Origin of the sequence: Streptosporangium sp. NPDC006930 (assembly GCF_040635605.1) — a bacterium.
In the GTDB taxonomy this organism is placed as follows: Bacteria; Actinomycetota; Actinomycetes; order Streptosporangiales; family Streptosporangiaceae; genus Streptosporangium.
The window spans coordinates 230687-276428 of record NZ_JBEYID010000003.1 but is presented as its reverse complement, the minus strand read 5'-3'; the positions used below and the strand labels follow the sequence as shown (position 1 = coordinate 276428).

Here is a 45742-nt window from a genome sequence, read left to right as displayed (position 1 = left end):
CCGGCAGGCCGGTCATGTCGTCGCGGTAGTAGCTGGTCATCATCATCTGTTCCCGGCCAGGCGCCTCGGCCGGGAAAGCCCACCGCCGCCGGGGTTTCTCATCGTGAGGGCCCCCGTCGCGAGGTGGGTGCGCCTCTAGCGGGCGACGACCCGGCCGGCTCAGTCCATGGACACCAGGGGCGCCGGATAGCCCGGGACGCCCGAGGGGAGCCTCCAGGGCTCGTGGATCATCCTCGTGGGCACGGTGTCGAGCTCGGGGACGTGACGGCGGACGTACTCGCCCTCCGGGTCGTACCTTTTGGCCTGCCGGATGTGGTTGACGGGCCGGTTGGGCCGGGTGTCGTTGCCCGTCCCGGCGACCCATTGCCAGTTGCCGTAGTTGTTGGCGATATCGCCGTCGAGCAGCAGATCGAAGAAGTGGTCGGCGCCGACGCGCCAGTCGACACCGAGCCGCCGGACGAGGAACGATCCCACGATCATGCGGGCCCGGTTGTGCATCCATCCCTCGGTGAGCAACTGCCGCATCCCGGCGTCCACGATCGGAACCCCGGTCATGCCCTCCTTCCACGCCTGCGCCGCGTGGTCGTCGTCGCGCCACTCGTGCCCGCGTGGCCGGTAGTCGTCGCGGTTGATGCGCGGGAAGGCCCGCGTCACCTGGTAGAAGAAGTCGCGCCAGCACAGCTGCCTGACGAACTCCTCAGTACCCTCGCCGCCCCCACCACCCCCACCGCCCTTTCCTGTGCCTCCCGCCTCCCTCGCGAGCGCCTCCAGCTCCAGCGGCGAGACGCAGCCGAAGCGCAGGTAGGGGCTGAGCCTGGAGGTGCGGTTACCCGCCATGTCGTCGTGGCCGTCGGCGTAGTCGTCCACGCAGTGCTTCAGCCACTGCCTCATCCTCCGGCGCCCGACCGTCTCACCGCCCCCGAACAGCTCGTGCGACTCGCGCCCCGGCTCGGGCAGCCTCCCGGCCCACACGCCCTCGGGAACGCGCACCACACCGGGGGCCTTGAGCACCTCCCTGCGCGGCTGCCGGGCCCAGGCCCGCCAGTAGGGCGTGAAGACCCGGTAGTGGTCACCTCCGCCCGACGGCCTGAGCGCGTCGGGGGGCACGATCGTCAAACCGGGAAACATGTGGAACGCCGTCCTGGCGCGCTCGCACTCCTCGGCCAGGCGTCGCTGCCTGCGCCGCGCGAGGGTGCTGACGTCCATGCTGACGTGGACGGCCCGTGCCCCCGTCTCCCGCGCCAGGCGCATCGTCTCGGCGATCGGATCACCACGGCGCACGACCAGCTCACCACCCCGCTCGCGGAGCGATTCGCTCAGATCGGCGAGGCACTCGGCGAGAAATCCCCGGCGGTCGCCCCCGGGTACGGAGGGGTCCGCGACGAAGAGGGGGACGACATGACGTGCGTGCTCGCACGCCGCGGCGAGTGCCGGATGGTCGTGCACCCGAAGATCACGGCTGAACAAAACGATCACAGTATCGGTCACGATTCCCCTTCGGCCGGTCACACTCCGTTGGTTGCATCCGCCAGGGGCCCGGAAATCGAATAAGTGTTCATGGAGCAACCGCTCGCGTCGCCTGTCAGGCTGGTACGGCAGATAGCAGGCTTAAAATGGGACGAGATGGATGAGCAGCGTCAGGTGGCGATCGTCGAGGAACCGAGCTACGGCATCGGGGCCGTAGCACGACGCCTCGGAGTGCCCGCCCCCACGCTGCGGACCTGGAACCTACGCTACGGCGTGGGCCCGAGCCGCCGGAGCCCGGGGGGGCACCGCCGCTACGACGCCCGCGACCTGTGGCGCCTGGAGGAGATGAACCGGCTCATCAGGAGCGGGGTGCCCGCCTCCGACGCGGCACGGGAGGTCCTGAAGATCGAGACCGTCCCGCCGCCTCCGGCGGAGTGGGAGTCCGGGCGGCCCGCCCGCGAAAAGATCTCGCCCCTCACTGCGACGCGGCCGCCGGGCGTGCCGACGGTGGCGATGCTGACGCGGGCGACGATGACGCTGGACAGCGGGGCCGTCCAGGAGTGGATCGGCGCGGCGCTGGCCAGACACGGCGTGCGGTGGACCTGGGAGTGCCTGGTTTTGCCGGTCTTCGAGACGATCTGCAGGCGCCAGCTGGAGAGCGGGGCGAGCATCGAGATCGAGCATCTGTTCTCCGACCGGCTGCTCGCCGCGCTCATCCCTCTCACCGAGCGCCCCGCCCGGCCGGCCGGTGACCGCCCCGTCCTGCTCGCCTGCGCCGAGCACGACCTGCACAGCCTGCCGCTCTACGCGCTCGCCGCGGCGCTCACCACCGACCACCGCGTGGAGACCAGGGTGCTGGGCGCCAGGACCCCGTACCCGGCGCTGGCGGACGCGATGCGGCGGCTGCGCCCCTCGGTGGTCTTCGTCTGGTCCCAGCAGCCCGAGACCGGCGACCCCGCCCCCCTCGCCTCTCTGCCCACGCTCCGCCCGTCGAGCCTGGTCGTCGCGGGCGGCCCCGGCTGGTGGGACGGCCTGCCCGCGTCCGTCCCCCGCGTCACGTCGTTCCAGGACGCGCTCACCCGCGTCACCGCCGCGGCCCTCGCCTGACGGGAGTCACCGGTTCCCCGCTGTTCGGGCAGACCCGGTGCCCGGTAGCCGCTACTGAGGGAACGCTCCCCTCCCCTGGACCTTGGGTCCCAGGGTCGGATCGTGCCCTCACCGGTGATCAGAGATCTTGATCGCCGACGGGACGTCGTGCCCGCCCTCCGGCTCCTCGGCCCACCCTCTCCTGACCGTCCCACGTCGCCTCCTCCTGCCGCGCGGGGCCGCCTTTCGGGGATGTCCCGCCTTCCTCCCCCGGTCGCGCCGTGTCGTCCTTCTCCTCACCGAACTCCCCGCCAGACCCGTCGGACCTGCGGATATCTCCCTGCCCCCACTTGCGATCACCGCCATCTAGCGACTATGAATAAGTTTTGAATAGGTTATTGAGGCAAGGGAGGCATCATGACAGACCACCTGAACACCCGGTTCGCCGAGGGCGACGAGGCGGCCCTGACCGAGTGCTTCCGCACCCACGGGCCTCTCGTCCGCTCCTACCTGCGGCGATTCGTTCGGCCGCAGGATGTGGAGGATCTTCAGCAGATCGTGTTCGCGGAGGTCTGGCGTTCCCGGCACCGCTTCGACCCCGAACGCAGCCTCCCCGCCTGGATGCTCGGGATCGCCCACAAGCGCGCGGTCGACCAGCTGCGGATACGCACCTTCCAAACGGTGCCGCTGGATGTGATCGCGGACCCCGTCGGCGACGACGGCCGGGCCGACGGTGAGCAGCTGGCGGAGCGCGACCAGGTGCGGCGGGCTCTCGCCAGGCTGCCCGAGCCGCAGCGCCAGGCGATCGAGCTGGCCTACTACGACGACCTGACCCAGCAGGAGATCTCCGAGAAGCTGAGCATCCCGCTCGGCACGATCAAGGCCCGTACGGCACGCGGCCTGCGCCGCCTGTCCGGCATCCTCGGCACGGTCACGACGCGCGACCGGGGCGCCGAACCACACCGGGAGAAAGTGTCCGCCGTGCGTGGCGCGAGCGGTTCGAGCGCGCTGGACAAGGTGGACAACGTGGGCAAGATGGGCAAGATGGACGGAACCGGCGAGGCGGGCCGACGGGCCGTCAAACCGAGGGTCGCGGTGTCCAGCTGCCTGATGGGCGAGCCGGTCCGGTTCGACGGCGGACACAGCCGCAACCGGTTCCTCAACAACGAACTGGACAAACACGTCGAGTGGGTGCACATCTGCCCGGAGATGGAGATCGGCCTCGGCAGCCCGCGCGAGACGCTGCGTCTGGAGCTCTCACCGGACGGCATACGGCTGGTCACCAGGAAGAGCCGGGTGGACCTCACCGAGAGGATGACCGCCCTCGCCGCCGAGCGGGTTCCCACCCTGCTGGAGGTGGACGGCTACATCCTCAAGTCCAAGAGCCCCAGCTGCGGGGTGCACGGCATCCCCGTCCACGCGGGTGGCACGACCGTGGGCCGCAAGGGCAGGGGGGTGTTCGCGGGCGTGGTCCTCGACGCCCATCCACTGCTGCCCGTCGAGGACGAGGGGCGGCTCAACGACGCCCTGCTCCGCGAGAACTTCGTAGAACGGATCTTCGCCCACGCCCGGCTCCGCGCCCTGCTGGAGAGCGACTGGCGCCCTCGCGACCTGGTGTCCTTCCACGCCCGGCACAAGATGCAGCTACTCGCCCACGACCCCGTCGCCTTCAGGGAGGCGGGCCGGCTGGTGGCCGGCGCGGGCACGCGGCCCCGCGAGGAACTGGCCGCCGACTACACCCGCGTCTTCGACACGGCGTTCGCCACCAAGGCGAGCATCGGCCGGCACGTCAACGTCCTGCAGCACTGCGTGGGAATGGTGGGCGACGCGCTCGACCCGGCACGCCGGGCCGACCTGACGGAGGTCATCGCCTCCTACCGGGCCGGGCAGGTGGCGCTGAGCGTCCCGGCGACCCTGATCCGCCACCACGCCCAGAGCCTCGCCGCCGACTACGTACGGGACCAGACATACTTCTCCCCGTACCCGGAGGATCTCCGGCTGCGCAACCACGTGGCCGCCTGACCCCGCGACGGCGGCCGTGACGGTCAGGCGCGGACCAGGGGATCACCGGCCGGTCAGAGCGCCGGATCCAGCCGCACGATCGCGAGGGATCGGGGAGGCAGGGAGAGCTCCTCCCCCTCCACGGTCGCCGACGGGTCGGAGGCGAGCAGGATGTGACCGTGCCCTGATCGCGCGGCCCCGCCCGTCCCAAGCCTCACCGTGAGCGCCACCGGGCCGAGGTTCGCCGCCACCCTGAGCCCTCCCCTGTGCACGACCAGCCAGGACTCGCCGTGATCGACGCGTACCCGATCCAGCCTCGGGTCCGTCAGCTCCGGGTGAGCGCGGCGCAGCGCGATCAGTGCCCGGTACCAGTCGAGATGTGCCCGGTGGGCGTCGTCGTCCAGCTCGCTCCAGTCGAGCTTGGAACGCAGGAACGTCATCTCCTCACCGGGATCGGGGGCCTTGTCCGCCCAGTCGTCGTAACCGAAGCCGACGAACTCCCGCCGCCGCCGATCCCCCTCGCCCTCGCGCAGCTGCGGCTCGACGTGGTCGGTGAAGAACAGGAACGGCGCTCGCGTCCCCCACTCCTCCCCCATGAACAGCATGGGCGTGAACGGCGAGGTCAGCAGGAGCCCCGCGGCCAGCCGCAGCGCCTCGGGCTCCATCCGGTCGCCCTCGGCCCGGTTGCCGATCTGGTCGTGGTTCTGCGCGCAGCAGACGAAACGGTAACCGGGCACGTGTGACGCCGGGCGGCCGTGCGAGCGCCCCCTGAAGGAGGAGTAGGTCCCGTCGTGGTAGTAGGCGCGAGCCAGCACCTTGGGCAGGGCGCCGTGGAAGTCGTCGTAGTAGCCGTGCCGCTCACCGGTCACCGCCACGTGCAGGGCGTGGTGGACGTCGTCGTTCCACGCCGCCGCGAGGCCGAACCCCCCGGCCTCGCGGGGGGTCATCAGCCGGGGGTCGTTGAGGTCGGACTCGGCGATGAGTGTGAGCGGCCTGCCCACCGCCGCCGACAGCGCCTCCGCCTCGACGGCGATCTCCTCCAGCAGGTGCACGGCCCTGTTGTCGTGCAGGGCGTGCACGGCGTCCAGCCGCAGGCCGTCGATGTGGTAGTCGCGCAACCACTGCAGCGCGTTGCCGACGAAGTAGGCGCGCACCTCGTCGGAGCCCGGGCCGTCGAGGTTCACGGCCTGCCCCCAGAAGGAGGAGGCACTGGAGTGGAAGTACGGGCCGAAGGGGGCGAGGAAGTTACCCGAGGGGCCGAGGTGGTTGTAGACGACGTCGAGGATCACGCCGAGCCCGCTCCGGTGGCAGGCGTCCACGAAACGCTTGAGCCCGTCGGGGCCGCCGTAGGTCTCGGTGACGGCCCACAGGTCCACGCCGTCGTAACCCCAGTTGCGCCCGCCGGGCACCGGCGGCACCGGCATGATCTCCACGAAGTCGACACCGAGCTCCGCCAGGTGCTCCAGCTTGCCGATCGCCGCGTCGAAGGTGCCCTCGGGGGTGAAGGTGCCGATGTGCAGCTCGTAGATGACCGCGCCCGGCAGGTCACGGCCCCGCCACAGCGCGTCGCCCCACTCGAAGCGGCCGTGGTCGTAGACCCGGCTCGGCCCGAAGATCCCCTCGGGCTGCCACCTCGTCCTGGGGTCCGGCAGCGCCTCGCCCCCGTCCAGCCGGAACCGGTAGTCGGTGCCGTGCCCCGCGCCGGGGACCTCCACCGCCCACCAGCCGCCGCCCGCCGACGACATCGGGTAGCGGACCTCGCCGATCTCCACGTCAACCGCCGTCGCCGACGGCGCCCATACCTCGAACATCGGTCAGACCCTTTCCAGAAGCGCGACAGGGTGAACGGAGAGCAGGTGGGCGAGCGGGATCCGGCCGGTGTACTCGGTACTCGACAGCAGGTCCCGCCACGTGCCATGCGGCAGGGTGAGCGTGGTGCTCCCCCAGCCGCCGCGCCGCTCCAGGCCGACGGGCAGCCGGGTGGCCACCGTCACGGCCCGCTCCCCCCTCGCGAAGGCGATCGCGTGCTCCCCGGCCTCGATCGGGACGTACGGCGCCTCGGGGTCCAGCCTCCGGCGCAGGTCCAGGGCACGGGCGGTGATCGCCAGCTTGGCCTCGTCCCAGCTGAGGCCGGCCGTGGCGGCGGGGCTCGGGTGAGGCTCGTCCGGGTGTTCCTGGCTCGCGTGGGCCTGGGCCGCCGAGAGCATCCGGCGGCGCAGCTGGAAGTCGACCGGGCGCCGGTTGTCCGGGTCGACCAGGGAGAAGTCGGTGATCTCGTTGCCCCAGTACAGGTCGGGCACGCCGGGCAGCATGAGCTGGACGAGCTTCTGCCCGAGCGAGTTGGACCTGGCGTACGGCTCGATCCTCGCGGCGAACTCCGCGACCGACGCCCCGCACTCCTCGACGGCCCGGCCGACGAAGTCGCGGATGCCGCGTTCGTAGGCCGGGTCGGGGGTGGCCCAGGAGATCGAGGTCTTGGCCTCGCGGGCCGCCTTGAACAGGTACTCGAAGAACCTGTCGGGTCCGATCGGCCAGGAGGCCATCAGGTTCTGCCAGGCCAGATAGTCGAGGGCCGGGTCGAAGGAGACCTTCGAGGACCACTCGCCGACCGCGGCCGCCCACTCCTCCGGCATCTCGGACAGCACGGCGAGCCTGGCCCGTACGTCCTCGGAACGCTTGGTGTCGTGCGTGGAGAGCGTCGTCATCGTGCCCGGTGACATCTCCCGGCAGAACGCGTGGAACTCCTCGACGGACCCGCCGAAGCGGTCGGGCTCGCCGCCCACCTCGTTCAGGCAGGACAGGGGGTACCAGCGGTAGAGGGCGGTGTCCTCGACCCCCTTGGCCATCACGGGGCCGCAGGTCTGCTGGAAGCGGGTGATCGCGTCGGCGGGCCCGGTCAGGACCCGCTCGACGACCTCCGCCACAGGGGCACCCTCGGGCAGCCGCCCGGCGGCGACCCGCCCCGCCTCCTCGACGATCCTCGTCGAGACCTCGGGCACCGGCTCGCCCGGCACCGCGTAGGCCCGGTAGACCGGCATCGCGGCGAGCAACTCCACCAACGTCCGGCGGTCGGAGCCGACGACGGCGTGCAGCCGGTCGATCTCGGCGCCGAAGAACAGGTCCAGGACCTCCGCCTTGGACTCGCGGACCACCGCCGCGTAGTCGTCGCCGACCCCGGTCTGCCTGGTGAACAGCTCGACCAGCGGCTCCCTGCCCGCCGGGTCGACGAACAGGCCGGTGATCCGGTTGAGCGTTTCGTAGCCGGTGGTGCCGTCGCACTCCCAGTCGGCGGGCAGCCGCTCGGAGCCGACCAGGATCTTCTCCGCCACGGTCCACACGCCTGACCTCTCGCGCAGCCGCGACAGGTAGCCGCGCGGCTCGGCGAGCCCGTCGGGGTGGTCCACCCGCAGCCCCTGGATCACCCCCTCCTCCACCAGCGAGAGGATGACGGCGTGCGTGGCGTCGAACACCTCGGGGTCCTCGACCCGCACCCCGATCAGCGAGGACACGTCGAAGAACCGGCGGTAGCCGGGACCGCGCCGCCAGTCGACCAGCCGGTAGTACGTGTCGGGCAGCGGGAACTCGTGGTCGTGGTAGCGCAGCACGTCGCCGTCGGCCACCGTCTCGCCCTCGTCGCCGAGCACCGGCATGTTCACCTTGCCGTCGGCGCCGCCACCGTCGGTGCCGTCGCCCTCCTCGACGGACCAGTCGATGTCGAACCACGCCGCGTACGGCGAGCCCGGCCCTTCCTTGAGCACCGACCACAGCTGCGCGTTGCCCGACTCGGGCACCGGGATCGTCATGTGGTTGGGCACGATGTCGACGACGATGCCGATCCCGTGCAGGGCCATGGTCGCCGACAGCTCCCGCAGACCCTCGACGCCGCCGAACTCCTCGCGTACGCGCGAGTGGTCGGTCACGTCGTAGCCGTGCCGCGACTCCGGCACCGCCTGCAGGATCGGTGACAGGTAGACGTGGCTCACTCCCAGATCCCGCAGGTACGGCGCGAGCTCGGCCACCTTGTCGAACCCGAAGTCGGGGGTGAGCTGGAAGCGGTAGGTCGAGACCGGAACCTCGTACGAGCCGGGCGACGGCGGGGGCGCGGGCACCTCCTCGGGGAGCTCGAAGGGGTCGGTCACGTCCCCACCGGTCCCGGTCCCGAGGGCGCCGCCCGCGAGGATCTCGTCATGGGCGACCTGCGGCGGTACGGAACCGGGCAGGACATCGGGCAGCGGATCCGGCGGCAGAGCGGGCTCAGGCACAGGCTCCGGGACGGACCCCGGGGGGACGGTCCCGGGCACGGGCTCCAGGGGGCCGGGCTCGGGGACGGGCTGGGTCATCGGCTCAGACACGGCGCAGCACCCTCACCGAGCGGCCGACCACCGGCACGCTCTCTCCGGCCCGGCAGACCCGGGTGTCGACCGTGATCGGCATCGCCGTGTCGATCTCCGTCAGCCACATCTCGCCGTAGTCCTTCGGAAGCGTGAACTTGATGACGTCGTGATGGGCGTTGAACAGCAGCAGGAACGAGTCGTCGACGATCTGCCGGCCCCGGCGGTCCGGCTCGGTGATGGCGTCGCCGTTCAGGAAGACGGCGAGCGACTTGGCGTACCCCACGTTCCAGTCCGCGTCGGTCATCTTCTCCCCTCTCGGAGTGAGCCAGGCGATGTCGCTGAGGTTCTCCTCGGAACCGCGTACGGGCCGCCCGTAGAAGAACCGGCGCCGGCGGAACACCGGGTGGTCGGCGCGGAGCTTGGCGAGCCGCCGGGTGAACTCGAGCAGCAGCCAGTTCTCCCTGATGTCGGACCAGTCGACCCAGCTCAGCTCGTTGTCCTGGCAGTACACGTTGTTGTTGCCCCGCTGGGTGCGGCCCAACTCGTCGCCGTGGGAGATCATCGGAACGCCCTGGGACAGGAACAGCGTGGTCAGGAAGTTGCGTTTCTGCTGCTCGCGCAGGGACTCGATCGCGAGCGAGGCGGGTCCCTCCTCGCCGCAGTTCCAGGAGCGGTTGTCGTCGGCGCCGTCCCTGTTGTCCTCGCCGTTGGCCTCGTTGTGCTTGTGGTTGTAGGAGACGAGGTCCTGCAGGCTGAACCCGTCGTGGCAGGTGACGAAGTTGATGGAAGCGGCGGGGCGGCGGCTGTCGTCCTGGTAGAGGTCGCTGGAGCCGGTCAGCCGGGAGGCGAACTCGGGCAGCGCGGCGGGCTCGCCCCGCCACAGGTCGCGGATCGTGTCGCGGTACATGCCGTTCCACTCGGTCCACCGGGCGGGGAAGTTGCCCACCTGGTAGCCACCCGGCCCGACGTCCCACGGCTCGGCAATCAGCTTGACCTGCGACAACACCGGGTCCTGCTGGACCAGGTCGAAGAAGGCGCTCAGCCGGTCGACCTCGTGCAGCTCACGTGCGAGCGTGGAGGCCAGGTCGAACCTGAAGCCGTCCACGTGCATCTCGATCACCCAGTAGCGGAGCGAGTCCATGATCATCTGAAGCACGTGCGGGGAGCGCATGAACAGGCTGTTGCCGGTGCCCGTGGTGTCCATGTAGTACCGCTTGTCGTTGTCGACCAGGCGGTAGTAGTCGGCGTTGTCGATGCCGCGCATGCTCAGCGTCGGACCCAGGTGGTTGCCCTCGGCCGTGTGGTTGTAGACCACGTCGAGGATGACCTCGATGTTCGCCTCGTGCAGGGCCTTGACCATGGCCTTGAACTCCAGCACCTGCCCGCCGCGCTGCCCGGTGCTCGAATAGGCGTTGTGCGGCGCGAAGAACCCGATGCTGTTGTAGCCCCAGTAGTTCGTCAGGCCCCGCTCGCTGAGGACGTGGTCGGTGACGAACTGGTGCACCGGCATGAGCTCGATCGCCGTCACCCCGAGGGCGGTCAGGTGATCGATGATCTCCGGGTGGCCGATCGCGGCGTACGTGCCGCGGATCCGCTCGGGGATCTTCGGGTGGTTGATCGTCAGGCCCTTGACGTGCGCCTCGTAGATCACCGTGTTGTGGTACGGGGTGCTCGGCGGCCGGTCGTGCCCCCACCCGAAGAACGGGTTGATCACGATGGAGCGCGGCACGAAGTCGGCCGAGTCGGCGTCGTTGCGGCTGTCGGGATCGCCGAAGCGGTAGCCGTACACCGCCTCGTCCCATTTCACATCCCCTTCGACCGCTTTGGCGTACGGGTCGAGGAGGAGCTTGGCGGGGTTGCACCGCTGCCCTCTCGGCGGGTCGTAGGGGCCGTGCACACGGTAGCCGTACCGCTGTCCCGGGCCGACGCCCGGCAGATATCCGTGCCAGACGAAGCCCTCACACTCGGTGAGGGTGACCCTGGTCTCCTTGTTCTCCTCATCGAACAGGCACAACTCGACGCGTTCGGCGGCCTCGGTGTAGAGCGCGAAGTTGGTTCCCGCGCCGTCGTAAGTGGCCCCGAGGGGATAAGGGTCACCCGGCCAGATCTCGATCATCAGTCCCTCTTGAGCGTGGTGACCCCCGCCTTCAGGCGGGGGAGGGAACACGGCACATCGCCGTACTGCGGTTTCTCTCGAAAGTATGAGCGGACTCGGCCGGTGGAGAGGATGTCAACGCACCGCCTTTCGGCGGTGGAGAGATATGCCCCATGTTCGCGTGGCCATGCGCACATTCCCATTCCTGTGACGGTGATCCTGCCCCGGCCGTGAACCTCCTCGCACCTTCACCACCTAACCCGCTCGTCACGGGCGAAACGTACCGGCCCTGCGAGCCGGACCGCGAGGCGTCACGCCGAGCGGAGCCTCTCGCCCAGCGCGCGGATCGCGGGCTCGTAGACGCGTGCCCCCGCCCCGGCGGCGAACGCCTCGGCCGCCCGCAGGTGGGCCTTCGCCCGGTCCTCGTCACCACCGAGCAGGGCGAGCCTGGCCAGGCACAGGTCGGTCAGGGACCAGCCCAGCAAGCGGCCCGCGTGCGGGGCGAGCCTGCCGTACAGGATCCTCCCCGCCGCCTCGTCGCCCAGCGCCGCGCAGACCTCGCTGACCGCGTCGGGGACGAACCGGTAGGCCAGTTCGGGACCTATCTCCGCGAACCCGTCGCGGGAGAGCTCGGCGAAGGTGTCGCGCGCCTCGGCCGTGCGGCTCAGGTCGATCAGGGCCAGGCAGCGCAGGACGCGCCAGGGCTTCTGGCCGGGGCGCCGGGCAAGCATCGCGTCGGCCAGCGCGAGCGCCTCACCCGCCCTGCCCTGATCGCGGTCCTTGCCCACCTCGTGAGCCCCGCCCGGCCCGTGACTCCTGTCCGCCCCGTGCCCCTCACCCCCCTCGTGCGGCCGAGCCGGCCCGTGGCCCTTGTCCACCGCTCGCAGGGCCAGAAAGCGGAACATCTCCCGCCGCAACGACGCGTCGTCCCGGCCCAGCGCCCCCTCGGGGTGGGCCGCACCGGACGCGTCGGCCGCGGCGAGCGCGTCGTCGAAGCGTCCGGACAGGTAGGCGTGGACCGCGGTCTGCCAGGCGGCCAGGCTGATCATCGAGGGAAGTCTGAGCCGCTCCGCGGTCTCCCGCAGCCAGGCGAGCAGCTCCACGGCCCGCTCCGTGTCCCCACTGTCCCCACTCGCGTTCAGCTCGACGTACTCGTTCTCCCTGCCGATCCACTCGACGACCAGGTCCCCGCCGCGGCGACCGATCTCCGCGATCTCGCGGGCGACCGCCTCGCGACGCCCGTGGTCGTGGCCGGAGCGCAGCAGGATCTGCAGGGCGATCAGCGTCCTGGACAGGGTTCGTTCGTCACCGGTGAGGCGGGCCATCCGCACCGCCTCCTCCGCCATCTCCGCGCTCCGCTCGACGGGCCGTACGGTGGAGCCGGTCAGCGCGGCGGCGGCGAGCAGTCGCGCCCGCCATGGCGAGTCCCCTGCCAGGTCGGAGGCGAGGACCCTGTCGATGCGCTCGGCCAGCCGGGCGATGCCGGTCATCTCCTCGTACATGGCGGAAGAGATCGGGTCGGAGAACCCCAGGACCGCCCTGGCCAGCCGGTTGTCGTCGCCGAACCGTTCGGCGATCTCCGCGGCGGCCTCCAGGGAGACGTGGGCCGCGGCGCTCATCCCCGCCGCGGCCTGCGCCTCGGCCAGGTCGAGCAGGAGGTCGCAGCGGAGCGCGTCGTCAGGCTCCGGCAGCCGGTCGATCATCCCGATCGCCCTCTCCAGGTTCTCCACCGCGTCCTCGTGGGCGAACTGCGCGGTCGCCTGGGCCGCCGCGCGCCGGGTGTAGCCGATCGCCCTGCCCGCCATCCGGGAGTTCAGCAAGCCCTCGCGGTAGTGGTGGGCGATCTCGGTGAGGCGCGTCCCGCTGCGCTCCTCCAGCACCCCCGCGATCCGCGCGTGCAGCTTCCTGCGGCGCAGGGGCGGCAGTGCCTCGCGCAGCACGTCGCGGACGATGTCGTGAACGAACCGGCAGCTCGGCCCGTCCCCCTCCACCAGCAACCGGGCCCCCACGGCGGCGTCGACGATGTCGAGGACCCGCTCCTCCGGCAGCTCCGCCACGCGCGTCAGGATGTCGGTCGCCGCCTCCCTGCCGAGCAGCGCCGCGACGGTCAGCACCTCCTCGGTACCCGGCGGCAGACCGGCCATCCGGCCGCGCACGACGTCCGACAGCGCCTCGGGGGTCTCCCCGAGTTGCAGCACCTCCCCCAGGAAGAACGGGTTGCCCGCGGTCAGCCTGTCCATCTCCCCGGCCAGGTCCGGGTCGGCGCCCGCCCGTCCCAGATACTCGCGGATCTCCTCCTCGGCCAGGCCGCGCAGCAGCAGCCGCCGCACGTGCGGCAGCCGCAGCAGCGCGCCGAGGGTGTGCTCCAGCGGTTCGCCGGGGCGTACGTCGGTGTCGCGGTACGTGGCCACGACGGTCAACTCGGGACAGAGCCTGGTGGAGGCGAGGAACTCCAGCAGCCGCAGCGACGAGGTGTCCGCCCACTGGAGGTCGTCGAGGACCACCAGGACCCGGCCGTGCTCGTTCAGCAGCCGGGCGAACGCCTCGTACAACGCGAACTGCCCGGCCTGCCCCGCGCCGGCCTGCCCGGCTCCGGCCAGCCCGGCTCCGGCCAGCCGCGCCAGCTCGCCGTCCCTGCCGACCAGGTCCTGCACGGCCTGCGTCCAGGGCCAGAAGGGCGGCGCGCCGCTACCGCTCCAGCAGCGCCCCCACACCACCCGGTGGTCCCGCGCCCGCGCGGCCTCCGCGGCGTGCTCGGCCAGGCTGGTCTTGCCGATACCGGGCTCCCCGGCGAGCAGCACCACCCGATGCCCCGCACCGGCGACCGCCCGCTCCAGCACCTCGGCCTCGGCGTCCCGGCCCACCAGCCCGGCGCCCTCCCCCTTCGCCGCCTTCTCCGCAACCGCCACCGCCTGGCCCGTGCTCGCCACGAGGCGGGGCCTCAGCTCGGGATCCTGGCCGAGGATGCGCCGTTCCATCTCCCGCGACCGGGGATCGGGGTCCAGCCCCATGTCCTCCATCAGCAGCCGGCGTCCCTCGGCGAGCACACCGAGCGCGTCGGCCTGCCGTCCCGCCTGGTAGAGCGCGTGGGCGGCGAGCACGCGCAGCCGTTCCCTGAAGGGATGGGCGCCGATCAGATGGGCGAGTCCGCCCGTCAGCGTCGCCCCCCGGCCGAGCGCGAGTTCCGCCTCGGCCAGATCCTCCTCGATCGTGAGCCGCAACTCGGCCAGGTGTGCGCTCTCCTCCACCGCCCAGGAGGTGCCGGAGAGGTCCGCGAGCGGCTCCCCGCTCCACTCCCCCAATGCCGACCGCAGCCGCCCGACCGCTCCCTCGTGGTCGCCCCCGGCCCCCAGGCTCCTGCCCTCGGCCAGCCGCTCTCGCACCCTGCCCAGGTCGATCGCGCCGCCGGGGACGTCCAGTACGTAGCCTCCCGGTTTGCTGACCAGAACCGTCGGGGGAACGTTCCTCGTCCTGCCCGGCTCGAAGACGCGGCGGAGCTTGGAGACGTACGCCTGCACGGTGTTGAGCGCCCCGGGAGGGGGATCGCCCTCCCAGAGCGCGTCGATCATCCGCTGCGGACCGACCGGCCGCGGGACGGCGAGGACGCACATGGCCAGCACCAGACGCTGCTGGTAGGGGCCGATGTCCAGCGCCACCCCTTCGTCGGTGAACGCCCCGACGGGGCCCAGCACACGAAAGTCCATCCGGCCACCTCGCTCGCGAATGCGCTGATAGTAACCTTTCACCCTCACTGCCCTATTCGGCCGGTACGGCTGCGCGCGGGCTTCCAGGTATTCTCCTCTCCGGAGAAAACCCTGGAAAAGACGGAAGTTTGGCCGCCGGCAGGGGGCAAAGCGACCGTCCTCACGACTGAAGGACATGTGATGGGCGGATTCAAGAAGTTCCTGATGAGGGGAAACCTCGTCGAGCTCGCCGTGGCGGTCGTGATCGGGGCGACCTTCAGCGGGCTGGTGCAGGCCCTGGTCAAGGACCTCATCACGCCGCTGATCGGGGCGATCACGGGTGGCAGGGAGCCGGACTTCTCGCAGTACGTGTTCACGATCAACGGCTCGAAGTTCATGTACGGCGACTTCATCAACCACCTGCTGAGCTTCATGATCATCGCCGCGGTCATCTACTGGTTCGTCGTGATGCCCATGACCCGGCTGGTCGCCTTCTTCGACAGGAACAAGAAGGCCACCGAGAAGGAATGTCCGGAGTGCCTGAGCGACATTCCGATCGAGGCCAAGCGCTGCGCGTTCTGCACCGTGGAACTGTCGCGGGTCGCCGCCGCCGACAAGCCGCCGGCGTAACCCGGCCGCGACGCCCGCATCCCGCCCCGGCACCCGGGCGCCCTCGGGGCCCGGGGTCCTCAATGATCATTGACGGGCAGTGGAAGGTCGGGCAAACTTGGCCACTGCGAAGTCTTCCAGGGGAGTGGTATGGACTTCTCCGTCCTGGGGCCGGTCGAAGTGCGCGCCGACCACCAGGCGCTTCCCCTGGGCGGACGCAAACAGAGGGCCCTGCTCGCGGTGCTGCTTCACCACGCCAACAGGTCCGTGCCCGACGACCTGCTCGTGGACGCGCTCTGGAGCGAGCAGCCGCCGAAGACCGCCTCCAGCAACCTGCGCCTGTACGCCTCCCGCATTCGCCAGTCCCTGGGCGGCGACCGGATCCTGCGCCGGCACGGCGGCTACCTGCTGGTCGTGCACCCCGGCGAGCTGGACGTCCATCGATTCCAGTCGCTGGCGGCGGAGGGCCGCAACGCGTTCCTGCACGGCGACCACCACGAGGCCGCCGACATCCTCCACCGGGCCCTGCGGCTGTGGCGCGGTCCCGCGTACGCCGACCTGCGGTTCGTCGAGGACCTGTCGGGCGAGGCGGCGCGCCTGGAGGAGCTGCGGCTCACCACCCTGGAGAACCGCGTCGAGGCCGACCTCACGGTGAGGTTCCAGCCGGAGCTCGTCGCCGAACTCACCGGCCACGTGAACACGCACCCGCTCCGTGAGCGCCTGCGGGCGCACCTCATCCTGGCACTCGCCCGCGCCGGCCGGAGCGCCGAGGCGCTCACGGTGTACGCCGACACCCGGCGCCTGCTGAACGAGGAGCTCGGCGTCGAGCCCGGGGAACGGCTCCGCGACCTCCACCGGCTGATCCTGGCCGGGGAGTGGGCGACCCCCGAGCACACGCAGGACGACCGGTCGGAAACCGGACAGGGCCTGCCCGAGTCGCGCGATCCTCCCGCGGAGCTGCCGATGAACATCGCCGACTTCGCGGGGCGTGACGAGCAGGTCAGCGAGCTCGTCGCCCGGCTGGAGGAGTGCTCCACGACGACCGTCTCGGTCATCACCGGAATGGGCGGCATCGGCAAGACGACGCTGGCGCTGCACGTGGCGCACCGGATCGCGGACAGGTTTCCCGGAGGGCAGCTCTACGTCGACCTGCAGGGCGCGCACGAGGAGGAGCAGGCGCACCCCGGCCACGTGCTCGGACGGTTCCTCGTCGCACTGGGGGTGCCCGGGTCGAGCATCCCCGAGTCCGTCGAGGCACGCGCCGCGCTGTACCGCAGCCGCCTCGCCCGCGAGAAGGTCCTCATCGTCCTCGACAACGCGGCCTCCGAGCAGCAGGTCAGACCCCTGCTCCCCGGCGCGTCCGGCTGTGCCGTGATCGTCACGAGCCGCGCGAGACTCTCCGGCCTGGAAGGCGTACGACCGGTCGAGCTGGATGTCCTGAGCACCCAGGAGGCCGTGGACCTGCTCTCGCGGATGATCGGGCACGACCGCGTCGCCGCACAGCTCCCCGCCGCCACCGAGCTCGTCTGGCTGTGTGACCGCATCCCGCTCGCCGTACGCGTCGCGGGCGCGCGGCTCGCCGCCCGCCCCCGGCAGAGCATCGCCTGGCTCGTGGGGCGGCTCGGCGACGAGCGCGGGCGCCTCGACCAGCTGACCGTCGGCGACCGCGCGGTCAGGGCGAGCCTCGCCCAAAGCTACGTCGGTCTCCCGGAGAACGCGCGGCGCGCCTTCCGGCTGCTCGGCCTGCTCGACGTGCCCGGCTTCGCGAGCTGGGTCCCTGCCACCCTGCTCGACTGCCCTGACGAGGAGGGGCAGACATACCTGGAGTTCCTGGTGGACGCGCAGCTCGCCACCATCTCCGGGATCGACGCCACCGGACAGGCCCGCTACCGCTTCCACGACCTCGTCCGGCTGTACGCCCGCGAGCGCGCGGAGGCCGAGGAGGAGCCCGCCGAGCTGCTGCGCGCGACGACCCGGGCGTTCGGCGCGTGGCTCTGGCTGGCCGAACAGGCCATGGAGCACGTCCACGGCGCCTGCTACGCCGTACTCCACGGCCCCGCACCGCGCCGGGCACTGCCCGGGGAGATCGCCGCGTCCCTCCTGCGCGACCCCCTCGCCTGGTTCAACGCCGAACGGACCGCACTCGCCGGTCTCGTCGAGCAGGCCTGCGCTTTGGCACTCGACGACTTCGCCTGGGACCTCGCGGGATGCCTCGAACGCTACTTCGACTCCCACGGCTTCTTCTCCGAGTGCCGGCGCCTCAACGAACGGGCCATGCTCGCCTGCCGTACGGCGGGAAACCTGCTCGGCGAGGCCGTCATGCTGCGCGGACTGCTCGACGTGACCACCTGGACCGGCGTCGAGCACGAGGGCGGCGCGATGGTCGCGCTGCACACCAACGCCGTCCGGCTCGCCGAGATGTTCGCCGAGGCCGGCGAGCTGCGCGGGCTGTCGGACGCCCACGTGATGTGCGCCTGGGGCCTGGCCGCGCAGGGATTCGTCGAACCCGCCGTGGAGGCTGCGGAGACGGCGCTGCGCCTCGCGGAGGAGACCGACCACCTCGGCGGCCGGGCGCGCGCCCACCTTGCCCTCGGCATCACGCACGGCCAGCGGGACGTCCTCTCGGCGATCCCGCACCTGGTGAGCGCGTTGCAGGTGGCGGAAACGCTGGGAAACCCCCGCTTCGAGGCGACATGCCTGCAGTTCCTCGGCCTCGCGTACGTCGAGACCGGCCAGTTCGAACCCGCGGAACGGTGTCTCAACCGCTCGCTCGCCATGTCCCGGATGGCGAGGGACCCGGCCTCCGAGACGATGACCCTGGTCACGCTGGCGAAGCTCTACAACGGCGACGGCGACGAGCGGGCGCGGCCCACGGCCGAGACCGTGGAGGAGCTCAGCCGCCGCTACAACCTCACCCACCACCTCGCCGACGCCCTCTGGATCCTGGGCGACCTCGACCGCGCCGACGGCGACCACGCGCGAGCGGTCGAACGCCTCACCGAGTCCGTGGCGCTGTGGCGCACCCGCAGCTGGACGACATACCTGGCGGGCGCGCTCCGCAGCCTCGGCCTCGCCCACCTGGCGGCTCTCGACGGTGAGAAGGCCCTGCGATGTTGGCGCGAGTCCCACGAGCTCTTCACCCTCATCGGGGACAGGGCGAAGGCGGACGATCTGGCCGAACTCCTCGGGCGCCATTCCTGGATCACCGGCTGTCCCTGATCAGCCTTTTGGCATATGCGGGAAATATGCAGTGGCTCCGTAGGGTCCTGGTGGCAGGAGATTTCGTGGCCATCTGAAACTTCACGATCCGTACGAGAATGAGCGGGATCATTCTCGTCGGGGTCACACAGGGGCTGACCCTTCCCTCGTGTCGTGAGCACCCGGCCATCAGCGCGTCCTCCGGGCCGATCACCCGATCGGTCCGGCCCTTTCCCTTCCGGAGAGGCACCCGGAGGACAGTGACTCCTCCGCTCCCTGAAGGGAGCGGCTTCTCGTTAAGCCGCTTGCGCGACGTCGCGAAGGGCAAGCCCTGCCCTGAGGATGTTGGTCGCCGCGTTCACGTCGGCGTGCGCGGTGTGCCCGCACGCCGTACAGGCGAACTCGGCTTGGGTGACGCGGTTCTCCTTCGCGCAGTGCCCGCATCGGGCACAGGTGCGGGAGGTGTTGGCGGGGTTCACCGCGATCAGCTCTCGACCGGCGCTTTCAGCCTTGTGCGACAGGATCGTCAGGAACACCCCCCAACCCGCGTCCAGGATGCTGCGGTTCAGTCCGGCTTTCTGCGCGACGTTGGTGCCGGGCGCCTGGAGCGTGCCCGACGCCGAGCGGGTCATGTTCGCGATCCGCAGGTCCTCACAGACGATGACGTCGTAGCCGCGGACCAGCGCGAGGGCGGCCTTGTGCGCACCGTCCAGGCGTTGACGCCGGACCTTGGCATGCAGGGCGGCGACGCGGGCCACCGCCTTGCGCCGCCGCGCAGAGCCGCGTTTCTTACGGGCGAGGTCCCGCTGAGCGGTGGCGAGGCAGTCGGCGGACGCGGCGAGGTGGCGCGGGTTCGCCAGGTGCTCGCCGCCGCTGGTGGTGACCAGCGAGGCCACCCCCAGGTCGATCCCGACGGAGGCACCAGTGGCGGGCAGCGCCTCGGCGGGCACGTCGTCACACGACAAGATCACATACCAGCGCAAGCCTTCCCGTTTCACGCCGATCGTCTTGACGGTGCCGCGCACCGGCCGGTGCCGGTGAACGCGGACGTGGCCGACGCCCTGGAGACGGACGTAGATCGCGGTGGGGTGTTCGGGCTGGGAGTCCCACCGGCAGCCGTCGCCGTCTTTGGGCCATTCGACGGTGTCGAACCGGCCGTTGCCCTTGAAGCGAGGGAAACCCGGGGTGCGCCCGGTCTTGACGCGGGTGAAGAACGCCGCGAACGCCTTGTCCAGGCGGCGCAGGGTGGCCTGCTGGGAGGAGAACGACCACCGGCCCTGACCGTCTACGTCGTCGGCGCGGATGTGTTTCAGGTCGGCGGACTGGTCGCCGTAGCGGATGCTCACGCCCGCCTTGGCGTAGGCGGTGCGGCGGTGCTCCAGCGCGGCGTTGTACAGGGCGCGATGATCGTCCAGGCATGCCGTCAGCGCGGCGGCCTGTTTACTCGTGGGGCGCAGCAGGAACGTGAACGACCTACGCACGAGCCCTCCAGCTCTGGGGGACACGCTCGTGCCGCGTCGCGATGCAGCGCCGCACCGTCTGGGCGGACACCGCGCCGACCATGGCCACAAAGCACGACCGCGACCACAGCATGGGCAACCACGAGCGCGGGCACGCACCCCCGGCGCGCAGGTGACGGGAGGTGAAGCCCTCGAACCGGCCGACCACACACGACGGAGAACTCTTCGGGGACGGCTTGCCGACCACGTGCACGTGGTCGGCCGTCACCCCACGCGCCACGACCTCCCCGCCGTACTCGTCGGCCTTGGCGCGGATCAACTCCTCAAGGCGGTCTTTGATGCGGCCACCCAGAACGGGGCGGCGGTCCTTCGGGTACCACACCACGTGGTACCCAAGGTCATACGCCGCACCGGGAGAGGTCCGCACCTGAGGAGTCACACAATGATTATCACGACGCCACCCATCCAGCGTGCGACGATCGGAGAACTCTCATGCGCAGACCTGACCGGCCAGGGCACGCTCTGGCCTTGACAACCCTCCCCCTCCCGATTCCCCCGACGCCTGAAGGCGACGGCCCCCTCGGAAGGATCTGATGGAACCGTGAGTTTCGAGCTGGCCGTCTGGTACGAGCCCAAACCGATCACCAGGGAGCACGCGGAAAACATCTTCCTGGCCCTCCGCCACTGGGACCCAGATCAGCACGGGGAGCAGGACAACGCCGGGACGACTCCCGCCGGGGAGCCTTATTCCGCCTGGGCTGCTTCCGCTGGGGAGCTTCATGACGCCTGGGCGACTCCCACCGGGGAGCCCCATGGCGCCGAAACGACTCCCGTCGGAGGGCTTCATGACGCGGGTCCCCGGCCCGGAGCGCGGGACGACGACACCGAGCCGTACCCGGGACTGGCGGCCTTCGCCGACCGGCTGCCCGGGGCCGAGTGGCTCTCCCCCGACCACATCCTGGTCAGCATGGACCCGGAGCGTGCCGACGATGTGTCCTCCGAGGTCTTCGCCCTGGCCACCGAGTGCGGGCTGGTCTGCTACGACCCGCAGCGCGGCCTGGTGCACAACCTGTCTCCGCGAGGCGTCTACCCGACCATGGAGATGCGCACCGGCGACGGGATGATCGTGGTCTCCCCGGACCTCCAGCTCATCTCCGACGCGCTCGCGACCATGTCCCCGCAGAACCCTTTCACTGCCCTCGTCGTCTTCGGCGAGCACTTCGTCCAGAGCTCGCCGGAGATCTCGGGCTACGAGCTTGAGTACAAGGACAGCGTCAGGAACCGGATGTTCCGCACGCACGTCCCGGACCTGAAGGCGGTCCAGGAGGCCTTCACCGAGTACGCCACCGGCGAGCGCGCCTTCCTGGAACGCCACGACTGGAAGCTTGTCTGACTTCGTTTTGGTGGGGTGGTTCCATTTTCCGGGGCCTGAGGCGCCTTCCGGGTGTGCCGTGTGGTTGTTCTCGGTGCTCATTGAGCTGATCTCAGCGAATTTCGGCTGGATGATCGTGCTCGAATTGGGTGAGGACGAGGGCGGTGCGGGTGATGTCGCCGATTTTGCCCGGGCCGGCGGTGATGCGCTGGAGTGTGCGCCGGCGGCCTTCGAGCCTCATGGCCCGGGCGGACGTCGTCGCAGAATACGAGAAGTTCCTGATCTCGTGACAAATTGAAAGCTGACGAACGGACGAGCCCCATGGACTCGCCCGTTTCATCAATAGGTGATGGTGCACTGACTGGAAGTGGGAAGAGGCGGCGAGGTGGTCGTCATAGGCATGTCGATCTCGAACCCGAAGTTCGCGTACTGGTTCGGCAGGATGGCGCCGTTCCACGACGCCGGTCTCCACACGGTCGTCGAGAACCTATTCACGTTCCAGAACAGGTGAACGACCGCGCCTGCCGAGAAGGGAAAGTCGATGACCGCCTCCCAGGCGGTCGACGGTGTCGTGCCGGTGTTGGTCAGCCGCGCATCGACCTGCCACCTGTACTGCCCGCCGACGGTCCCCCGGTAATTGGCTTGGAACGTCAACGTGCAGGTGGTGGCGGCGTTGGCCGGTGTGACGACGGTGAACGCGCCGAATAAGGCGGCCACCAGCCACATGATCAGGCGCCGTCGCCGACGGACGCGCCGTTCTGTCATGGGCCTCTCCTGTCAGGAAGTGCGCGATGAAAGACACGCATAGGCGATGATCGAACGATACGGTCGGCGTCGAATACCGTCAACGGCACTGAAAGTTTCAGCTATTCAATGAAATGATCTCAGTGGAATAGTTCCGACAGCTGGGATTTCCGAGGCGTGAATGATGAAATTACGGGCTTATCGGGAGAGGTCGTCGACGGCCGAAAATGGGTTTCGAGGCGAGACCGACATCCCCAAACTCGGCCGCGACCACAAGATCTTCCGTGCCACCGCCTAGCGCTCCATCGACGAAGAAATCGAGATCCTCGCTCAAAGACCGCCGGCGCACACTCCAGCGCATCACCGCCGGCCCCGGCAAAATCGGCGACATCACCCGCACCGCCCTCGTCCTCACCCAGTTCGAGCACGGCAGACTCATCTAATGGGCCGTCACACAACCTTGCTGGGAAAACCAGACCTGAAGAGAGCTGGTCACCCGGTCGTGATACCCGGTCAACGTTCGGAGACGGGCCACTAAAAGTCGCTGAGATCACCTCGTTGTGGTTGTTCGTGTTCGCATACGAGCGGGTGGGTGGCTCTTTGTGCCCGCTGCGGTGGGCGGGTGCTCCGGCCGGCCGTCTCAGTTGCTGTCTGGTGGTTCAGGCCTCCGGCCTGCTCGGGCGTGGTGGTTGCGGGCTCTTTTTAAGCCGGCCGGAGCACCCGCCCACCTCCGCTGCACGTGTTCCGGCCGTGCGGGGTGCGGGCCGTAGTTGCTTTCTTTCCGGCCGCCCTGGCGACCCGCCGTCGCTGAAGCGTCTTTGAAGGCGCGTTCAGGGTGGGTCGCCGTAGCTGAAGCGTTCCGTGCACGACCCAGTCCAGGGCTGAGGCGCCACAGTCCGCCCCCGTGTCAATGGTCAGGAAGGCACCACACCTCCTGTGAGCAATAAGATTCAAGGATGAACGACGGGAAGCTTCATTTTGAGACACTGAAGAGCTCACGCAAGCACCTAGCCACCGGCGACCTGTTCACGCTTTCCATAAAAAGTCGTGGGAATTTTTTTGGACGCGTCATCATTCCATCCATGCCACGAGATCATCCACTGACCGACGCGGCTTGCTTGATTTATATCTACGCATTCGAAAGCCCTAGTGCCACCATTGATCATCTAACTATAGATACACGGCCACTCCTAATGCCACCACTCTTCACGAACCGTAGGCCGTGGACAATGGGATACTTTCAAACCCTTACCAACATCCCCCTCGGAGAGCGCGACATCCTCAAACAGCATTGCTTTTGGGATCTCCCTTTCGGTAAGTACATAGATGAGATGCGACGCCCAATAGAAGGTAAGGTGATTCCGTGTGGCACGTTCGGTGTCGCTAGCTATTCCGCCATCAGTAGCGAAGTCGGCAGAGCATTAGGATTGTCCACACTCGAAGGAGCGGAGGATTACTGACTTTGGTCGTTCATGCTCCCTACCACGTATCACGGCCCCGGCATCTTGGAAGGGCCGGGCGGCCACAGGTGGTCGCCGTCGTTCACCTGGACGGGTGCTTACGTCACCTCGGTCTCCAGTGACCCGATAAGTGCTGGGCCGTTGACGGGGGCCTACCACTACGACGACGATCGGCTGGCCGGAGTTTGCGCGCAGGTGGCCACTCCTTGCTACGACACATCGGATCTTGGAAGTAAAAATGTATCCGAATTACAGGGATCACGACGACATAGAAATTTTATGGAAGCTTGCGAGAGATAAGCGAATAAAGAGTCGCGTTGCCGCAGTGCGGTCACCCGAAGCCACACGCGAGATAATGGAATTTCTAGTGGCAGACGAGTCCCCGGCCGTGAGGCGGGTCATCGCGAAGCGGGAGGGCCCAGACTCTGCCGACCTACTCCGGACCCTCTGCCGTGATCCCGACTTGAAGGTGCGACAATCTGTCGTTGAGAACAGCAACTGCCCGGCAGACGTCCTTCGCGAGCTCGTAAACGACTCCCATAAATCTGTTCGCTGGTCGGTTCCCGACCATCCCAACTCCGACATCAATGTGAAACGGGAAATCACCGCGCCTCCGGACGGCGTACTCCGCCGGATCATGGCCGAGTACGACACCCTTGAGCCTGAAATCGTCCATCTCCTCATGGAGGATCAGTCAAGTGAGGTCAAGGAGGGGCTGGCGGCACACACCGCTCTTCCTGACGTGCTTGCCGCACTGGTCGACCCTAAAATCCGTGCCGGAGCAGCACAGAACCCCAGGACGACACCTGAACAACGTCACACTCTGGCACGCGACCCTTCTGCACTGGTCCGCGCGAATCTCTTGAAGTTCGTAGAGCTTCCCGAAGAAGACCTTCGCCTGCTGGCTCACGACCGATCCATCAATGTCAGATGGTGGCTTGCCGTTTGGCCTGATACGCCGAATTCCATACTTGAGACCCTTGAACAAGATCCCAACGACGAGGTTTCCGAAGCGGCCAAATCCACATTGAAAAAACGCAAATAGTCCTTTATTCGTCAATATGGAATCCCGACAATAATCATTCCGAGAGATATGTACTCTAAACTTCGCCACTACATCATTGCCGCTGTGACGACTTTACTCGTGTTGGGAGGGGGCATTTTTTGGTTAATGTTCTGGGGACCACTCGGATATGGATGCACCAACTCCGACAAGCGCCTCGCTCCCGCTTTAAAGTCGTTGGACATCTTTGATTATCGCCCTCTGGGTGCAATTCCAGAAAAAGATATCCAAACTGGATGTGAGCCTGACGATCGATACGCATACGCCGAGATAACGTATCGATTTTCGAGCTCCAAGGACAGTCTATTATCTTTCTACAGAAATGCAGCTATCGTCGATGGCTGGACTTTCGAAGCCCCTCTATTGGGCCCTGAGAGCCAGGACAGCAAATTGTGCTTCAGCAAACCAGTTGGAGATACCACCGCACTTCTTTTCCTGAATATTCTCCAGGACAAAGATAAAGACCAGAACGGTAGGTACTTGATAGGCGCGGCCGCCAGTCACAGTGGTTCCGCCTCATGCTTCTGAGGTGAAGCTCGGTCGTGCACGCCCACAACATCCGGGTCAAGCTGACCGCCGTCGCGATGAGCCCGCTGAACAAGACTCTGAAGACCCACCTGTTCTCGGAAGGCCAGCGAATCGGCACCGCGTTGACCACTCTGCGCCTCTGAGCGGCTCCATCGTCTTTCGAGGCGCCCCGGCCCATGACGGCCGGGACGCTTTACGTATTTTCGGGATCTTCCGGTGTTTCCAGGGTGTCTCGGGCCTCTCCGGGCGCGAGGAGAGGGGGATCACGGCCACATGGGCACTATGGCGTGGGATTCCGTGTGTCGCCCTCCCCGAGCCAGAGGAGGTCGGTCGGTCAGTGGCAGCTCTATAGTGTTCTAGAGCACCGGCAAAGTCAATCGCTGATTCAGAGTGCACTAGAACAGGGGTCTCATGATGGCTGACAGTCCACAGGCGATGGCTCCGTACAGGCGGATCGCCGCCCAGATCAAGGCCAGGATCAAGAGCGGGGAGATCCGGCCCGGCGACCGGATTCCTTCGGTGCGGGAGATCATGCGTGACGAGGGGGTCTCCACCGCGACAGCCACCAGGGTCGCGGCCGTGCTGAGGGCGGAAGGCTACGCGGAGTCGGTTCCGGGGATCGGCACCCTGGCCAACCTGCCGAAGAAGATCACGTCGGGCTCCGATCGCCTCCAGATGCTGCGGGCGAACGGGAGCGGCTACCGCGAGGGCGAGCGAGTTGAGATCTTGAGCGCCGGTCTCGTTCCGGCACCCGAGGCGGTCGCGGACGCGCTGGAGATCGAAGAGGGAGTTGCCGTCGTCCAACGGCGTCGCGCCTACTACGACGACAGAGGGCTCGTGGCGCTGTCCACCTCATGGCTTCCGGGCGAGCTGGGCCAAGCGGTGCCCGAGCTACTGGTCGCGGAACCACTCCCGAGAATGACCTTCGGGCTGGTCGAGGACAGGGCGGGCCGACGGGCCGTCAGGCGGCGCGACATCGTCGCCATCAGGCCGGTCCCTGAGGACATCGCCCCGGCGCTCGGCATGGAAAACGGTCAACCGGCACTCACCATGACCAACCTCTACTGGGACCAGCACGACGAGGTGACCGAGTACGCCGTGGACTTTCTCGGCCCCGGCCGCGAACTCTCAGCCGACTACGCCCTGGAATAGCCCCTCGACCGGATGGCGCGACTAGACAAGGAGACGGTCCACCTTGTCCTGACCTCTGCAGGTATCGCCCTACCTCGGCGGTGATCGACGGGTGACATCCGAGGCCGGAATGCTTGCGACATGAGTGGTGAAACCCGTGACATCGTGGGAGAACTGCCGCGTCGGACAGCCAAGGGCGATCGCTATGAGACCGGTGTCCACGACGAGGGTCTTGCAGCGCGCGCCGGTAGTGCGGCCTGTGGCGCCTCAGCCCTGGACTGGGTCGTGCACGGAACGCTTCAGCTACGGCGACCCACCCTGAACGCGCCTTCAAAGACGCTTCAGCGACAGCGGGTCGCCAGGGCGGCCGGAAAGAAAGCAACTACGGCCCGCACCCCGCACGGCCGGAACACGTGCAGCGGAGGTGGGCGGGTGCTCCGGCCGGCTTAAAAAGAGCCCGCAACCACCACGCCCGAGCAGGCCGGAGGCCTGAAACACCAGAGCGCAACTGAGACGGCCGGCCGGAGCACCCGCCCACCGCAGCGGGCACAAAGAGCACCCGCTCGCCATACGCGGGCACGAACACCAACCACACCGGCGCAATGAGCACCCGCACAGCGCACCCGGAAAACTCCGGGTGCGCCGAAAGGGAACAGCCCCAGCTATAAGAAAAAACGCCCGCTCAACTACTCACCAGGAAAACGGACACCCACCTGCGAGCGGACCTCGTCCAGGATGCCCATCACGTCCAAAGTCGCCTGCCAGGGCATCAGCGGGCTCTCCAGCAGCCCCTCCCGCAGGCAGCGCATCGCCTCGACCGCCTCGTGCAGCATGCCCTTGCCCTCGAAGGGGACGTGGAAGGTCTCCGACTCGCCCTCGGTGGGGTGCAGGACGAAGGTGTCGGGGCGGAAGAACGGGCCAGGCACCTCGATCCGGCCGAGCGGGCCGGAGATGGATGCGGCGACCGGGCTGTGCGTGGTGAGGCCGCAGGACAGCAGAGCGACCGCTCCGTTGTCGTAGCCGAGCAGTACGCCGGTGTTCTCGTCCACCCCCTCGGGGGTGAGCCGGGCCCAGGAGCGCACACCGGCCGGGACACCGAGCACCATGTGAGCGAAGGAGACCGGGTAGACGCCCACGTCGAGCAGGGCGCCGCCGCCGAGTTTCGGGTTGCGGAGCCGGTGCTCGGGCGGGACGGAGACGGAGAAGCCGAAGTCGGCGTGGACGGTGTTGACCGGGCCGATGGCGCCTCCCTCGACCAGTTCCATGACCTTGCGGACGGCCGGGAGGCAGCGCGTCCACATCGCCTCCATCAGGAACAGGCCCCGCTCCCGCGCGAGGTCGACCAGCGCGGCGGCCTCGCCTCGGTTGAGGGTGAACGCCTTCTCGCACAGGACGGCCTTGCCTCCTTCGAGGCAGGTCCGTACGGCGTCGTGGTGGGCGTTCTGGGTGTTGGCCACGTAGACGATGTCCACGTCGGGGTCGGCGGCCAGCTCAGCCCAGCTTCCGTGGGCCCGCGGGATGCCGTGCCGGTCGGCGAAGGCCCGTGCGGACTCCTCCGACCGCGATCCGACCGCGACCACCTCGGCGTCCGGCAGGAGCTTCAGGTCCTCGGTGAAGGTCGTGGCGATACCGCCGGTCGCCAGAATTCCCCACTTAATCACGCTCATAACGACATATCTCACCATGAATGTGCAACGAGAAGGTCTCCTGACCTCCCCGTCTCACTTCACGCGAGCCTCACCCGGGCCCCACCCGGCCCGTACCCCCGCTCACCCGCGTGTGTCCGCGAGCAGCGCGTTCAGCACCAGGTCGGGGTGGTCGCGCAGCACGCCGCGCATGCGCCACTCGTCGGTGAACAGCGCGAGCAGCACCCCGTCGAGCGAGCGGGTGAAGACCTCCACCCCGCGCTGGCGGGCCAGGATCAGCGCCGACTCGGCATCGGTGAGCCTGGCGATGCTGAAGTCGAGCCGGTCCATCAGGATCTCGGTGTTGAACTCGGCGGCCATCCGGTGCTTGACCACGTCGAACTGCATCGGACCCACCGCCGCGAGCACCGGCGACTGGTCGCCGCGGACGTCGGAGCGCAGCACCTGGACCACGCCCTCGGCGTCGAGCTGCTCGATGCCCTTGCGGAACTGCTTGGAGCGGCTGGAGTCGCGGACCCTGGCGGTGGAGAAGTGCTCGGGGGCGAAGCTCGGGATCCTCGGGAACTCGACGGGCGGGCCGTCATACAGCGTGTCACCGGGCCGCAGCGCGCTGGCGTTCACCAGTCCGACCACGTCGCCGGGATAGGCCTCGTCGATCGTGGCGCGCTCCTGGCCGAAGACCGACTGGGCGTACTTGGTGGCGAACGGGCGGGCGGTGGCCGCGTGGACGAGCACCATGCCGCGCTCGAACCTGCCCGAGCAGACCCGTACGAAGGCGATGCGGTCGCGGTGCGAGGGGTCCATGTTGGCCTGCACCTTGAAGACCAGGCCGGAGAACGGCTCCTCCAGCGGACGCGGGTCCTCGGCGACGTCCGGGCGGGGTGTGGGCGCGGGGGCGATGTCGACCATGGCGTCCAGCAGGCGGCCGACGCCGAAGTTGGACAGCGCGGCCCCGAACAGCACCGGGGTCGACTCGTGCGCCTCGAAGGTCTTCTGGTCGTGGTCGGCGCCGATCGCCGAGAGCAGGTCGATCTCGTCCTTGGCCCGCTCCCAGTCGTCGCCCAGCTCCGCGAGGGCCTGCTCGGCGCTCAGGTCGGTCTCGATCGCCTTGGTGGCGCCGCCGGGGGTGCGGGTGTAGCGGACGATCCGGTCGTCGGTGCGGTCGGCCACACCGTGGAAGAAGCCGCCGGTGCCGATCGGCCAGGTGATCGGTGTCGGCTTCAGGCCGGTGCGCTCCTCGATCTCGTCCAGCAGCTCCAGGGCCTCGCGCCCCGGCCGGTCCCACTTGTTGACGAACGTGATCACGGGGATGCGGCGGTGCCGGCAGACCTCGAACAGCTTCAGGGTCTGCGGCTCCATGCCCTTGGCCGCGTCCAGCAGCATGACCGCGCAGTCGACGGCGGCCAGCACCCGGTAGGTGTCCTCGGAGAAGTCGGCGTGGCCGGGGGTGTCGACCAGGTTGAACATGTGCCCGCGATACTCGAACCGGAGCGCGGCGGAGGTGATCGAGATGCCCCTGGCCTTCTCCATCTCCATCCAGTCGGAGGTGACCCCGCGCCGCCCGGACTTGCCGTGCACCGCACCCGCCTGGCTGATCGCGGAGGCGTGCAGCGCCAGTGCCTCGGTCATGGTCGACTTACCCGCGTCGGGGTGGCTGATCACCGCGAACGTGCGACGACGAGCCGCCTCCTGAATGATCGCGGCCATTACTGATCTCCTAGCGATGCGTGAGGTGGGGCAATCCGGGCACAGTGCGGGGGTATCGAAGGGACCCCGCGTGGCGCTGAAAACAGCTTACGCGCCACCGTGGGTGTCAACAGATGTGGCAACACTTCCCCAGGCCGCTTGCGTCACCATGGTGTTAAGTGGATTGTGGAACATCTCGGTTCGCCCTATGCCCATCCCAACTGTCCGAAAGCGGCTCAGCTCGTGCAACTCGACGATCTAGTGATGTGCAGATGATCACGCTGCGCTATACGGCAGGTTCCGACGTCGGCCGGATCCGGCAAGGCAACGAGGACGCCGCCTACGCGGGCGCCCGGCTTCTCGCCGTCGCCGACGGGATGGGCGGCCACGTGGGCGGGGAGGTCGCCAGCTCGGCGGCGATCGCCAGCGTCGCCTCCCTGGACCATGAGTGCCCCGGCGACCTCGCCGCCGCAGCAGAGGCGGGGGTCCGCAAGGCCAACCAGCGCCTGCGCGAGCTGGTCGAGGAGGATCCCTCGCTCACCGGCATGGGCACCACCCTGACCCTGATGCTCTGGAACGGCTCGCGCGTCGCCCTCGCCCACATCGGCGACTCCCGCGCCTACCTTCTGCGCAACGGTGACCTGTACCAGATCACCTACGACCACACCCTGGTCCAGACGCTGATGGACGACGGCCGGATCACCGCCGAGGAGGCCGCCCGCCACCCGCACCGGTCGATCCTGCTGCAGGTCCTCGACGGCGGCGACAACCTTGAGCTCGACCTCTCCCTGCGGGACGCCGAGCTCGGTGACCGCTATCTGCTCTGTTCCGACGGGCTGTCGGGGGTGGTCGACGCCGAGCGGCTCCGTCAGGTGCTGGCCGAGGTCGACGATCTCGACGAGGTGACGCGGCAGCTGATCGCGCTCGCCTGCGAGGCGGGCGGGCCCGACAACATCACCTGCGTGGTCGCCGACGTGGTCGAGGGGGAGATGTCGGACACCTCGGTGGTGGTCGGCTCGGCCAATCCCCCGTAGGGACCGGACTCGGCGAGAGCCTGCCTCCCGCGAAGACCGGACCATCGCGGGAATCAACCCCTCGAAGAGACCTGACTCTCACGGGGGAACCGGCTCATGGGCGCCCTCTCGCGTAGGAAGAGCCGTTCCGGTACGTGATGGGTCCTGGTCGCCGCCGGAGACAACGGCTATCGTCGGAGATCCTCGCCGATCACCGCCCCGGAGGGATGTCCTCATGTACAAGGAGTTCGCCATCGAGGCCGTCGTGTGGCTCATTCCGATCGTGATCCTCGTCGGTCTCGCCTACATGATCACTCGCCCCGCCTGACCTCCGCGACGGCTCCCCGGAGCATCTTCTCGCGACAGAGCCGAGGACGCGGAGCCCGCTCCCGCTCCTCCGCTTCCGCATGCCCCCGTCGCTCTGCCCCGCCCCTGCCACAGGCCCTCGTACGCGCCGGCAGCCGCTGCGACTAAAGATCATGCGGATTTTGTCCGCTTCGGGAACTATCTCCTTTAACTGTTCTTTATCTGTATATAGTCACCTACACGTGTTCAGGGGACCACGTTCCGATAGATCAGCGGGGGGATTTCGCACGCCGATGGGCCAGTTCGTCGATGCCGCACTGTCTTTTCCGACCGTCCTGTTCACGTTCCTGCTTCTGGTGATCATCGGGTACTGGGTGCTCATCGTGGCCGGGGTGTTCGGGTTCGACGGTGACAGCGGCGACGGCGGTGACGGTGCCGAGGCGACGGGAGCCACCGGTTTCCTCAGCGGCCTGGGACTCGGCGGAGTCCCGGCCGCGGTGGTCGTCTCGCTGCTGGTCGTCGTCGCGTGGTTCGCGAGCCTGGTGGGCGGCACGCTGTTCACGAGCACCCCCGCCCTGGTCGCCGTACTGGTCGCGGCACTGGTCTGCGCCTGGGCGTGCACGCGCCTCGTCGTCCTTTCACTGCGACGGCTCGTCCCGAAGGAGCGCGTCCCCTCCCGCGCCGACTTCGTGGGCCGCGTGTGCGTCATCCGCACGCGCCGCGTCGGCCGTGACTTCGGCCAGGCCGAGGTCACCTCCGCCGACGGCTCTTCCGCTCTCGTTCAAGTACGACAGACCGGTGACGAGGTTTTCGCCGCCGGCAGCGTCGCCCTGATCTTCGCCTATGACTCCCCCGGCGAGTTCTTCTGGGTGATGCCGTACGACGCGGAACTCGACCCTGATCGTTCCATTTAACCGAGGGGCCACATTGGACGTCATCTCCACCGGGCTCGGCATCCTTCTCGCCGTCGTCCTCCTCGTCGTCATCGGCATGCTCTTTATGATCAGCCGGTTGTTCTACAAGGTGGAACAGGGCAAGGCCCTGATCATCTCGAAGATCAACAAGGTTGACGTCACCTTCACCGGCGCCGTCGTGCTGCCCGTCTTCCACAAGTCCGAGCTGATGGACATCTCGGTGAAGACCATCGAGATCGCGCGCACCGGCCGTGAGGGCCTGATCTGCCGCGACAACATCCGCGCCGACATCCGCATCACCTTCTTCGTGCGCGTCAACAAGACCGTCGAGGACGTGGTGAAGGTCGCCCAGGCCATCGGCACCGCACGCGCGAGCGACCAGGAAACGCTGCAGGAACTGTTCAACGCCAAGTTCTCCGAGGCGCTCAAGACGGTCGGCAAGCAGCTCGACTTCGTGGACCTCTACACCCAGCGTGACCAGTTCCGCGACCAGATCATCCAGATCATCGGCACCGACCTCAACGGCTACAGCCTTGAGGACGCGGCCATCGACTACCTGGAGCAGACCTCTCTGGCCTCCCTGGACAGGAACAACATCCTCGACGCGCAGGGCATCAGGAAGATCACTGAGCTCACCGCCATCGAGCACGTTCGGACCAACGAGTTCCAGCGGCGTGAGGAGAAGGAGATCACCCGCCAGAACGTGGACGCGCGGGAGGCGATCCTGGAGCTGGAGCGCCGCCAGGCCGACGCGGAGACCAAGCAGAAGCGCGAGGTCGAGACCATGCGCGCCCGCGAGGAGGCGGAGACCGCCAAGGTCCAGGCCGAGGAGCGGCTCAAGGCGCAGGCCGCGCACCTGCGTACCGACGAGCAGCTCGGCGTCCAGCACGAGAACCAGGCCCGTGAGATCGCGGTGGCGGCGAAGAACCGCGAGCGGGTCATCGCCATCGAGACCGAGCGCATCGAGAAGGACCGCCTGCTCGAGGTGATCGCCCGCGAGCGCGAGACCGAGCTGTCGCGCATCTCCAAGGACAAGGAGCTGGAGGGCGAGAAGCGCTCCATCGCCGAGGTGATCCGCGAGCGGATCGTGGTGGAGAAGACGGTCGCCGAGCAGGAGGAGAGCATCAAGCGCCTGCGCGTGGTCGAGGAGGCCGAGCGGACCCGCCAGGCAGTGATCATCCAGGCAGAGGCCGAGGCGCAGGAGAGCCTGGTCAAGGACATCAAGGCGGCCGAGGCCTCCGAGGCCTCGTCCAAGCACAGGGCGCGCGAGGCGCTGGTGCTGGCCGAGTCGCGGCAGCAGGCGGCCGAGCTCGACGCCCGCGCCAAGATCCGTCTCGCCGAGGGCGTGCAGGCCGAGGCCGCCGCCGTCGGCCTGGCCGAGGTGCAGGTACGCGAGCGGGACGCCGCGGCGATCGAGAAGGTCGGCCGCGCCGAGGCCGCCGTCGAGCGGGAGAAGGCGCTCGCGGTCGCCGAGGGCGAGCAGGCCAGGGCCCACGCCGTGGCCACCGCGGTCCGCGAGAAGCTCAAGGCCGAGGCCGAGGGCGAGCAGGCCATGGCGCTCGCCGCGGCCGCGACGGTCGGCGAGAAGCTCAAGGCCGAGGCCGAGGGTCTCACCGAGAAGGCCGCGGCGATGGCCGCGCTCACCGACGCGACCCGCTCCCACGAGGAGTACCGCCTGCGACTGGAGGCCGAGAAGGAGATCCGCCTCGCCGGGGTGAACGCCCAGTTCAAGATCGCCGAGGCGCAGGCCTCCGTGGTGTCGGCCGGACTGTCCAAGGCCAACATCGACATCGTCGGCGGCGACACCGTGTTCTTCGACCGGCTGATGAACTCGATCGGCATGGGCAAGGCCGTGGACGGCTTCGTGGAGAACTCCGACGTCACCCGCACCCTGGCCGGACCCTACCTGGACGGCTCGGCGAGCCTCCCCGCCGACCTGGGCAAGGTGATCGGCTCGATCGACACCGCCGACGTGCGCAACCTCTCGCTGTCCGCGCTGCTGATGAAAATGATCAATGAGGGCGGTCCCGACGCGGACAAACTGCGCGGCCTGCTGAGTGAGACCCCGGCGGCCACGACCGAGGTCCCCGTCGCCGCGCTCGACACCGTCGGCAACTCCACCGGCAACTCCACCGGATCCGTCAAGCGGTGACGTCCTCCACGGCGGAGGCCGTCACCGGCGCCCCCGGCGAGGGGGCGGGGCTGGACGCGGGCACCTACGAGGTGCTCCGCGCCCGGCTGGCCGAGCAGGCCGCCGAGCTGGCCCGGCAGTCCGACGCGCTCAACGCCGAACGCCTCGCGGTGTTCGGCGGGGCCGAACTGCGTCTCATCGGCACCGAGCGGATACGCACCGAGAACAACTGCGTGCCGCGCGACATCGTCTCGGTCGGCGGGCTCATGCTCTTCGGCTACAACGTGTTCATCGGGATGAAGCCGGAGACGGCCGTCGAGGACGTCTTCTCCGCGCACACGTTCGTCCGGGAGGACGGGAACGGCGGGAGCGGTGGAAGCACGGAGAACGGCGGGGACGGCGGGAGCACGTTCCGCTTCGACCCCGCGCCGATGTTCCGCGACCCGCGCTTCGAGCGGGACTTCTCCGACCTCTACCGGTACTACCGGGAGACCCGGCTGCTCCAGCTCCGCCGGGTCGATGGCAAGATGCTCGCCGTCTTCCAGACCGGCCCGCAGGACACGCGCGTGCTGCGCTGGCAGGTCGATGCCGACGGCACGCTCTCGTACATCGACGACCGTGGCGAGCGCGACCACACCTTCCCGCCCTCGCACGACTTCGAGTGGATCCCCACCACCCGCGACGACCACGTGCTGGGCCGCCACCCGCACATCTCGATCGAGGGCGAGGTGTTCGTCGAGACCGTCGGCGGCGACCTCACCATCAAGATCGAGAACAACACCGAGAGCGGGGAGGGCATCTACCGCGAGCCCGTCGCGGAGCCACTGCAGAGCCTCGCCGACGCGGAGGTCCACCACGCCAGGGTCGGCCCGCTGATCCTGCTGCGCGTGCGGCCGTACAAGGAACCCGAGTGGCGCCATCTGGTGTTCAACACCCGGACCAAGGAGGTGGTCCGCCTCGACGGCATCGGGCAGGCCTGCCAGCGCCTGCCCGAGGATCAGGGGATCATCTTCCCCGGCGGCTACTACCTGTCCACCGGGGTGAACAAGACGTTCGACACCGACGTGTCCGAGCTGGAGTTCGAGCGGGTCATCCGCTCCCCCAACGGCGAGGACGTGCTGTACGTCTTCCACGCCCGCGCCGAGGGCCGGTCGCTGCTGCTGCCGTACAACGTGATCCGCAAGCGGGTGGAGACCCCGCTGTCCTGCCACGGGTACTCGCTGTTCGACGACGGCACGCTGGTCGTCTTCAGGGCCACCTCCGACGAGCCCACCCGGGTCCACCCCATGCAGGTCTGGCAGACGGCCTACCAGTCGGACGTCTACGCGGCCGGCCGCCCGGTCGGCACCGGGCCGCTGGAGCGGATCGGCAACGCGGAGCTGGTGCGCGGCATCTCCGACTGCCTCTCGGTGGCGCGGATGGTCGAGGAGATGGCGCCGTCGATCCCGGTCTTCGAGGCGCTGATCGCCTCCTGCGCCCGGGTCTTCGACCACTACCACTGGCTGGGCGAGCACCGACTGCGCGGCCCGCTCGCCGACCTGCGGGCCACCGCCGAGCAGGTGCTGGACGAGTTCGAGAAGGTCCAGTCGCTCACCCGGCAGGCCGCCGAGGCGCTGGAGACCGCCGAGGCCGAGGTCACCGCGCTCGTACGGCTCGCGCGGGGCGACGCGCCCAGGTCCGCGCGAGGCTGGATCGACCGGCTGTCGGAGCTGCGGCGGTCGCAGGGACATCTGGTGACCCTGCGCGAGCTGCGCCACGTCGACACCGCGAGGATCGACGCGCTCGACGCGGAGCTCACCACCGAGCTGGGCGGTACCGCGCGGCGCGCGGCGGAGTTCCTGCGGGGAGACGACGCCTTCGCCGGATACCACGCGGAGGTCGAGCGGCTGGTCGCCGACGCGGGCGCCATCGCGACCGTGGCCGAGGCGGGGCCGGTCGGCGAACGGCTGGAGGGGCAGGCCCGCGGCCTGGAGATCGTGGTCGAGGTGGTCGGCACGCTCGACATCGCCGACGCCACGGTGAGGACCGCCATCCTGGAGCGGGTCGGCGAGGTGCTGGGCGGGGTGAACCGCGCCCGCGCCACCCTGGAGGCCCGGCGCGCGGAACTGCTCGCCGGTGAGGGGCGGGCGGCCTTCGCGGCCGAGTACGCCCTGCTGGGGCAGGCGATCACCGGGGCGCTCGCGATGTCCGACACCCCCGAGCGCTGCGACGAGCAGCTGGGCCGCCTGATGCTCCAGCTGGAGAACCTGGAGTCGCGCTTCACCGAGTTCGACGACTTCCTGGGGCAGCTCGCCTCCAAGCGGGAGGACGTCTACGAGGCGTTCTCCTCGCGCCGCCAGGCGCTGCTGGACGAGCGGGCCCGCCGCGCCGACCGGCTGGCCGACTCGGCGACGCGCATCCTGTCGAGCGTGCGGCGCCGGGTGGCCGGGCTGACGTCGCTGGACGAGGTCAACACCTACTTCGGGTCCGACCCGATGGTGCTCAAGCTGAAGGGCGTGGCCGGGGAGCTGCGCGCGCTGGGCGACCAGGTGCGCGCCGAAGAGCTCGAGGGCCGGATCAAGTCGGCCCGCCAGGAGGCGGGCCGCGCCCTGCGCGACCGGCTCGACCTCTACAGCGACGGCGGGGAGACCATCCGGCTCGGCCGCCACCTGTTCGCGGTCAACACCCAGGCGGCCGACCTCACCCTCGTCCCCCACCAGGACGGTATGGCCTTCGCCGTCACCGGGACCGACTACCGCTCCCCGGTGCGCGACGCGGCCTTCGAGGAGACCCGGCCGTTCTGGAACCAGCTGACGGTCTCGGAGTCGCCCGAGGTCTACCGGGGCGAGCACCTCGCCGCCTCGATCCTCGCCGCCGCCGAGGCCGGAGCCCCGCTCACGCCAGGCACGGGCGGGAACGGTGGGAGCATGGTCTCCCTGGACGCGCTGCACGAGGCCGCGGTGGACGGCGGGGAGCTGCTGGAGATCGTCCGCAAGGTCGCGGAGACCCGGTACGACGAGGGTTACGAGCGGGGCGTCCACGACCACGACGCCACCGCGATCCTGCGGGCCGCGCTCCGTCTGCACGCGGGCGCGGGCCTGCTGCGCTACCCGCCCGCCGCGAGGGCCGCCGCCCAGCTCTTCTGGGCCTTCGGCACCGACGAGGCGGCCCGCGCGGCGTGGACCACCCGGGCGACGTCGCTCGTGCGGGCACGGACCCTGTTCGGCAGGGTGGAGGCGGTCCAGGAGACCCGCGCCGCCCTCGGCTCCGCGATCGCGTCCTTCTGCCGGGATCTCCTCGGTGACGCGGGAGAGGCGGGCGTCTTCGAGCTGGCCGGGGAGTATCTCTTCGAGGAGCTGCCCGGCAAGCCGTTCGGTTTCGTGACCGGTGCGGGAGCCCGATCGCTGCTCGACCGGTTCGACCGGGCGCTGGGACCGGCGCGCGGGGAGTTCGAGGACGACCTGCGGGCGCTCGGCGACGACCTCGCCGCACGCCACCGCCTGGCCGAGGCGTGGCTCTCGGCCTTCGACGTCTCGGCTCCGGGCTCCGGCATGGACGCGGCGCCGGCCGGAGGCGCGGGACGGGCTTCGGGGGCCGGTTCCGCGGAGCTGGTGGAGGCGGTGGCCGTACTGCTGTGCGAGGTGCCCCGGCACGACTCCTCCGCGGCGCTGACCGCCACGGTCGAGGGGCTGCTCGGCACGCACCCCCGGATCTCCGGGCACGCGATGGAGCTGCGCCTGGACGAGTTCCTGACCAGGACCCGGCACTTCCGCGACCACCGCGTCCCCGCGTACCGCGCCTACCAGAAGCGGCGCAACGAGCTGGTCGCGGCCGAGCGCGAGCGGCTGAGGCTGGAGGAGTTCCAGCCGAAGGTGATGACCGCCTTCGTCCGCAACCAGCTGCTCGACGAGGTCTACCTGCCGCTGATCGGCGACAACCTGGCCAAGCAGCTCGGCGCGGCCGGGGACGCCAAGCGGACCGACCAGATGGGCATGCTGCTGCTCATCTCCCCGCCGGGCTACGGCAAGACCACCCTCATGGAGTACGTGGCCAACCGGCTCGGGCTGATCTTCGTCAAGGTCAACGGCCCCGCCCTGGGCCACCTGGTGACCTCGGTGGACCCGGCGCAGGCGCCCGACGCGACGGCGCGGCAGGAGATCGAGAAGATCTCCTTCGCGCTGGAGATGGGCAACAACGTCCTGCTGTACCTGGACGACATCCAGCACACCTCCCCCGAGCTGCTGCAGAAGTTCATCTCCCTGTGCGACGGCCAGCGCCGGATGGAGGGCGTCTGGGAGGGGAAGACCCGCACCTACGACCTGCGGGGCAAGCGCTTCGCGGTCTGCATGGCGGGAAACCCGTACACCGAGGCGGGCAAGCGCTTCCGCATCCCCGACATGCTCGCCAACCGCGCCGACGTGTGGAACCTCGGCGACGTGCTGTCGGGACGGGACGAGCTGTTCGCGCTGAGCTACGTCGACAACGCGCTCACCTCCAACCCGGTCCTGGCACCGCTCTCCACCCGCGACCGGGGCGACATCCGCCTCCTGGTACGGCTGGCCCGGGGCGACTCGGGGGTCCGGGCCGACCAGCTCTCCCACCCGTACTCCTCGGTGGAGCTGGAGCAGGTCCTCGCGGTGCTGCGCAAAATGCTGCGGATCCAGCGGGTGGTGCTCGCCAACAACCAGGCGTACATCGCCTCCGCGGCCCAGTCGGACGCGTCGCGGACCGAGCCTCCGTTCCAGCTCCAGGGCTCGTACCGGAACATGAACAAGCTCGCGGCCAGGGTCGTCCCGGTGATGAACGACGCCGAACTGGAGGCCGTGATCGACGACCACTACCTCGGCGAGGCCCAGACCCTCACCTCGGGCGCGGAGGCCAACCTGCTCAAACTCGCCGAGCTGCGCGGCACCATCACCCCCGTACAGGCCGCACGGTGGGCCGAGGTGAAGGCCGCCTACCTGCGCTCCCAAGCCCTCGGCGGCGCGGAGGACGACCCGATGACCCGCGCGGTCGGCGCGGTCGGCCTGCTGGCCGACCGGGTGAGCACCGCCATCGAACACGCCGCCGACCGCCTGTCCCCCGACTGATCGACTCCACCGGGCGGCTGTCATCGCCGTCATCTGGGAATGACCAGGTCATGGCTGACAAACCAGAAGTACGGGTGCGCCGGGTCTACGAGGAGCCGGAGGCCCAGGACGGTGCCCGGGTGCTGGTCGATCGGGTCTGGCCTCGCGGGCTCTCCAAGGAGAAGGCGCATCTTCAGGAGTGGTGCAAGGCGGTGGCGCCCTCGACCGAGTTGCGCAAGTGGTACGGCCACGATCCGGCTCGATTCGAGGAGTTCGGCCACCGCTACCGGGCCGAGCTGAAGGACCCCGAGCGGGCCGCCGCGCTGGAGCACCTGCGGGAGCTGGCGGAGCAGCGAACGGTGACGCTCCTGACCGCGACCAGGCAGGCCGACATCAGCGAGGCCGTGGTCCTGGCCGACCTGCTGCGGAGTCGACCGCGGCGTCCTACGTGAGCCTGGCACCGGAGGAAGCGCGGCCGGGCGAGTAGCGAGGGCCGTCGGCCAAGGGGGGTCGCGAAACTCTCCCCCGAGCAGGTGATGGGGGTGCCCGGTTGCCAGGTCGTCGCCTGATCTCGAATACGGTGGGCAGGTGTCGGTCAGCGGCCGGTGGCCCGCGAGGCGGCCGCCGGGTCGAGCGAGAGCAAGGAACGCAGTGAAGCTTCTTCATTCAGGGAAGGTCCGCGACGTCTACGAGGACCGCGGGGACATCATCCTGGTGGCGTCCGACCGGGTGTCGGTGTACGACGTGATCCTGCCCACCCCGATCCCCGACAAGGGGAAGATCCTTACGCGGCTGTCGCTGTGGTGGTTCGACCGGCTCGCCGACATCGTGCCCAACCACGTGATCTCGGCGACCGACGTGCCCGCCGAGTTCGAGGGGCGCGCGGTGCGGTGCAGGAAGCTGGAGATGGCGAAGGTCGAGTGCGTCGCGCGCGGCTACCTGACCGGGGGCGGGCTGAAGGAGTACCGGGAGCACGGATCGGTCTCCGGCGTACCGCTGCCGCCCGGACTGCTGGACGGCTCCAAGCTTCCCGAGCCGATCTTCACCCCGTCCACCAAGGCGCCGCTCGGGCAGCACGACGAGCCCATCTCCTTCGAGGACGTCGTCGCCCTGGAGGGCGCGGAGGTCGCCGAGGAGTTCAGGCGGATCACGCTGGAGATCTACCGGCGAGGCTCCGAGCTCGCCGCGGAGCGGGGCGTCATCATCGCGGACACCAAGATCGAGCTGGGCTGGGACTCCGAGGGCACCCTCGTGCTCGGCGACGAGGTGCTCACCTCCGACTCCTCCCGTTTCTGGCCCGCCGACCGGTGGGAGCCCGGCCACGCGCAGTTCTCCTTCGACAAGCAGTACGTGCGCGACTGGGCGACCGGCACGGGCTGGGACAAGAAGGAGCCCGCCCCCGAGGTGCCCGCCGAGGTCGTGGAGGTCACCCGGCAGCGCTACATCGAGGCGTACGAACGCATCACCGGCAAAACCTGGTGAGACCAGGAGCCCGGCGCCACAAACGTGCCCGCCGAGGTCGTGGAGGTCACCCGGCAGCGCTACATCGAGGCGTACGAACGCATCACCGGCAAAACCTGGTGAGACCGGGAGCCCGGCCCCGCGAAGCCGCGTGACCTGCTGAATGCCGAGAGCGAGTGCCCTCGGTGAGCGTCGGAGGCCAGTGCCCGCGGGACGGGGGTCCTCCTGCGGAAGAGCATCCTCGGCCGTCCGCGGGGGCGCGGGTCAGAGGGGAAGTTTCCGCTCGACCGCGGCGCCCACGATGGCCGGGCCCGGCTGGGCCGCGCCGACGGGCGCCCCGAAGTCGGCCACGATGCAGGTGATGTTGTCGGGGCCGCCGCCCCGGTTGGCCAGGTCGATGAGCCGGCGGACGGCCTCGTCGGGGTCGGAGATCTCGGTCAGCGTGTTGAACAGGGTCTCGGGGCCGACCACGGCGGTCAGGCCGTCGGAGCAGAGCAGGTAGCGGTCCTGCGGGTATGCCTCGCGCAGCGACAGGTCCAGCTCCCCGTCGCCGGTGCCTTCGAGGACCCGCAGCACCATCGACCGGCGCGGGTGCTCGGCGGCCTGCTCCGGGGTGATCCGCCCCTCGTCCACCAGCGACTGGACCAGGGTGTGGTCGTGGGTGATCTGGTACAGGGCGCCGTCGCGCAGCATGTAGGCCCGGGAGTCTCCCACGTGGGCCAGGGCGAAGGTGGCACCGTTCCAGAGCATCGCGGTCAACGTGGTGCCCATGCCGCGGAGCGTGGGGTCCTGCTCGCTCATGTCGTGCAGCGTGTGGTTCACGTCCCTCGCCGCGCCCTTGAGCGCGGCGAGCAGGTCGACACCGTCGGCGGGCAGGGTGTCGTCCAGCTTCGCCATGGCTGTGACGGCAAGTGAACTGGCGACCTCTCCACCCGCGTGACCACCCATGCCGTCGGCTATGGCGAGCAGGCGCGCACTCGCGTAGCCCGAGTCCTCGTTCGCCTCACGACGGACACCCACGTCGGAGCGGGCCGCGTAGCGCAGTGCAAGTGGTTGGTTCAGTGCCATGAGGGCAGTAAATCATTGGTTGAAGCACTTCACAAGCAAAGTCGTTGTAGACCGTTGCGGCACGGTCAACTACTGTGACCCACCATGGAGGAGAGTCAGGAGATCACCGTGAACGCGGGCGACATCGCCCGGCTCGCCGGGGTCGGCAGGGCTGCGGTGAGCAACTGGCGCCGCCGCCACGAGGACTTTCCCCAGCCGGTGGGCGGCACCACCTCCAGCCCACTGTTCTCCCTGCCCGAGATCGCCGTGTGGTTGCGCGCGAACGGCAAGTCGTTCGAGGTCTCGCTCGGTGACCTGGTCTGGCAGCGGATGCGCACCTCGGTCGACGACCTCAGACTGGGCGAACTCGTGGGCAGGGTCGGCGCGTTCCTGCTCTTCCTGCGCCGTGAACCCGCCCTCTGGCGTGATCATGGTACGAAGTCTCTCACCCGCGTGGCCGAGGTGACGACGGATCTTCCCGGCTCCGCCGATCTTCTTCTGGACGACCTCGCCCTCGTCCGGCTGGTGGCCGAGCTGGCCGCCGAGCGCGACCCGCTGGAGGTCTTCGAGTTCCTGTTCGAACGCTACGCCGAGGCCCACTCCCGCCAGCTCCCGGTCACCAGGGACGACGTGGCCGCGCTCATGGTCCGGCTCGCGGCCGGGGAGGGAGGCGTCGTCCTCGACCCCGCGTGCGGCGTCGGGACACTGCTGCTGGGCGCGGGCTCCCTCGCCGGGCCGCGTACGGGATCACGGACGGGCCGCAAGGGGCGTGCCCGGTCGGGACGGAAGAACGTCCTGATGGGACAGGAGATCAACGAGTCGAACGCGCTGCTCACCGCCGTACGGGTGCTGCTGCGCGGTGCGGAGGCGCGGATCGTCGCCGGCGACTCGCTGCGTGAGGATCGCCTCGCCGGTGAGCTCGCCGACGCCGTGGTCTGTGACCCGCCGTTCAACGAGCGGGTCTGGGGACATGAGGACCTCGCCGGTGACCCGCGCTGGGAGTACGGGCTGCCGCCGCGCGGGGAGTCGGAGCTGGCGTGGGTGCAGCACTGCCTGGCCCGGGTGAGACCGGGTGGCCTGGTGGCGATCCTGATGCCCACCGCCGCCGCCAGCCGCCGTCCCGGCAAGCGGATCCGTGGCAACCTGCTCCGGGCGGGCGCGCTGCGTGCCGTGGTGACGCTCGCACCCGGCGGCCCCGACCTGTGGATTCTCCGCAGGCCCGACGGCGGGCGTCCGCCGTCCCGGCTGCTGCTGGTGGACGCCGGTGACGACCTGTCGATCGTGGAGCCCGCCTGGCGCGCGTACCAGAAGGATCCCGAGGCCGAGCTGTCCGGCGAGAGCAGGACGGTGCGGATCATCGACCTGCTCGACGACGAGGTCGACCTCGCCCCGTCCAGGCGCCGCCCGCAGCACGGCGGCCCCGACCTCCTGCGCGACTTCACCGACGCCCTGGCCGGCTTCAAGGAGACCTCGGCCCTGCTCTCGGACGCCACCCCCGCCCTCCAGCCGCTCGCCGAACGGCAGGACCTGCCGACCACCACGGTCGGCGAGCTGGCCAAGGCGGGACTGATCACGATCCTGCAGGCGCCGGCGAGGATGTCCGCCGACGAGGGCCCCCTGCCGGTGCTGACCGCCGAGGACACCGCGGCGGGCACGCCGCCCTCCGGCCGGACCACCCTCGACCCGGCCCTGGTCATGATCCGGCCGGGTGACGTGGTGACCACCGTGCTGGGCGCGGTCAGGGTGATCACCCACGGCGGCGCGGCGCTCGGCCCGCAGCTCACGCTCTACCGGGTCGATCCGCAGCGGCTCGACTCCGGGTTCCTCGCCGGGTTTTTGCGCTCGGCCGACGCGGCCAGGGTCCATCCCAGCTCCAGCCGCCTCGACGTGCGGCGGGCGCGGGTGCCCGTGCTGCCGCTGTCCGACCAACGGATGTACGGCACCGCCTTCCGTGAGCTGTTCGACCTTGAGGACAAACTGCGCGAAACACGGACGCTGGGGGAAACGCTGATCCGGCTAGGCTTTGACGGACTGGTCGACGGTCATCTCCGGCCGTGCGACCAAAGGGCTTGATGCCCTCAGGTCCAGGGGAGGGTCGATGGTCATCGGCGACCGGTACGTCCTCGACGACCTCCCTCTCGGCCAGGGAGGCATGGGGGCCGTCTACGGCGGTCACGACAAGCATCTCGACCGCAGGGTGGCCGTCAAGTTCCTGAAGTTCCTCACCGGCCCAGACGAGGAGCTGAAGCGGCGTTTCCTGCGCGAGGCCCGCATCCTGGCCAGGCTGGAGCACCCCGGCGCTCCGGTCCTGTACGACTTCGGCACCTTCGACCAGCGGCTCTTCCAGGTGATGCAGTTCATCGAGGGCGTCACCGTGGCCGACGTGGTCAGCGAGCACGGCCCGCTCCCCGTGCCGTGGGCGGCGGCGATCGCCGCCCAGGCGTGCGCGGTGCTGACGGCCGCCCACGCGCTCTCCGTCTGCCATCGCGACCTGAAACCGACCAACCTGATGCTCTGCCCCGACGGGAGCGTGAAGGTCCTCGACTTCGGCCTGGCCGTGCTGCGCGAGGCCGACTCCACCCAGTTCACCCGGGTGGGCCAGATTCTCGGCACCCCGTCGTACATGGCTCCCGAGCAGATCCAGCGCGGCCTGTCCGGCCCCCGCAGCGATCTCTACGCCCTCGGGTGCGTGATCCACGAGATGCTGACGGGCCGCCAGCTGTTCACCGGCCCCACCGAGTACGCCGTGTTCGAGCGCCAGGTGAAGGAACGCCCGCCACCGGTGCCCGGCATCCCTGACGAGCTGAACCGCCTCCTCGCCGACCTGCTGGAGAAGGACCCCGACAACCGTCCCTCGGGAGCCGACGTCCTCTACGAGCGGCTGCAGCCCTTCGCGGTGGACCTGCCGATGCTTCCCGGCTTCCTGCACCCGTCGTCGGTGCCGAGCCCGGGGCGGATGTACGCGCGGATGGTCGGCCGGGTCCTGGATTGAGGCCCTGAACCGAGGTCCTGGGCTGAGGTTCCGGGCTGGGGGGAGAATGCGATTCGTGGAAGGTCGATGGGTCGAGGTGGCGGACCGGGTGCTCGTGCGGCGGTACGCCGAGCTGGACCTGTCCGTGGGGCTGGTCATGGGCGACGGCGGTTGCCTGGTGGTCGACACGCGGGGAGATGAGCGGCAGGGGGCGGAGCTGCTCGCGGAGGTGAGACGGATCACCCGCGACCCGTGGACGGTGGCGATCACCCACTCGCACTTCGACCACAGCTTCGGCACCCGGTCCTTCCTCGACTGCCCGGTCTGGGCGCACGAGGGCTGCCGCGCCGACCTGGTCGAGAACGGCGGCCGGGCGAGGGACGAGTGGGAACGGTACTACCGGGATCTGGAGCGGCCGGACATCGCCGACGACATCGCGAGGACCGAGATCGTGCCGCCGGACCACCTCGTGGCCGACCGGACGCGGCTCGTCGTCGGGGGCCGCCCGGTCGTCCTCGCCCACCTCGGCCGCGGCCACTCCGGCAACGACCTCGTCGTCCACGTGCCGGACGCCGGGGTGATCTTCGCCGGGGACCTGGTGGAGAACGGCGCGCCGCCTGCCTACGAGGACGCCTATCCCCTCGAATGGCCCGCCACGCTCGCCGGGCTCCTCGGCCTGCTCGACCGGCCCGACGACGGTCCCGGTCCCGATGGAACGACCGAGTTCTTCCCCGCCTCCGGTGACACGACCACCTCCACCTCCGGCCCCGGCTCCGGCTCCGGCTCCGGCTCCGGTGGCACGGTCGTTCCCGGGCACGGCGACCCGGTCGACCGCGCGTTCGTCCTCGCACAGCACGCGGAGATCGCCGCCCTCGCCGAGTTGTGCGAGCGGGTGGCGGCAGGTCTGCTCACCCCCGCCGACGCCGTACGCCTGTCGCCGTACCCCGAGGAGACCACCGAGATCGCCCTCGGCCGCGCCGCGGGTAGCCCCTGGGAGGGGCACAGGGAAGGGAGCGGACCGCCTCGTTGAGCCCGGACCCCCTGCCAGTCCGTCGCGTCACCACCGTGCCGCCGGTCAGATCTCCTCTTTGAGCCCCGCCGTCGGGTCGAGCTGGCGCGGCTGCATCGCCACCCTCGGATGGTGCAGGTCGAAGGCGGGCCGTTCAGAACGGATGGCCGGGATCGAGGTGAAGTTGTGCCGGGGCGGGGGGCAGGAGGTGGCCCACTCCAGCGAGTTGCCGAAGCCCCACGGGTCGTCCATCGTCACGCGCGGAGCGTGGCGCGCGGT

At 69.3% G+C, this 45742-nt stretch carries 32 protein-coding genes (1 of these 32 only partly in view); 20 read left to right on the top strand and 12 right to left on the bottom strand.

The annotated features are described in order from the left end of the window. Positions 1-159 precede the first annotated feature (159 nt). Entirely contained in the window at positions 160-1488 is a 1329-nt protein-coding gene (locus ABZ664_RS07610; RefSeq protein WP_362504543.1) for a deoxyribodipyrimidine photo-lyase, read from the bottom strand. Between the two features lie 135 nt (positions 1489-1623). Between ABZ664_RS07610 and ABZ664_RS07605 the strand changes: the two genes are divergently transcribed. Together ABZ664_RS07605 and ABZ664_RS07600 are read left to right on the top strand one after the other, a co-directional pair. Further along, entirely contained in the window at positions 1624-2574 is a 951-nt protein-coding gene (locus tag ABZ664_RS07605; protein WP_362504540.1) for a MerR family transcriptional regulator, read from the top strand. A gap of 396 nt (positions 2575-2970) precedes the next feature. After that, positions 2971-4575, top strand: a complete 1605-nt coding sequence (locus ABZ664_RS07600; RefSeq protein ID WP_362504537.1) for a DUF1722 domain-containing protein — start codon at positions 2971-2973, stop codon at positions 4573-4575. A 53-nt stretch (positions 4576-4628) separates the two neighbouring features. Here ABZ664_RS07600 and treZ read toward each other — a convergent pair whose 3' ends face one another. From treZ to ABZ664_RS07580, 4 genes are all read right to left on the bottom strand, one after another. Further along, positions 4629-6365 carry a malto-oligosyltrehalose trehalohydrolase gene (gene treZ / locus ABZ664_RS07595; protein WP_362504534.1) on the bottom strand — a complete coding sequence of 579 codons (1737 nt, stop codon included), beginning with the start codon at positions 6363-6365 and terminating at the stop codon, positions 4629-4631. Between the two features lie 3 nt (positions 6366-6368). Beyond that, entirely contained in the window at positions 6369-8906 is a 2538-nt protein-coding gene (gene treY / locus ABZ664_RS07590) for a malto-oligosyltrehalose synthase (RefSeq protein WP_362504531.1), read from the bottom strand. Next, positions 8899-11004 (bottom strand): glycogen debranching protein GlgX, encoded by a 2106-nt coding sequence (gene glgX / locus ABZ664_RS07585; protein WP_362504528.1) that lies wholly within the window; start codon positions 11002-11004, stop codon positions 8899-8901. Before glgX ends, treY begins: the two co-directional genes overlap by 8 nt. Before the next feature lie 290 nt (positions 11005-11294). Beyond that, a complete protein-coding gene (locus ABZ664_RS07580; protein ID WP_362504526.1) occupies positions 11295-14687 on the bottom strand; it encodes a BTAD domain-containing putative transcriptional regulator in 3393 nt (1130 codons plus the stop codon). 180 nt (positions 14688-14867) lie between these two features. On the opposite strand from ABZ664_RS07580, the gene mscL reads away from it, so the two are divergent. Next, positions 14868-15296 carry a large conductance mechanosensitive channel protein MscL gene (gene mscL / locus ABZ664_RS07575; RefSeq protein ID WP_362504524.1) on the top strand — a complete coding sequence of 143 codons (429 nt, stop codon included), beginning with the start codon at positions 14868-14870 and terminating at the stop codon, positions 15294-15296. A gap of 129 nt (positions 15297-15425) precedes the next feature. Continuing rightward, positions 15426-18494 (top strand): BTAD domain-containing putative transcriptional regulator, encoded by a 3069-nt coding sequence (locus ABZ664_RS07570; RefSeq protein ID WP_362504521.1) that lies wholly within the window; start codon positions 15426-15428, stop codon positions 18492-18494. A gap of 275 nt (positions 18495-18769) precedes the next feature. On the opposite strand, the gene ABZ664_RS07565 is transcribed toward ABZ664_RS07570, so the two are convergent. After that, complete coding sequence (locus ABZ664_RS07565) at positions 18770-19954, bottom strand: transposase (protein WP_362504519.1); 1185 nt, start codon at positions 19952-19954, stop codon at positions 18770-18772. Then, on the bottom strand, positions 19947-20372 hold the full coding sequence (gene tnpA / locus ABZ664_RS07560) for an IS200/IS605 family transposase (protein WP_362504516.1): 426 nt from the start codon (positions 20370-20372) through the stop codon (positions 19947-19949). Before tnpA ends, ABZ664_RS07565 begins: the two co-directional genes overlap by 8 nt. Positions 20373-20534: 162 nt before the next feature. Between tnpA and ABZ664_RS07555 the strand changes: the two genes are divergently transcribed. Together ABZ664_RS07555 and ABZ664_RS07550 are read left to right on the top strand one after the other, a co-directional pair. Further along, positions 20535-21326, top strand: a complete 792-nt coding sequence (locus ABZ664_RS07555) for a hypothetical protein (protein WP_362504513.1) — start codon at positions 20535-20537, stop codon at positions 21324-21326. 73 nt (positions 21327-21399) lie between these two features. Beyond that, positions 21400-21603, top strand: coding sequence for a hypothetical protein (locus ABZ664_RS07550; RefSeq protein WP_362504510.1), 204 nt, complete (start codon positions 21400-21402; stop codon positions 21601-21603). Positions 21604-21644: 41 nt separating this feature from the next. Here ABZ664_RS07550 and ABZ664_RS07545 read toward each other — a convergent pair whose 3' ends face one another. Next, on the bottom strand, positions 21645-22070 hold the full coding sequence (locus ABZ664_RS07545; RefSeq protein WP_362504507.1) for a cellulose binding domain-containing protein: 426 nt from the start codon (positions 22068-22070) through the stop codon (positions 21645-21647). Positions 22071-23005: 935 nt separating this feature from the next. Between ABZ664_RS07545 and ABZ664_RS07540 the strand changes: the two genes are divergently transcribed. The 5 genes from ABZ664_RS07540 (at position 23006) to ABZ664_RS07520 (ending at position 26252) form a co-directional block, all read left to right on the top strand. After that, on the top strand, positions 23006-23509 hold the full coding sequence (locus ABZ664_RS07540; protein ID WP_362504505.1) for an Imm26 family immunity protein: 504 nt from the start codon (positions 23006-23008) through the stop codon (positions 23507-23509). A gap of 238 nt (positions 23510-23747) precedes the next feature. Further along, a complete protein-coding gene (locus tag ABZ664_RS07535; protein WP_362504502.1) occupies positions 23748-24554 on the top strand; it encodes a HEAT repeat domain-containing protein in 807 nt (268 codons plus the stop codon). 84 nt (positions 24555-24638) lie between these two features. After that, positions 24639-25100 carry a hypothetical protein gene (locus ABZ664_RS07530; protein ID WP_362504499.1) on the top strand — a complete coding sequence of 154 codons (462 nt, stop codon included), beginning with the start codon at positions 24639-24641 and terminating at the stop codon, positions 25098-25100. Between the two features lie 14 nt (positions 25101-25114). After that, positions 25115-25243, top strand: coding sequence for a hypothetical protein (locus ABZ664_RS07525; protein ID WP_362504496.1), 129 nt, complete (start codon positions 25115-25117; stop codon positions 25241-25243). Between the two features lie 271 nt (positions 25244-25514). Then, a complete protein-coding gene (locus ABZ664_RS07520) occupies positions 25515-26252 on the top strand; it encodes a GntR family transcriptional regulator (RefSeq protein WP_362504493.1) in 738 nt (245 codons plus the stop codon). Between the two features lie 665 nt (positions 26253-26917). Here the strand turns inward: ABZ664_RS07520 and ABZ664_RS07515 are convergent. Both ABZ664_RS07515 and ABZ664_RS07510 read right to left on the bottom strand, forming a co-directional pair. After that, positions 26918-27898: a Gfo/Idh/MocA family oxidoreductase gene (locus ABZ664_RS07515; RefSeq protein WP_362504490.1), complete on the bottom strand. Its 981-nt coding sequence runs from the start codon at positions 27896-27898 to the stop codon at positions 26918-26920. 102 nt (positions 27899-28000) lie between these two features. Further along, the gene (locus ABZ664_RS07510) at positions 28001-29584 is read right to left on the bottom strand and encodes a peptide chain release factor 3 (protein WP_362504487.1); all 1584 of its coding nucleotides are present in this window, start codon (positions 29582-29584) and stop codon (positions 28001-28003) included. A gap of 251 nt (positions 29585-29835) precedes the next feature. Between ABZ664_RS07510 and ABZ664_RS07505 the strand changes: the two genes are divergently transcribed. The 6 genes from ABZ664_RS07505 (at position 29836) to ABZ664_RS07480 (ending at position 40457) form a co-directional block, all read left to right on the top strand. Then, a complete protein-coding gene (locus ABZ664_RS07505) occupies positions 29836-30597 on the top strand; it encodes a protein phosphatase 2C domain-containing protein (RefSeq protein ID WP_362505108.1) in 762 nt (253 codons plus the stop codon). Between the two features lie 578 nt (positions 30598-31175). Beyond that, on the top strand, positions 31176-31796 hold the full coding sequence (locus tag ABZ664_RS07500) for a hypothetical protein (RefSeq protein WP_362504484.1): 621 nt from the start codon (positions 31176-31178) through the stop codon (positions 31794-31796). A 13-nt stretch (positions 31797-31809) separates the two neighbouring features. Beyond that, complete coding sequence (locus tag ABZ664_RS07495) at positions 31810-33948, top strand: flotillin family protein (RefSeq protein WP_362504481.1); 2139 nt, start codon at positions 31810-31812, stop codon at positions 33946-33948. After that, a complete protein-coding gene (locus ABZ664_RS07490) occupies positions 33945-38996 on the top strand; it encodes a DNA repair ATPase (protein WP_362504478.1) in 5052 nt (1683 codons plus the stop codon). Before ABZ664_RS07495 ends, ABZ664_RS07490 begins: the two co-directional genes overlap by 4 nt. Positions 38997-39046: 50 nt before the next feature. Further along, entirely contained in the window at positions 39047-39427 is a 381-nt protein-coding gene (locus tag ABZ664_RS07485) for a DUF488 family protein (protein ID WP_362504475.1), read from the top strand. Between the two features lie 199 nt (positions 39428-39626). Next, a complete protein-coding gene (locus ABZ664_RS07480) occupies positions 39627-40457 on the top strand; it encodes a phosphoribosylaminoimidazolesuccinocarboxamide synthase (protein WP_362504472.1) in 831 nt (276 codons plus the stop codon). 243 nt (positions 40458-40700) lie between these two features. On the opposite strand, the gene ABZ664_RS07475 is transcribed toward ABZ664_RS07480, so the two are convergent. Next, positions 40701-41504, bottom strand: a complete 804-nt coding sequence (locus ABZ664_RS07475) for a PP2C family serine/threonine-protein phosphatase (protein ID WP_362504469.1) — start codon at positions 41502-41504, stop codon at positions 40701-40703. An 84-nt stretch (positions 41505-41588) separates the two neighbouring features. On the opposite strand from ABZ664_RS07475, the gene ABZ664_RS07470 reads away from it, so the two are divergent. Genes ABZ664_RS07470 through ABZ664_RS07460 form a run of 3 tightly spaced genes read left to right on the top strand, consistent with a single transcriptional unit; the run spans position 41589 to position 45484 of the window. Next, on the top strand, positions 41589-43556 hold the full coding sequence (locus tag ABZ664_RS07470; RefSeq protein ID WP_362504466.1) for an N-6 DNA methylase: 1968 nt from the start codon (positions 41589-41591) through the stop codon (positions 43554-43556). Positions 43557-43581: 25 nt separating this feature from the next. Next, positions 43582-44475, top strand: a complete 894-nt coding sequence (locus ABZ664_RS07465) for a serine/threonine-protein kinase (RefSeq protein WP_362504464.1) — start codon at positions 43582-43584, stop codon at positions 44473-44475. A 46-nt stretch (positions 44476-44521) separates the two neighbouring features. Beyond that, positions 44522-45484: an MBL fold metallo-hydrolase gene (locus ABZ664_RS07460; RefSeq protein WP_362504462.1), complete on the top strand. Its 963-nt coding sequence runs from the start codon at positions 44522-44524 to the stop codon at positions 45482-45484. A gap of 45 nt (positions 45485-45529) precedes the next feature. Here the strand turns inward: ABZ664_RS07460 and ctaD are convergent, their stop codons facing one another. Beyond that, positions 45530-45742 carry the 3' portion of a cytochrome c oxidase subunit I gene (gene ctaD / locus ABZ664_RS07455; RefSeq protein WP_362505105.1) on the bottom strand. 1455 nt of this gene lie beyond the right edge of the window, so only the last 213 of its 1668 coding nucleotides appear in the window; its start codon lies beyond the right edge, outside the window; it ends in the stop codon at positions 45530-45532.

Excerpts from the sequence above, each read along its gene's own strand:
- ABZ664_RS07470 (WP_362504466.1), top strand. The coding sequence starts at position 41,589 with ATGGAGGAGAGTCAGGAGATCACCGTGAACGCGGGCGACATCGCCCGG.
- ABZ664_RS07510 (WP_362504487.1), bottom strand. The coding sequence starts at position 29,584 with ATGGCCGCGATCATTCAGGAGGCGGCTCGTCGTCGCACGTTCGCGGTG.
- ABZ664_RS07570 (WP_362504521.1), top strand. The coding sequence starts at position 15,426 with ATGGACTTCTCCGTCCTGGGGCCGGTCGAAGTGCGCGCCGACCACCAG.
- mscL (WP_362504524.1), top strand. The coding sequence starts at position 14,868 with ATGGGCGGATTCAAGAAGTTCCTGATGAGGGGAAACCTCGTCGAGCTC.
- ABZ664_RS07460 (WP_362504462.1), top strand. The coding sequence starts at position 44,522 with ATGCGATTCGTGGAAGGTCGATGGGTCGAGGTGGCGGACCGGGTGCTC.
- ABZ664_RS07465 (WP_362504464.1), top strand. The coding sequence starts at position 43,582 with ATGGTCATCGGCGACCGGTACGTCCTCGACGACCTCCCTCTCGGCCAG.
- ABZ664_RS07500 (WP_362504484.1), top strand. The coding sequence starts at position 31,176 with ATGGGCCAGTTCGTCGATGCCGCACTGTCTTTTCCGACCGTCCTGTTC.
- ABZ664_RS07515 (WP_362504490.1), bottom strand. The coding sequence starts at position 27,898 with ATGAGCGTGATTAAGTGGGGAATTCTGGCGACCGGCGGTATCGCCACG.
- ABZ664_RS07580 (WP_362504526.1), bottom strand. The coding sequence starts at position 14,687 with ATGGACTTTCGTGTGCTGGGCCCCGTCGGGGCGTTCACCGACGAAGGG.
- glgX (WP_362504528.1), bottom strand. The coding sequence starts at position 11,004 with ATGATCGAGATCTGGCCGGGTGACCCTTATCCCCTCGGGGCCACTTAC.
- ABZ664_RS07520 (WP_362504493.1), top strand. The coding sequence starts at position 25,515 with ATGGCTGACAGTCCACAGGCGATGGCTCCGTACAGGCGGATCGCCGCC.
- ABZ664_RS07535 (WP_362504502.1), top strand. The coding sequence starts at position 23,748 with ATGTATCCGAATTACAGGGATCACGACGACATAGAAATTTTATGGAAG.
- ABZ664_RS07600 (WP_362504537.1), top strand. The coding sequence starts at position 2,971 with ATGACAGACCACCTGAACACCCGGTTCGCCGAGGGCGACGAGGCGGCC.
- ABZ664_RS07485 (WP_362504475.1), top strand. The coding sequence starts at position 39,047 with ATGGCTGACAAACCAGAAGTACGGGTGCGCCGGGTCTACGAGGAGCCG.
- treZ (WP_362504534.1), bottom strand. The coding sequence starts at position 6,365 with ATGTTCGAGGTATGGGCGCCGTCGGCGACGGCGGTTGACGTGGAGATC.
- ABZ664_RS07475 (WP_362504469.1), bottom strand. The coding sequence starts at position 41,504 with ATGGCACTGAACCAACCACTTGCACTGCGCTACGCGGCCCGCTCCGAC.
- ABZ664_RS07605 (WP_362504540.1), top strand. The coding sequence starts at position 1,624 with ATGGATGAGCAGCGTCAGGTGGCGATCGTCGAGGAACCGAGCTACGGC.
- ABZ664_RS07505 (WP_362505108.1), top strand. The coding sequence starts at position 29,836 with ATGATCACGCTGCGCTATACGGCAGGTTCCGACGTCGGCCGGATCCGG.
- ABZ664_RS07540 (WP_362504505.1), top strand. The coding sequence starts at position 23,006 with ATGAACGACGGGAAGCTTCATTTTGAGACACTGAAGAGCTCACGCAAG.
- ABZ664_RS07545 (WP_362504507.1), bottom strand. The coding sequence starts at position 22,070 with ATGACAGAACGGCGCGTCCGTCGGCGACGGCGCCTGATCATGTGGCTG.